Source organism: Leptolyngbya sp. FACHB-8 (assembly GCF_014695575.1).
In the GTDB taxonomy this organism is placed as follows: domain Bacteria; phylum Cyanobacteriota; class Cyanobacteriia; order Elainellales; family Elainellaceae; genus Vacuolonema.
This window is the reverse complement of record NZ_JACJOO010000064.1, coordinates 173,014-230,684: the sequence shown is the minus strand read 5'-3', so window position 1 is coordinate 230,684 and position 57,671 is coordinate 173,014. Positions and strand designations below refer to the sequence as shown.

The 57,671-nt window shown below is 51.7% G+C and carries 50 protein-coding genes (2 of these 50 only partly in view); 31 read left to right on the top strand and 19 right to left on the bottom strand.

The window, feature by feature from the left end:
* The 5 genes from H6F91_RS16970 to H6F91_RS16950 form a co-directional block, all read right to left on the bottom strand.
* A protein-coding gene (locus H6F91_RS16970; RefSeq protein ID WP_190771983.1) for a DUF3592 domain-containing protein crosses the window boundary here: on the bottom strand, window positions 1-24 show its beginning. 669 nt of this gene lie to the left of the window's left edge; the window shows 24 of its 693 coding nt (coding positions 1-24); its start codon is at window positions 22-24; its stop codon lies beyond the left edge, outside the window.
* A gap of 207 nt (window positions 25-231) precedes the next feature.
* Window positions 232-1,110, bottom strand: a complete 879-nt coding sequence (locus H6F91_RS16965; RefSeq protein ID WP_190772033.1) for a PfkB family carbohydrate kinase — start codon at window positions 1,108-1,110, stop codon at window positions 232-234.
* A 29-nt stretch (window positions 1,111-1,139) separates the two neighbouring features.
* A complete protein-coding gene (locus tag H6F91_RS16960; RefSeq protein WP_190771982.1) occupies window positions 1,140-1,580 on the bottom strand; it encodes an NUDIX domain-containing protein in 441 nt (146 codons plus the stop codon).
* Window positions 1,581-1,589: 9 nt separating this feature from the next.
* Window positions 1,590-2,378 carry a DUF1868 domain-containing protein gene (locus tag H6F91_RS16955; RefSeq protein ID WP_190771981.1) on the bottom strand — a complete coding sequence of 263 codons (789 nt, stop codon included), beginning with the start codon at window positions 2,376-2,378 and terminating at the stop codon, window positions 1,590-1,592.
* 605 nt (window positions 2,379-2,983) lie between these two features.
* The gene (locus H6F91_RS16950; protein WP_190771980.1) at window positions 2,984-3,763 is read right to left on the bottom strand and encodes a photosystem II S4 domain protein; all 780 of its coding nucleotides are present in this window, start codon (window positions 3,761-3,763) and stop codon (window positions 2,984-2,986) included.
* Window positions 3,764-4,070: 307 nt separating this feature from the next.
* Between H6F91_RS16950 and sufU the strand changes: the two genes are divergently transcribed.
* The 5 genes from sufU (at window position 4,071) to H6F91_RS16925 (ending at window position 7,934) form a co-directional block, all read left to right on the top strand.
* Window positions 4,071-4,541, top strand: coding sequence for a Fe-S cluster assembly sulfur transfer protein SufU (gene sufU / locus H6F91_RS16945; protein WP_190771979.1), 471 nt, complete (start codon window positions 4,071-4,073; stop codon window positions 4,539-4,541).
* Between the two features lie 162 nt (window positions 4,542-4,703).
* A complete protein-coding gene (locus H6F91_RS16940; RefSeq protein WP_190772032.1) occupies window positions 4,704-5,237 on the top strand; it encodes a DUF2518 family protein in 534 nt (177 codons plus the stop codon).
* Between the two features lie 36 nt (window positions 5,238-5,273).
* Window positions 5,274-6,458 carry an iron-containing alcohol dehydrogenase family protein gene (locus H6F91_RS16935; RefSeq protein WP_190771978.1) on the top strand — a complete coding sequence of 395 codons (1,185 nt, stop codon included), beginning with the start codon at window positions 5,274-5,276 and terminating at the stop codon, window positions 6,456-6,458.
* Window positions 6,459-6,461: 3 nt separating this feature from the next.
* The gene (locus H6F91_RS16930) at window positions 6,462-7,688 is read left to right on the top strand and encodes an aspartate aminotransferase (protein ID WP_190771977.1); all 1,227 of its coding nucleotides are present in this window, start codon (window positions 6,462-6,464) and stop codon (window positions 7,686-7,688) included.
* On the top strand, window positions 7,689-7,934 hold the full coding sequence (locus H6F91_RS16925; protein WP_190772031.1) for a DUF3253 domain-containing protein: 246 nt from the start codon (window positions 7,689-7,691) through the stop codon (window positions 7,932-7,934).
* A gap of 355 nt (window positions 7,935-8,289) precedes the next feature.
* On the opposite strand, the gene H6F91_RS27975 is transcribed toward H6F91_RS16925, so the two are convergent.
* Together H6F91_RS27975 and H6F91_RS16920 are read right to left on the bottom strand one after the other, a co-directional pair.
* Complete coding sequence (locus H6F91_RS27975) at window positions 8,290-8,502, bottom strand: replication restart DNA helicase PriA (RefSeq protein WP_242035834.1); 213 nt, start codon at window positions 8,500-8,502, stop codon at window positions 8,290-8,292.
* A gap of 565 nt (window positions 8,503-9,067) precedes the next feature.
* A complete protein-coding gene (locus tag H6F91_RS16920; protein WP_190771976.1) occupies window positions 9,068-10,249 on the bottom strand; it encodes a spermidine/putrescine ABC transporter substrate-binding protein in 1,182 nt (393 codons plus the stop codon).
* A gap of 103 nt (window positions 10,250-10,352) precedes the next feature.
* On the opposite strand from H6F91_RS16920, the gene H6F91_RS16915 reads away from it, so the two are divergent.
* A complete protein-coding gene (locus H6F91_RS16915) occupies window positions 10,353-10,514 on the top strand; it encodes a hypothetical protein (RefSeq protein ID WP_190771975.1) in 162 nt (53 codons plus the stop codon).
* On the opposite strand, the gene cysS is transcribed toward H6F91_RS16915, so the two are convergent.
* The gene (gene cysS / locus H6F91_RS16910; RefSeq protein ID WP_190771974.1) at window positions 10,492-11,964 is read right to left on the bottom strand and encodes a cysteine--tRNA ligase; all 1,473 of its coding nucleotides are present in this window, start codon (window positions 11,962-11,964) and stop codon (window positions 10,492-10,494) included. The genes H6F91_RS16915 and cysS overlap by 23 nt on opposite strands.
* A gap of 365 nt (window positions 11,965-12,329) precedes the next feature.
* Here cysS and H6F91_RS16905 point away from each other — a divergent pair, with 365 nt between their 5' ends.
* The 6 genes from H6F91_RS16905 to H6F91_RS16880 all read left to right on the top strand — a co-directional run bounded on the left by H6F91_RS16905 (window position 12,330) and on the right by H6F91_RS16880 (window position 17,443).
* A complete protein-coding gene (locus H6F91_RS16905) occupies window positions 12,330-13,484 on the top strand; it encodes a GTP-binding protein (protein ID WP_199307877.1) in 1,155 nt (384 codons plus the stop codon).
* A gap of 146 nt (window positions 13,485-13,630) precedes the next feature.
* A complete protein-coding gene (gene lexA / locus H6F91_RS16900; RefSeq protein ID WP_190771973.1) occupies window positions 13,631-14,248 on the top strand; it encodes a transcriptional repressor LexA in 618 nt (205 codons plus the stop codon).
* A 431-nt stretch (window positions 14,249-14,679) separates the two neighbouring features.
* Window positions 14,680-15,948 carry an AmpG family muropeptide MFS transporter gene (locus H6F91_RS16895; RefSeq protein ID WP_190771972.1) on the top strand — a complete coding sequence of 423 codons (1,269 nt, stop codon included), beginning with the start codon at window positions 14,680-14,682 and terminating at the stop codon, window positions 15,946-15,948.
* Between the two features lie 200 nt (window positions 15,949-16,148).
* The gene (locus tag H6F91_RS16890; RefSeq protein WP_190771971.1) at window positions 16,149-16,394 is read left to right on the top strand and encodes a hypothetical protein; all 246 of its coding nucleotides are present in this window, start codon (window positions 16,149-16,151) and stop codon (window positions 16,392-16,394) included.
* A gap of 21 nt (window positions 16,395-16,415) precedes the next feature.
* On the top strand, window positions 16,416-16,919 hold the full coding sequence (locus H6F91_RS16885) for a GNAT family N-acetyltransferase (protein WP_347280051.1): 504 nt from the start codon (window positions 16,416-16,418) through the stop codon (window positions 16,917-16,919).
* A gap of 230 nt (window positions 16,920-17,149) precedes the next feature.
* Window positions 17,150-17,443, top strand: coding sequence for a DUF3288 family protein (locus H6F91_RS16880; RefSeq protein WP_190772028.1), 294 nt, complete (start codon window positions 17,150-17,152; stop codon window positions 17,441-17,443).
* A 45-nt stretch (window positions 17,444-17,488) separates the two neighbouring features.
* On the opposite strand, the gene upp is transcribed toward H6F91_RS16880, so the two are convergent.
* The gene (gene upp / locus H6F91_RS16875) at window positions 17,489-18,124 is read right to left on the bottom strand and encodes a uracil phosphoribosyltransferase (protein ID WP_190771970.1); all 636 of its coding nucleotides are present in this window, start codon (window positions 18,122-18,124) and stop codon (window positions 17,489-17,491) included.
* A 429-nt stretch (window positions 18,125-18,553) separates the two neighbouring features.
* On the opposite strand from upp, the gene H6F91_RS16870 reads away from it, so the two are divergent.
* The 3 genes from H6F91_RS16870 to H6F91_RS16860 all read left to right on the top strand — a co-directional run bounded on the left by H6F91_RS16870 (window position 18,554) and on the right by H6F91_RS16860 (window position 21,929).
* Window positions 18,554-19,840: a GTP cyclohydrolase II gene (locus tag H6F91_RS16870; RefSeq protein WP_190771969.1), complete on the top strand. Its 1,287-nt coding sequence runs from the start codon at window positions 18,554-18,556 to the stop codon at window positions 19,838-19,840.
* Window positions 19,841-19,986: 146 nt separating this feature from the next.
* Window positions 19,987-20,901 carry an inositol monophosphatase family protein gene (locus H6F91_RS16865; protein WP_347280050.1) on the top strand — a complete coding sequence of 305 codons (915 nt, stop codon included), beginning with the start codon at window positions 19,987-19,989 and terminating at the stop codon, window positions 20,899-20,901.
* Window positions 20,902-21,131: 230 nt separating this feature from the next.
* Complete coding sequence (locus tag H6F91_RS16860) at window positions 21,132-21,929, top strand: pantothenate kinase (protein WP_190771967.1); 798 nt, start codon at window positions 21,132-21,134, stop codon at window positions 21,927-21,929.
* A 72-nt stretch (window positions 21,930-22,001) separates the two neighbouring features.
* Here the strand turns inward: H6F91_RS16860 and H6F91_RS16855 are convergent, their stop codons facing one another.
* The 4 genes from H6F91_RS16855 to H6F91_RS16840 form a co-directional block, all read right to left on the bottom strand.
* Entirely contained in the window at window positions 22,002-22,862 is an 861-nt protein-coding gene (locus tag H6F91_RS16855; protein WP_190771966.1) for an alpha/beta hydrolase, read from the bottom strand.
* Window positions 22,863-22,997: 135 nt separating this feature from the next.
* Window positions 22,998-23,408, bottom strand: a complete 411-nt coding sequence (locus tag H6F91_RS16850; RefSeq protein WP_190771965.1) for a YggT family protein — start codon at window positions 23,406-23,408, stop codon at window positions 22,998-23,000.
* A gap of 660 nt (window positions 23,409-24,068) precedes the next feature.
* On the bottom strand, window positions 24,069-24,668 hold the full coding sequence (locus H6F91_RS16845) for a hypothetical protein (protein WP_242035833.1): 600 nt from the start codon (window positions 24,666-24,668) through the stop codon (window positions 24,069-24,071).
* Between the two features lie 100 nt (window positions 24,669-24,768).
* Window positions 24,769-25,431 (bottom strand): GNAT family N-acetyltransferase, encoded by a 663-nt coding sequence (locus H6F91_RS16840; protein ID WP_190771964.1) that lies wholly within the window; start codon window positions 25,429-25,431, stop codon window positions 24,769-24,771.
* Between the two features lie 716 nt (window positions 25,432-26,147).
* Between H6F91_RS16840 and H6F91_RS16835 the strand changes: the two genes are divergently transcribed.
* Window positions 26,148-29,663 (top strand): response regulator, encoded by a 3,516-nt coding sequence (locus H6F91_RS16835; protein WP_190771963.1) that lies wholly within the window; start codon window positions 26,148-26,150, stop codon window positions 29,661-29,663.
* A 194-nt stretch (window positions 29,664-29,857) separates the two neighbouring features.
* On the opposite strand, the gene H6F91_RS16830 is transcribed toward H6F91_RS16835, so the two are convergent.
* Both H6F91_RS16830 and H6F91_RS16825 read right to left on the bottom strand, forming a co-directional pair.
* Complete coding sequence (locus tag H6F91_RS16830; RefSeq protein WP_190771962.1) at window positions 29,858-30,397, bottom strand: phycobiliprotein lyase; 540 nt, start codon at window positions 30,395-30,397, stop codon at window positions 29,858-29,860.
* Between the two features lie 198 nt (window positions 30,398-30,595).
* The gene (locus H6F91_RS16825; protein ID WP_190772038.1) at window positions 30,596-30,793 is read right to left on the bottom strand and encodes a hypothetical protein; all 198 of its coding nucleotides are present in this window, start codon (window positions 30,791-30,793) and stop codon (window positions 30,596-30,598) included.
* Between the two features lie 840 nt (window positions 30,794-31,633).
* On the opposite strand from H6F91_RS16825, the gene H6F91_RS16820 reads away from it, so the two are divergent.
* Both H6F91_RS16820 and glyS read left to right on the top strand, forming a co-directional pair.
* Window positions 31,634-31,861, top strand: coding sequence for a hypothetical protein (locus H6F91_RS16820; RefSeq protein ID WP_190771961.1), 228 nt, complete (start codon window positions 31,634-31,636; stop codon window positions 31,859-31,861).
* Between the two features lie 74 nt (window positions 31,862-31,935).
* A complete protein-coding gene (glyS, locus tag H6F91_RS16815; protein WP_190772026.1) occupies window positions 31,936-34,086 on the top strand; it encodes a glycine--tRNA ligase subunit beta in 2,151 nt (716 codons plus the stop codon).
* A 113-nt stretch (window positions 34,087-34,199) separates the two neighbouring features.
* Here glyS and H6F91_RS16810 read toward each other — a convergent pair whose 3' ends face one another.
* Window positions 34,200-36,818 carry a GGDEF and EAL domain-containing protein gene (locus H6F91_RS16810; protein WP_206754947.1) on the bottom strand — a complete coding sequence of 873 codons (2,619 nt, stop codon included), beginning with the start codon at window positions 36,816-36,818 and terminating at the stop codon, window positions 34,200-34,202.
* A gap of 790 nt (window positions 36,819-37,608) precedes the next feature.
* Here H6F91_RS16810 and H6F91_RS16805 point away from each other — a divergent pair.
* From H6F91_RS16805 to H6F91_RS28585, 9 genes are all read left to right on the top strand, one after another.
* The gene (locus H6F91_RS16805; protein ID WP_190771959.1) at window positions 37,609-38,781 is read left to right on the top strand and encodes a benzoate/H(+) symporter BenE family transporter; all 1,173 of its coding nucleotides are present in this window, start codon (window positions 37,609-37,611) and stop codon (window positions 38,779-38,781) included.
* 135 nt (window positions 38,782-38,916) lie between these two features.
* The gene (locus tag H6F91_RS16800; RefSeq protein WP_190772025.1) at window positions 38,917-39,789 is read left to right on the top strand and encodes an MBL fold metallo-hydrolase; all 873 of its coding nucleotides are present in this window, start codon (window positions 38,917-38,919) and stop codon (window positions 39,787-39,789) included.
* A 522-nt stretch (window positions 39,790-40,311) separates the two neighbouring features.
* Window positions 40,312-41,418, top strand: a complete 1,107-nt coding sequence (locus H6F91_RS16795) for a peptidylprolyl isomerase (protein ID WP_190771958.1) — start codon at window positions 40,312-40,314, stop codon at window positions 41,416-41,418.
* Between the two features lie 198 nt (window positions 41,419-41,616).
* Entirely contained in the window at window positions 41,617-42,648 is a 1,032-nt protein-coding gene (gene thiL, locus H6F91_RS16790; protein WP_190789407.1) for a thiamine-phosphate kinase, read from the top strand.
* 549 nt (window positions 42,649-43,197) lie between these two features.
* Entirely contained in the window at window positions 43,198-43,521 is a 324-nt protein-coding gene (gene trxA / locus H6F91_RS16785) for a thioredoxin (RefSeq protein WP_190771956.1), read from the top strand.
* Between the two features lie 69 nt (window positions 43,522-43,590).
* Window positions 43,591-44,763, top strand: coding sequence for an LL-diaminopimelate aminotransferase (locus H6F91_RS16780; RefSeq protein ID WP_190771955.1), 1,173 nt, complete (start codon window positions 43,591-43,593; stop codon window positions 44,761-44,763).
* 381 nt (window positions 44,764-45,144) lie between these two features.
* Window positions 45,145-45,315 (top strand): ssl1498 family light-harvesting-like protein, encoded by a 171-nt coding sequence (locus H6F91_RS16775; RefSeq protein ID WP_190771954.1) that lies wholly within the window; start codon window positions 45,145-45,147, stop codon window positions 45,313-45,315.
* A gap of 107 nt (window positions 45,316-45,422) precedes the next feature.
* A complete protein-coding gene (locus tag H6F91_RS16770) occupies window positions 45,423-45,827 on the top strand; it encodes a hypothetical protein (protein ID WP_190771953.1) in 405 nt (134 codons plus the stop codon).
* A complete protein-coding gene (locus tag H6F91_RS28585) occupies window positions 45,824-48,532 on the top strand; it encodes a tetratricopeptide repeat protein (RefSeq protein ID WP_190771952.1) in 2,709 nt (902 codons plus the stop codon). Before H6F91_RS16770 ends, H6F91_RS28585 begins: the two co-directional genes overlap by 4 nt.
* 125 nt (window positions 48,533-48,657) lie before the next feature.
* Here H6F91_RS28585 and H6F91_RS16760 read toward each other — a convergent pair whose 3' ends face one another.
* Entirely contained in the window at window positions 48,658-49,008 is a 351-nt protein-coding gene (locus H6F91_RS16760; RefSeq protein ID WP_190771951.1) for a hypothetical protein, read from the bottom strand.
* A 508-nt stretch (window positions 49,009-49,516) separates the two neighbouring features.
* Between H6F91_RS16760 and H6F91_RS16755 the strand changes: the two genes are divergently transcribed.
* Window positions 49,517-51,694, top strand: a complete 2,178-nt coding sequence (locus H6F91_RS16755; protein ID WP_190771950.1) for a CHASE2 domain-containing protein — start codon at window positions 49,517-49,519, stop codon at window positions 51,692-51,694.
* A gap of 559 nt (window positions 51,695-52,253) precedes the next feature.
* Entirely contained in the window at window positions 52,254-53,027 is a 774-nt protein-coding gene (locus H6F91_RS16750) for a phycobilisome rod-core linker polypeptide (RefSeq protein WP_190771949.1), read from the top strand.
* A gap of 251 nt (window positions 53,028-53,278) precedes the next feature.
* Here H6F91_RS16750 and pgeF read toward each other — a convergent pair whose 3' ends face one another.
* A complete protein-coding gene (gene pgeF / locus H6F91_RS16745) occupies window positions 53,279-54,082 on the bottom strand; it encodes a peptidoglycan editing factor PgeF (protein ID WP_190771948.1) in 804 nt (267 codons plus the stop codon).
* 221 nt (window positions 54,083-54,303) lie between these two features.
* On the opposite strand from pgeF, the gene H6F91_RS16740 reads away from it, so the two are divergent.
* Complete coding sequence (locus tag H6F91_RS16740; RefSeq protein WP_190771947.1) at window positions 54,304-55,131, top strand: biotin--[acetyl-CoA-carboxylase] ligase; 828 nt, start codon at window positions 54,304-54,306, stop codon at window positions 55,129-55,131.
* 289 nt (window positions 55,132-55,420) lie between these two features.
* Entirely contained in the window at window positions 55,421-57,025 is a 1,605-nt protein-coding gene (locus tag H6F91_RS27965) for a M23 family metallopeptidase (protein ID WP_242035831.1), read from the top strand.
* A gap of 252 nt (window positions 57,026-57,277) precedes the next feature.
* Here H6F91_RS27965 and H6F91_RS16730 read toward each other — a convergent pair whose 3' ends face one another.
* A protein-coding gene (locus H6F91_RS16730) for a riboflavin synthase (protein ID WP_190771946.1) crosses the window boundary here: on the bottom strand, window positions 57,278-57,671 show its 3' portion. 305 nt of this gene lie beyond the right edge of the window; the window shows 394 of its 699 coding nt (coding positions 306-699); its start codon lies beyond the right edge, outside the window — the gene reads right to left on this strand; it ends in the stop codon at window positions 57,278-57,280.

The following is a 57,671-nucleotide window of genomic DNA, read 5'->3' as shown; positions in this document are numbered from 1 at the left end:
GTTGACGGAATATTTCTTAGCCATGGCTTGCCTCTTCTCGGCTCCCAGTCAATAGGCATTCGGACGCATCAGCGCGACAGGTCGTAGCGTTCTGCTATAACCTACATCATGCTGATGCATGCGAATTACTAAAAGCGGGTAAAAGTTTAGATATTGCTGAATGGAGTTATGACATGGGATGTAGAGCGATTCCACATCCCATGTCATAACTCCATTCAAAAACGAGAAAATCTATCCTTCCCGCATCCAGTGGCGCGTGCCAAAAGACTTACAGGAACGTGCCGCCACCTCTGCGGACTGGGCCAACGCTTCTCGAAAATCGGTTCGCAGGATGAAATGGCAAAATGCACCGTGAAAAATATCCCCCGCTCCCAGCGTATCAACGGGCCGGATCGTGGGTACGGCTACAGTGCCCGTCTCTTCAGGTGTGACATAAGTGATGGGGTCGCCGCCGTGGGTGATAGCGATGTGCGTGATACCGCGATCGCGCAGGAACGCAATTACATCAGCTTCATCCCGGCAACCCGGTGGGGAGAAGTGTGCCGAGCAAAGGGCATAGTCGATCCATGGCATCGCCGTATCAAAGTCGTCTTTCCAACTGCCACCATCCATCACTACCGGGATGCCATACTGACGGGCGTGTTGGGCGACTTCTCGCCCAATAGGAATTTGGTGGCCATCCATCAAAACGATGTGGAAGGCTTGCTGTTCTAATTCTTTTGCTACAGATGGGGGAAGGCGATCGCCCGGCACCTTCGTCCGCGTGGCATTACGGGAAATGACTGCCCGCTCCCCAGTACTACGGGTTACCAGGACCGAAGACACGGGGGGCGAGATCAACGTATCCTCATCCAGGTCACGCCAATCTACTCCATGCTGAGCCAGGTCAGCCTGAATCGGCAGGGTCAAAGCATGGCGACCTAGAACCCCAAGAATGGTGGGGAGGTCACCTAAATAGGCAAAGGTAATGGCAGCATTCGTAGCTGGCCCGCCAGCAGCCAGGGTATCGTCAAGGGCGACAATCTTTTGATCAGGGAGAGGAACGGATTCTACTTGGTAGAGCAGATCCAGCGTTACCAGCCCCACAAACAAGCCACGGCGGGTTCGCATGGTTGACCAGGAAGGCACAGACGGTTGCCTCAAAGGGTGGGAAGATGGGCCTGCACCTGCCGCAACACTTGCCGAGCTGGATTAAAGCTAATCTGGCGGGCGGCATCGTCAAACAGGAGCCAGGCGTAATTACGAATTTCCTGTTCCTGACAGACCACAGTTGTGGAATAAACCCAGGCCAGGAAATAGGTCACGGTCTTCTCGACCCTGTAGCCATCCCGCATAAAGCGGTATTGCTCAATAAAGGTCTTATCGGGGAGTGCCTTGTACTCGGTAATCCCCGTTTCTTCTTCAAATTCCCGACAAGCGGTCATTAGAGCCGTTTCTCCCGGATCGGCATGCCCCTTCGGAAAGCCCCAATGGCCCGCGTGGTGTTGAATTAACAACACGCGATCGCCCGCTGGATTTTTCCAGATTGGCACAAGCCCAAAGGCTTCATCTTTCTTTTGAGGGGCATATTCCGGTTTCATACCTAGCAGTTATAACTCAACCACTGGCCAATCGGGCTCCCGATAGTAGTAGGTCATGTTATCAAATTTACGCAGTTCTGCTCGGTGTAACCAGACAGATTGCATATTTTCTCGACTCAACCAATCCAGATTGAGGTTGCTTAAGGTTTCGCTGATACCATCCCGGTCTAAGTCTTCCGGGATGTTGCCGAAGTAACCCAGGGTAATATGAGCGGTCAAATGGTACTGCTGCTCAATTCCCAGGCCCATCAGGTCAGAGTTTTGATAGATGGCACGCCGCAAAGCGAGCACCTGCTCATAGGCTCCTTCATCTTTGGGAGCCAGGCACACACTAACGGCACGGGTACGGATGGCGAGCCCCAGCATTTGCCAGTAGGCCGGAATGCCGGTTTGTAGACTTGGTTGAACTTCGTGGAGGATTTGGGCGATGCGATCGCGCAACAACTGATCAAAGTTTGGCCGAGCCGCAGCATCCCGATAAATCCCATCCCAAATCAGATCGGCCAGGGTAACGTGGAAGCTTTCGGGCGGAACGGGTACGAGTAAGCCCGGTGGCAATGCTTTGACCACCGACTGCTGCAGTTCCTGTAATTGGCTATAGAACTCACTATTTTCGGCATCATCGCGCCAGGGAGGAGTGATGACCGAAAACCCCGGGAACGGCATAGTCTCGACAGCACCATCCGGCCCCAACCGAAACTTCGGAGAGGTTTGAATATGTTGAAGCTGAGTGCGGTGAGCTTCCGGTAGGGTCAGCCGTGCAACCCGGTTGATGTATACCTGAAACGTGTCGTCCAATCTAATCGCCTCGCAGTGTGAGAAAGGTGCAAACAGTTATGAGTGCACAGGGATGTCCATCATGCATGTGCTACAGACCGTACCCAGGAGGTTCCAGCAGGGTCGAGAAGTACCTGAAAACTCCAAAGATACTGGACTGAGATAGGGCGGGATCTCTAGCCAATGCCCCAGACTCCCGTGAACCCAGCAAGGAACATTTAATTACTGTAACGGGAATCTGGACGAAACTGTTTGACACTCTGTTACATTTGCTTCAATCACGTCGTTCAAACCCTTAACCCTATACACTGGCGTCACTAAGTAGCGTCAAACCTGAGTTTGAGGTAAGGGTGTTTTCGAGGACCCCGCATCGCACGGCACTCGAAAACACCCATTTTGGCACGCGCGAGGCGCATGACAAAATAGCAGCAATTCTCAATATGGGTATCAAAGCCAAGAGTTCACGCCCCTAGGGCGTGAACTCTTGGCTTTGATACCCGAAAACCGCGCGCCTTTAGCGCAGTTTTCGGGCCTGATTTCAAAATGAGAATTGCTGACAAAATAGGTGCTTCAGCCTATCCCAGACTGAGGTTGCCAATGTGTAGGTTAAGAATTGGCTGAAGAAATTACATGAAACGCGTTAACTGCACCCGAAAGCGGTCTTTTTTCGTCACAGCAACCTCACCTACTTCCAGACGCCCCTTGCCACGAATGGCAACTAAATCCCCTTCCTTTAAGGAATGACTGGCCTGGGTAATTTCCTTCCAGTTGACTCGCACATCCCCAGCGTTAATCAGATCCACCATCTTGCTACGAGACATACCAAATCCGGCGGAGGCTACTGCATCCAATCGCAGCGAGGCTTCAACGGTTGTCATCTCTTTTTTCTTTGGTTCCCGAACTTTCAGGTCACTCAGAGGAATGGGGGTAGTCTTTACGGGTACCGATCGCACCTGTGTCAGGTTCATTCCCAGAAAATCGACTAACTCTGGCACCACGACCGCCTGGGCACCGCGCTCTCCCAGCACCACAATATCCCCGACTTTTTCGCGCACAATTCCCGTTCCTAAAAGTGCCCCTAGAAAATCTCGGTGGGTAGCCGGGTCAAACAAGAAGTTGCCGCTGATGGAAACCGCTGCGATCGCCACCTGTTCCGCCTCTAAGGGCAAGTCGGCGCGGGCGATCGCGACTCGCTGGCGCTCTGCCTGAGGATAGCCGCCCCAGGGAAAGAGCTGCACCTCCGTCAATCGGGCAAACATGCGCTGCACCTCGGCCAGCTCAGGCGGAGATAGAAAATCGGAGCAGACCACATCCCAGGTTTTGATTGCCTGTTCGGCCTGATCCAAAATCCGGGTCGCAGTGTCACGGTTTTCGATGCCTTTGAGAAGTTCGTCGCGAGGGAGCATGGGCGAGCCGATGAGTGAATGAGTAGATCGGGGGGAGGACAGCAGAAAAACTTAGTTTTCTTTCATTATGGGTGAAGAGGGAATTGGCTGTGGGGTCGTGGGACGTGTGGCTGACCGAACCGAGTCTGTTTAGAGTTTGAACCGTCCCGCTCTATCTCCCCTCTCTCGGGAGAAGGGTTAGGTGGGTACCAGGTTTAGAACTCTCCTCCACACAAGCGAACCAAAGAGTGAAACTCGATAGGGCTGTTAGGATGGAGGTGGAGGCTTTTATTCGGTAAGAGTCTGAATCATCGTAGCCAGAACTATCATGTCCCTCGATAATCTCCGCGACCTGTATCAGCAAGTTATTTTGGAGCGCTACAAGAAGCCCAAGTTCAAGGGCAAGACCGATCCGGTAGATCGCTACCAGAAGGGACACAATCCGTCCTGTGGTGACACGATCGAGTTGACCCTGCATTTGAATGAGGCGGGCGATCGCATTGAAGAGGTGCGCTTTGACGGTGAAGGGTGCGCTATTTCTATGGCCTCTGCGGATCTGATGGCTGAGGCATTGCGGGGCAAAACGACGACGGAAGCCCTGGCGATGGTGCAGCGGTTCCAGGCCATGATGCGCGGTGAAGAGGAGTTTCCCCAGGAACAGCGCAAGCTGAATGTAATGCAAGGGGTTGCACAGTTTCCTGTACGGATTAAGTGTGCTAACCTCTCCTGGCATACCTTGAAAGCCGCGATCGAAAATGCTGCGGAGGCCCAACCCGCCGGATTTATTAGCAACGAATAGCACTGGATTAGCTCTGAAAGCCTTGATTGTGTGTGCGCAAAGCGTATGCACAATCAAGGCTTTCAGAAAAACTATCCAGGGTGTAGTCCTGTGATAATTTGGGTATTACGCATTACATCTTCCCCGTAGTGCCTGTGAGGAAAAACGTCCATGTCGCTGTCTGTGCCTACCCCAGCCAATTTTCTACAGTTTGCCCAGTGGTCGGGAATTCTGACGCTGGTTTGTGGGGCGATCGCGTTCGTAGCATTTCTGTTTAAGTGGGGTTTCCGCTTCCGCTTTGTTGGTATTACAGGTTTCATGGGCGTGTTGACCATTGGTCTATTCGCCCTGGGTCTGGTGCCTATTACTCGGGCTGTTATTCCCGGTGCAGGGCGTTTTGCCACCGTTTACGATTCTGGCGCAACGCAGGTCGTAATTACCGTTCCCACGCCCATCAACGAAGAGACTCTGACGGCGACACTGCAACAGGCCGCTAGCGATTTCTTTTCGCCGGGTCGTCTGGGTCGCGCCACTGGAGAAAAACTGACGATTCGTGCCCGTACGGTACTGCATCCCAAAGAAGGGGTGAGCCAACCGTTTTATCTAGGAGAAGTGAAGCGATCGCTTCTGGAACGGGACGACCAAGATATGGAGATCACAATATACCGCGATCGCCTGGCTCAACTTCCCCCGCCCCCCGCCTCTAATCCTGCATAGGCGTCGCCTGTCTCATCCTTATCTTCTGTGTTTTCTATGGCACGTTCTACTTCCTTATCTGCGTCAGCTCCACCGCTGGTTTCGATGATGGCTCCGGCTCAAGTGGTACGCGGAGCCGATGCATTGTCTCAGTCGGGGGACGCTATTGCTCGTTTGGGCAAGCGCCCACTGTTAGTGGGGGGCGATCGCTCTCTCAAGGTCGTCCGCCCTCTCCTCAAGCCGATTCTCAAGCAGCATGGGTTGCAAGCTGCCGACACAACCTATGGTGCAGATTGCAGCGAAGTTAGCCTGGCCCGGATAGGGCGCGCTGTCACCGACCACGAAGCCGATTTCATCATTGGTATGGGGGGCGGTAAAGCTCTGGATGCCGCTAAGTTGTTGGCTTATCAGCACAGCTTGCCCGTTGTAACGATTCCCACATCAGGGGCCACCTGCGCCGCCTGGACGGCTCTGTCGAATGTATATTCAGAGGCCGGTGCATTTCTCTATGATGTGGCACTGCCCCGTTGTCCTGATCTACTCATTCTGGATTATGGGGTATTGGCCACAAGCGATCGCCGTACCCTGGTAGCCGGGATTGGTGATGCTCTAGCCAAGTGGTACGAGTCCTCTGTGAGTAGCGGCCACTCTGAGCAAACCCTCATCATTGCCGCAGTACAGCAGGCACGGGTGCTGCGCGATTTGCTGTTCCAGAAGTCAGCCGCGGCTTTGGCGACTCCAGGGGGAGCCGATTGGCAGGAAGTGGTAGATGCTACGGTATTGCTGGCTGGCGTTATTGGTGGCCTGGGTGGTGCTCAGTGTCGTACGGTTGCCGCCCATGCCGTCCACAATGGCCTCACACATCTGCCTCAAAGCCATGGCATGTTGCATGGAGAGAAGGTTGCTTACGGTATTCTGGTGCAACTTCGTTTAGAGGAGATGGTGCAGGGCAATCGCTTAGCCTCCACCACTCGACAACAGTTGCTCCAGTTTTATGAGGCCATTGGCTTACCCATGACTTTGGCTGACCTGGGCTTAGGCGATATTCGCCTGACGGAATTGCAACAAGCTGCTGAAGTGGCCTGTCGCCCCGGTTCCGATATTCACCGTTTGCCATTCCCGGTTAGCCCGGCTCAGCTGATGGCAGCGATGGTATCGACTACGGTGCCCACCGTCGAAATGGGAGGTCGAGAACTCACGAGCACGGCGCACGAGGCCGTCGATTTGACTGAGGAGAAATAAGGGATGACCCCAGATTGGACTAGCCGTCGCGCCGATCGCCTGAGTGCTTTGCCCCCCTACGTGTTCGCCCGCCTCGACGAACTCAAAGCCCGTGCCCGCGAGCAGGGGTTGGATCTGATTGACCTGGGGATGGGCAATCCTGATGGCCCGACTCCGCAACCCATTGTGGAAGCGGCTGTGAAAGCCCTTCAAGATTCATCCAACCATGGCTATCCACCTTTTGAGGGGACAGCCAGCTTCCGTAAGGCGATTACCGACTGGTATCACCGTCGTTATGGTGTAACCCTTGATCCGGATGGGGAAGCCCTGCCTCTGCTGGGTTCTAAGGAAGGGTTAACCCATCTAGCCATGGCCTACGTCAACCCGGGTGATGTGGTGCTGGTGCCGAACCCGGCCTACCCGGCCCACTTCCGGGGGCCAGCGATCGCCGGAGGTGACATTTATCCCATGTTGCTTAAGGCTGAGGATGACTGGCTGATCGATCTGGGTTCTATTCCTGACCATATTGCAGAACGGGCAAAGATTCTTTATTTCAACTATCCCAGTAACCCCACGGCAGCTACCGCTCCCCGGGAGTTCTTCGAGGACATTGTTGCCTTTGCCCGGAAACATGAAATTCTGCTGGTTCACGACCAGGCTTACGCAGAGTTAGCCTTTGATGGCTATCAGCCCACCAGTTTGCTGGAAATTCCTGGCGCTAAGGATATTGGTGTCGAGTTCCACACCCTCTCCAAGACCTACAACATGGCTGGTTGGCGCGTTGGCTTTGTGGTTGGCAACCGCCACATCATTCAAGGTCTACGGACGCTGAAGACAAACCTGGATTACGGTATTTTTTCAGCTCTCCAGAAGGCAGCAGAAACCGCCCTGCAACTACCCGATGTCTACCTGCATGAGGTTCAGTCGCGCTATCGCCTGCGTCGAGACTTCCTAATTGATGGTTTTGCGGAATTGGGCTGGACTGTACCTAAGACCCGAGCCACCATGTATCTCTGGGTACCCACGCCTCCTAACGTTTCATCGACCGATTTTGCACTGAATGTTCTCCAGCAGACAGGTGTGGTCGTAACACCGGGTAATGCCTTTGGTAGCGGCGGTGAAGGTTATGTACGGGTGAGTTTGATTGCGGATTGCGATCGCCTTGGGGAAGCCCTTCAGCGTCTAAAGGATGCGGGTATCCGCTATAACTCAATGACTCCTGAAACTGTCCTGAGCCCCTCTCAGCGGTGACTGGATTCGAGCGTTATCCGTCAATGTATTCTCGCTAAACTTCAGGCTCGTGGCCCTAACAACACCATTTCCCCGGCGGAAGTGGCCCAAGATTTGGTTGGGGAGAGATGGCGATCGCTTATAGAGCGCGTTCGCCAAATTGGTATTGAATTGGCTAATGCTGGCATTATTCAGGTTCTTCAAGAGGGCCAAGTGGTTGATCCTCGTACAGCTCGTGGTTCCATTCGTTATGGGTTGAAACCTTGACGAATAGTTATGAATAACTTGAGTTTGGGTTGAGAGCGGCGTTTCGCGCACGCCAAAATGATTTTTTTGAGAGGCGCACATTGCACACCTCTCGAAAAAGCTCTTAACCTAGTCTCAGGTTAGGTAAACGACTATAGCAGTGTGCAAGTACGTTAAGTGCATTGCTATCCTCAGGTGCCAACTATAGCTGTTCCTGAATAAAACAGGGCTTACACAAATCGCAATCCGCAGTGTATTTGTGTTGTGGGTGGGATGCGAAGCACCCCACCCACAACACAAATGCGTGAGTCTTGTAAAAGATAGAGCGGAAGCACAGCCTCCGCTCTATGTGGCTACGATTATTCAATTAATAAGTTCAACGCTTGGCGTAAATGCCTGGAGCATAAGCCTCTAAAACAACTCCGGTTGCAGAGCAAGTCACCATTAAATAGTCGCAATGACTGCACTGAACTCTAACGAGGGTGCTGTCGGAAAGATAATGCTTTTCTGCATGACTACCACAGTTAGGGCAGTGGATTTGTTGCACCTTTGCTTCACTTGGATTTGCCTTGATCTCATACGTAGCCATTGGAAAACCCTCAGATTTTAGATTATTAAACTAACTTCAAAGCAGCAAAAACTTCTGAAAGCAGAACCGCCTAACAGGGGAGAATTATTGATTCCTTCTCTCAAAAGATGGAATTTTTAACGTGATGACAATTTCGATAAAACCAAAATCAGGTTTATTAAATGTTATTCCCGTCATTCTCATAAATCATTATGTCATCGGAATCATGGGGTAGCAACTTGATCCCAAGGCAGAAATGCTATCGAAAGGCTCTAATCTTCTATTTTCCAGTGTTTTACTCATCTGTATTTTTTCTAAAGTATTTACAACGGCTTTCAATATCTAACTCAAGGCGGATGAAACTTAAGAAAGACTTAATTTCAAAGCCTTCAATTTGTAAATTTGAAAACATATTCAATCCTCACGTTGCAAGCTATAAGAAATTGAAGAAATATTGAGTGAAATATCCCGTATAAGAAAGCAATCGCCCAAGGCTTATTCTTCAATAAAAAATGCCCCTCAATTAGGGGCATTTCAACAAAAACAGTAAACTTTTGATGAAGTAATTCGGTTTACAATTGTCGCTTCAAACGCTTCTCAATTGTGTCCAGAGACCATCATAGATTTTTATCGTATCCCCGACTGACTTAATACCTTCGCACTTAGCTAGCATGGTTTCAGGCGGAAATAGCTTCTCGTTTTCCTTTAACTCTGATGGAAGCTGTTCAAAGGCCAGCTTGTTAGGTGTCGCAAACCGCAGCTTTGAAACCGCAAACGCCGAGTTTTCTGGTTCTAGCAGGAAGTTCATCCAGGCGTAGGCTGCATCCACATTAGGAGCAGTTTTGGGAATGGCCAGGGTATCTGTCCAGACTGAGGTGCCGCTGCTGGGGATGACGTAGGTTAGTTGGGGGTTCTCGGGTGTGAGGGCGTTGCCAAGGATAGAGTAGCTCATACACAGGTTCAGGTCCCCGGAAATGAGCCGATCCTCCCAACCAAAGGACTCAAAGGATGCCACGCTAGGTTTTAATTCTCTGAGCTTTTCGTAAGCCGCCTTCAATTCCTGCTCATTCGTGGAGTTGTAGGAATATCCCAGGGATTTGAGAGCTGCGCCCATAACTTCGCGTACGTCATCCAGGAGGGTGATTTTACGCGACAGTGAGTCCTTGTTCTCCCAAAGGAAATCCCAATCTTCTGGCCCTGGGTTGATGACCTTGTTGTTGTAGATAAATCCTGTTGTTCCCCAACTCACAGGAATGCTGTGGGCATTGTCTGCATCGTATGTGGGGTTTTGCCAGCGCTCCACCAGATTTTCCAGACCCGTTAGCCGACTTTTATCGATGGAAGTCAGGAGATTGAGCTCGATCATCTGCCGCACCATATAGTCGGAGGGGTAGATGATGCTGTACTGGTTGCCACCGCCTGCTTGTAATTTCGCGAGCATGACCTCGTTGGAGTCGTACACATCCGCAACGACTTCAATCCCGGTCGCTTCGGTAAAGCGCTGGTTGACTTCCTCGCTGAGGTAGTCAGCCCAGGTATAGATATAGAGCGGTTCGCCATTGGCGGCAGGGTTAGCGCCTGAATTAGAGCTAGCACTGGGATTAGCTGATGTGTTCGATGTAGAACGCTGGCAGTTAGCCAGAGCCACGCCCGAGAAAGCCGCCAAGGAGTATTGTAGAAAACGACGGCGAGAGGGGAGGATGAGAGGCGACTTCCCTCTAGAGACGCTTCGCGAACGCCGCGATGACGAAAACTTCTGTGGACGCATGGGTCAGCTCCTGAAATTAAGAAATCAGGCTGCACAGCTCCGACGTAACAACGGATTTCTCCAGATCAGACCGCACAAGCCGCCCTCATCATGCCATAGGTAGGTGACAGACGAACATGGAAGCACGATTTCGTCTGGCGATCGCCTCATTCTGAATTCCGTCCCAGCTAAAACGCCAAACCTCAGTGCCTTTAAGACGCTGAGGTTTGGCGCTGAATCACTGATCCTTGATAAACAAACGGCTATGCCCGATGCCATTCGGTGAGGCCGCCAGGCTTGTCCACGAGAACAATACCCTGGGCTTTCAGTTCGTCCCGGATGCGATCGCCCTCCGCAAAGTCCTTTGCCTTCCTCGCCGCCAGCCGTTCCTGGATCTTTGTTTCGATCTCAGCATCCGACAATCCGCCAGTAGGCTCCTCGGCTTCAGGAGATGCTTTCAGGCCCAGCACTTCTGCCAGTACCACCAGAGTTTGCCAACGTTGCCGTAACACCTCGGCGGTTTCCACCGATTTTCCTTCGTGGAGCAGACGGTTGCTTTCCTTCTGCAGCTCCTTCGCTAACTCAAACAGTGCGGCCAGTGCTGAGGAGGTGTTGAAATCATCATCCATGGCCTCTTGAAACTGGCGTACGGTATCGCTATCTTCATCAATCCGCATATCGGCTGGATTGCCGAAGGAGCTATCGTCTGTGTCTGTCCAGCCCAGAGCTTGGCCGTGTCGATAGCCAAATAGTAGACCGTCCTGAAGCGTGGCCCAGGCGTTTTGAGCCGAGGCGATCGCCGCGTCCGTAAAGTCGATTGGCTTGCGATAGTGAGCCTGCAACACAAAGAGCCGCAGCACCATCGGTTCAACTCCCGCATCCAGGAATGCCCGAATGGTCGTGAAGTTGTTCAGCGATTTCGACATTTTCTCGCCGCTGATGTTCACAAAGCCGTTGTGCATCCAATAGCGAGAGAGGGGCTGAGCCAGAGCCGCTTCAGATTGGGCGATCTCATTTTCATGGTGCGGGAAAATCAGGTCTTGCCCACCCATATGAATATCAATGCTGGGGCCCAGTTCTTCCTCTACCATGACAGAGCACTCAATGTGCCAGCCCGGTCGGCCTGGTCCCCAGGGAGAATCCCAGGCAGGTTCCCCGGGTTTGGCTGCTTTCCACAAAGCAAAATCTAGGGGGTGATGCTTCTTAGATTCGGCTTCATCATCCACTCGCCCGCTAGCTCCGGCTTCCATTTGATCTAGCTTGCGTCCAGAGAGCTTGCCGTAGGTCGGGAAGCGTTCCACCGCATAGTACACATCCCCCGCCGCCGGATAGGCATATCCCTTCTCAATCAGCGATTCGATGAAGGCGATCATCTGTGGAATCAGCTGGGTGGCGCGGGGGTAGCGATCGGCAGGAAGGATGTTCAACCGTGCCATGTCATCCAGGTAGGCCTGGATGTAGGTTTCGGTGATGGTGTCCCAGGGAAGGTTGTCGGTGTGCGATCGCTTAATGATCTTGTCGTCAATATCCGTGAAGTTTTGCACATAGGTGACCCGGTAGCCCCGCCACATTAAGTAGCGTCGCACGGTGTCCCAGCCAATATAAGAGCGCGCATGGCCCACATGGCTGAAGTCATAGACCGTCACACCGCAGCAGTAAATTTTCGCCGTGCCCGGTTCCAATGGCTCGAAGGGTTCTTTCTGACGGGTTAAGGAGTTGTAGAGAGTAAGCGTCATGGGCCGTGTGACTTGAGCGGTGTAACAGAAGGTCAAAGAGAGCCGAGAAGCGGGATCGCCACCAAATTCACCTTACACAAGGAATCTGTGCGATCGCCTCCCATTCCTTAAAGAATTCTCAATACTAATGCCAGCCTACCAATCTATCGCCCAATCCTCTGGACAATTTCCTGGAAGTATTGATCTTGCTGCTTCAATGCCTGGCGAGAAACGAATACTCCAGAGAAAATCGTTTGAATTGAGGATCACCACCACTCGGAACAATACGCAATAATGGACAGTGAATCTGCGGACGGTAAAGCTACGCTACGGATCTCGTCCCAGGCTATAGACTATACTTTTTGATCGAATAAAACCCAACTGCTATGTCATCAGCCGCAACCCTCCAACCCAAATCGATGGAAGACGCCAAGCAGGGGCTTCCGGTCACCATCATCACAGGCTTTCTGGGCAGTGGAAAGACGACACTGCTCAACCACATTCTGAGTAACCAGGAAGGTCTGAAGACTGCCGTTCTGGTAAACGAGTTTGGCGAGATCGGTATTGATAATGAGCTGGTGATACAGACTGACTCCTCCGACGACTCTATGGTGGAGTTGAGTAACGGCTGTATTTGCTGCACCATCAACAACGACCTGGTAGAAGCGGTCTATCGTATTTTGGAGCGGCGTGACAATATCGACTATCTAGTGGTCGAAACTACCGGGCTCGCTGATCCCCTTCCCGTTGCCCTCACGTTTCTGGGTACCGAACTGCGCGACCTTACCCGCCTCGACTCTATTGTGACAGTGGTAGATGCCGCCAACTACAGCCTCGATCTGTTCAACAGCGAAGCAGCTCACAATCAGATTGCCTACGGTGACATCATTCTTCTGAACAAGACAGACCTTGTCGATGAAGGCGATCTAGATTCGTTGGAAATCAAAATCCGTGACGTCAAACAAGATGCTCGGATTCTCCGTACTAAGAAAGCTCAGGCTCCACTGCCCCTGATCCTCAGCGTCGGTTTGTTTGAGTCGGATAAATACTTCGGTCAAGACTCCCACGATCATCATGACCACGATCATGATCACGACCACGACCATCATGACCATGCCCACGCTCATGATGACCATGATCACGCTGCCTGCGATCACGATCACGGGCACTGCACCCATGACCACGATCACGACCACCATCATCACTCCAACCACTTAGAGGTAGATGGGTTTACGTCGGTGTCGTTTCAGAGCGATCGCCCCTTCTCCATCCGCAAGTTCCAGGATTTTCTCGACAACCAGCTCCCGGCCTCTGTGTTCCGAGCTAAGGGGATTCTGTGGTTTGAGGAAAGCCCCAAGCGCCACATCTTCCATCTCAGTGGCAAGCGCTTCACCCTGGACGACAGTGAGTGGAAAGGTACCCACAAGAATCAAGTCGTGCTGATCGGCCAGAATTTGGATCATGATCAGTTGCGATCGCAGCTGGAAGCCTGCCTCACCAACGCATCTCCGTTTCGGGGAAGAGGTTTCGCGAAAGCCTAACTAACGGGAGTGGATCACTCATCTGCTGACATGAGTGGTCCCTCACCCAATTCATTGTGAAAATTAATTCAAAAATACTAGACACGGACTGGTATTATCTGGTACAAATGTTCTTGCGGAGCAGAGCATGAACAGTGAGTACCCCTATGGAAACCCTAACAAAAGTTCAGCAACAGCTTTATGAATGGCTGGTTGACTATATTCGTGAGAACCAGCATTCCCCTTCAATTCGACAAATGATGAAGGCGATGGGATTGAAGTCCCCCGCCCCGATCCAGAGCCGACTGGAACACCTACGCTCCAAAGGGTACATTGACTGGACGGAGGGCAAGGCCCGTACCATTCGGCTCCTGCATTCCACTGAGCGTGGCATTCCCATCATGGGTGAGGTGTTTGCTGGGCAAGTTCGTGAACCCGTGACCGATGCCGCCGAGTTTCTCGATATTGCCGGAATACAGCTCCGCCCCGGTGATTATGCTTTACGGGTTAACGGTGACAGCATGATCGAGGCGATGATTGCCGATGGCGATCTCGTCATTATGCGTCCCGCCCCTGAGCAGGATCGCGTTAAGAATGGCACTATCGTCGCTGCTCGTGTCGAGGGCTCTGGTAACACCCTCAAGTACTTCCATCGTCGGGGTAGCAAGGTAACGCTGAAGCCTGGTAATCCTAGCTATGAACCCATTGAAGCTCCCGCCTCTGAGGTGGATATTCAGGGAGTTTTGGTAGGGGTATGGCGCGGTCTGGTTACAGCATCCCGTTAATTCTTAAAGATAGGTGATTCAGGAGTTTTTTCCTGAAACGTCTATCTGCTTAAACGAGTTTGAGCATGCTCCGGTTGGGTAGGTGCAAAGATTGCTCCTGCCCGCTTTTTTTACCCTCATTGCGGAGCTCACTCCATTAGCTATATTAGTGCTGTGTGGCAGGTCTTACCTGTCATACGACATTCAGCGATTCTCAGTATGGGCATCAAAGCCGAGAGTTCACGCCTGTAGGGCGTGAACTCTCGGCTTTGATGCCCGAAAACCGCGCCTTTGGCGCGCGGTTTTCGGGCCTGATTTCAAAATGAGAATTGCTGTACAACATTAGTATGGCTTGCATGTAGTGGGCGGTCGTGCTGCTTGCATCTCACACGGCCTTACTTCACAGCGCTATATGAGAGGATAGGTGGAACTAGCTGCTCTATGGTTTCGGCATGAAAGCGATCGCCTCCTCCCTCAAGGTTTTCCAGAGTCCTAAAATGCTGGCGCTGCTGTCGTTAGGGTTTGCCTCCGGGTTACCCCTATTTCTCACCAGCCGCACGTTGCAAGCCTGGATGACGGTGGAAGGAGTAGATTTGGCCTCCATTGGGTTGTTTAGCTTAGTGGCATTGCCCTACTCCCTCAAGTTTCTCTGGTCGCCTCTGCTGGATCGATATGTGCCACCTTTCTTAGGGCGGCGGCGGGGATGGCTGGTGGTGACGCAGGTGTTGTTGGTTGGGGCGATCGCTGCCATGGCTCTGCAAAATCCTCGTCAGGCTTTATTCATGCTGGCGATCAATGCGCTCTTCATCGCATTTTTCAGTGCCAGCCAGGATATTGCCTTTGATGCCTATCGTACTGATGTCTTGGAGCAGCCTGAAATGGGTGCTGGGGCCGCGGTTGCAGTGCTGGGTTATCGGATTGCCTTGCTTGCTACAGGAGGCTTGGCATTAATACTAGCCAGCCGAATATCCTGGCCATTGGTATACCTCTGTATGGCTGTACTGATGGCCCTTAGCATTGTCGTGTCCTTCTGGGCACCGGAGCCCGCTAATCCAGGACGTCCGCCCGCCACTCTAAGTGAAGCTGTGATGATGCCCTTTGGCGAATTTCTCCAGCGTTCTGGGGTAGGACGTGCGATTCTCATTCTGGTTTTCATTACCCTGTACCGCTACGGAGACGCCCTGGTACAAAACATGGCAACTCCGTTTCTATTACAAACAGGCTTTTCCCAGGCAGATCTTGGACGAGTTCAGGGCGTAATGGGTCTGTTGGCTACTGTTGTCGGAACTTTAGCAGGTGGAGCTTGGCTGAGTCAGTTAGGAATCCATCGTTCCCTCTGGGTGTTTGGCGCATTACAGGCTCTGAGTAATGTTGCATACTTCATTCTGGCCAATGCTGGCCAGAGCTACCCTCTAATGGTCCTTACCATTAATGTTGAAAATTTTTGTGGAGGACTGGGGACTGCGGGGTTTGTTGCTTTTCTCATGAGCCTGTGTAGCCCGCGCTTTTCGGCCACCCAGTATGCGCTTCTATCAAGCCTTATGGCTGTCAGCCGAGATATTTTGGTGGCTCCAGCAGGGAAATTGGCTGAGCAAACTGGATGGCCAACTTTTTTCCTGATCACATTATTGGCCGCTATTCCCGGCTTACTCTTGCTGCCATTCTTTGCACCCTGGCAAGGACCTTCTAATCCTCCAGATGAGTCGGTTTCTACGTTGTAAACGAAAATTTTATTTATGCTTGAAGCGGTATGGAAAACGCTAGTTTTCCATACCGCTTCAAGCATGAAATGACTGATCGGTACTCCCTTAGGAACAAGTTGTACTGAGGATGCTCAGACCCTACCTGACCAGGGTAGGATTGATTTAAGGATCGATACAAAACTTGATACCGCTGATCTCCAAGCTGGAGATTTACGACTATGCAAATTTTCCGCCAGTATATTGCACCATTACTCGTTGTCTTAATTTTTGCATTGGCTTTAGTGGCCGTTAGTGCTCGTATCTTTTTACCTACAGATATGGCAGCGCCCGCTCCAATTGAAGACGTAGATCAAGTGGGCCGAGCTCCTATGCCAGACAGCTCTGCTCTTGCAGATGTGCCACCAACCCTAGAGCAGTTAGTGCGAGGCATTCCTGTAGAATTGGAGCCTGAGACGGCTCTGTAGTTCCAGAGCAGGGTGAGCGATGTGAACGATCAACAACTGCCACAGGGATATCGCCTGCGGTTGGGTAGCAGCATTGACCAAGCGCTGTTGCTGAAGTTAATGCAGCGCACTTACCAGGAATTGCACCCGGGTTCAAATATTAGTCACTTGGCAGAAACTGTTGAGCGATATTTTTCTCAGGAAACACCCCTGTGGTTTGTAGAAACAGCTCCTGCGGGGAACAGTCAGGGGCTCCTCACTTATACACAGGTGGTGGGTTGCCTCTGGGCGGGGTCAGCTATCGATCAGGTGAAAGGCGATCGCCACGCCCACATTTTTCTCCTTTATGTCTCTCCATCTCACCGCCAGCAGGGGATTGCGTCTGTTCTGATGCAACAGGTTGAAGCATGGGCTCGGGAGCGGGGCGATCGCCAGGTTGCCCTCCAGGTTTTTGAATTTAATCAGCCTGCGATCCGGCTCTATGAGAAATTTGGCTATCAGGTGCAGTCATTGCTCATGACGAAAGGCTTGAACACCCAGGAATAATTTACGTTCGGGTTATGACTCTTATTAAGTGTCGGAAAGTAACCTATGGTGGGAGGTGGAGGTGTTCGTCCTTCTCACTGCCCAATATGGGAAAAAACGTTGAGTATAAAGCTCACGGTTAGTTTTATATATAGCGGATTAAATTTGATTTGTGTAACGTTAATGCCTATATATAGTGGACTCGCATAAGTCCTGATAAGATTTTTAGGTTGTCTCTTCTCCTGCAAATTATGGCTAAGGATGCGGCGCAGACCGAGCAGACACACCCATTGTGGAAGAGCGATCGCCAAATCGTGAATACCCTGTTAGCGGGTGAGCCAACCGACTTCAATCTGTGCGAGCTAGCACGGCTCTGGATTCGCTACGATGGCTTTCCTGGTGCCCGTGATATTCAGGAGGATTTGACAAAAACAATGGAGCAGTGGGGGCTGACGGAAGATACTCTGTTTGAGCGGACGCGCCAGATTCACCAGCAGGGGCAGATCTACAAGAGTCGAGATGCTCAGCGTGAGGATTGGAGTTAATGATGGCAAGGGCGTAGGGTATGGCACTGGGCCCTTGCCATACTCCTACTTCGTGCCGTAGAGGCGATCGCCCGCATCTCCTAAGCCGGGCACAATATAGCCGTGCTCATTCAGCTCCTGATCGATTGCCGCTGTATAGATGGGCACATCGGGGTGTTGCTCATGGAAGTTTGCAATACCTTCAGGTGACGCCAGTAGACAGACAAACTTGATCGAGAGAGGATTGGCCTCTTTCAGTCGGTCTACAGAGGCTACAGCGGAGTTGCCAGTAGCCAGCATTGGATCGACCACCAGCATGTCACGTTGTTCCGTATCCTGTGGCAGTTTGAGGTAATATTCCACCGCTTGTAGAGTCGAGGGCTCTCGGTATAAGCCAATGTGCCCAACTTTGGCTGTAGGAATGAGTTCTAACATTCCATCTAACAGCCCCTGCCCAGCTCGCATGATGGAGACAATTACCATGTTTTTTTCAGCTGCTAAGATAGGAGCCTCCATCTTGGTAAGAGGAGTCTCAATCAATTCATACCGCAGGGGTAGGTCGCGGGTAACTTCGTAGGCAAGCAGCAGAGAAATTTCCCTTAGCAAGCGGCGAAAATCTTGAGTATGAGTATCTGAGCGCCGCATTAAGGTCAATTTGTGCTGTATCAAAGGATGCTTAATCAGAAAAACGTTGGGTTGCATAAACAGTTAAATGATGCACTCCTCAAATGGTCAGAAAAAAGAGAGATTCTCAACCCTTAGCATAAAGAAAAAAGATTCTACAGCATCCAGTTGAGAATCTATAAATTGCTTTTGCAGCCAGGCTTTAGGGCGATCGCCCACAACCAAAATCTCAACGTCTGCGTTCCTATATCTACCCAGCAAAAGATCTGAGAATCCTCTATTTCTAAAGAATTCTTCTTCAAGTCAAGACAATATTTCGATAAGTTTGAAGGCTGGTTTTACAAACAGGAACAAAGCAAACTTAAGGATTGAAATAATCTATCATTTCTGATACTGGTTTAAGAGAGTGTGTAAAAAGTTGCTTTTTGTTCGTGAGGCGCGCAAAAACCAACTGTTTTCGAGGTTTTTTAAACATCGTTTACGGTATCCGGGTGCAGGTTTACTTTTATGTCAAACGAACAGCCCAGTGCTCCATTGTCTAACGGTCAAGTTAAATCAAAGCCACGCCACATCATCCTCACATCCCACCACAATGGGGTAGGGACAAAGACGACCCCCATTCAATGGGGCGCCCCCGATTGGCGCGATCGCGGTCCTATCGTCGGCTCTCCTCGCAACCATAAATATCGCAATGTTATCGGCACTCATGGTGGCTCCTATAGTGTTTACCGGGCGCTGGCAGTAGCCAGTGGTCGCCTCGACCCCGACCATCGGGCTGATTTGACGAACACGTCTCCGGTTGTGCATTTTGGCCCTCATCCTAGTTGGAGCGATCCGGATCGCATCGTATCTCTCGATCCCTATGGAGCTTTTGTCGCGGAATATATGGCTCCGCATTTTCCTGAGGACTACGATTTGCGTCCTACCATCGCCATCACCCGGGCTCACATCCAGATTCCAGAACTGAAAGATGAAATTGCCAAAGGTCGCCTAGAGGTCGACGGGAAGTTTCTCAAGGCCGATGGCAATCTCGTGGTGACCAAGGCGGCGCTCGATCCCGTGTGGTACCTTCCGGGCATTGCCAAACGGCTTGAGGTGGATGAATCGGATCTGCGCCACATTCTGTTCCAGCAAACGGGTGGCATGTTTCCCGAGCTGGTCACTCGTCGCGACTTGCAGGTGTTCCTCCCACCGATTGGCGGTACCACTGTGTATATTGTGGGTGATGAGTCTGCCCTGACAGACCCTAGCAAACCGCTAGCCGTGCGAGTTCACGACGAATGCAATGGCTCCGATGTGTTTGGCTCGGATATTTGTACTTGCCGCCCCTATTTGGTCCATGGGATTGAGGTCTGTATCCAGGCGGCTCAGGCGGGTGGAGCTGGAGTGATTGTCTATTGCCGTAAAGAGGGGCGTGCTCTGGGTGAAGTCACCAAGTTCCTCGTTTATAACGCACGTAAACGCCAGGAGGGGGGCGATCGCGCCGATGCCTACTTCCTGCGTACTGAATGCGTTGCTGGCGTGCAGGATATGCGCTTCCAGGAGCTTATGCCTGATGTGCTGCACTGGTTAGGGATTACCAAGATCGACCAGCTTGTGTCTATGAGCAACATGAAGTACGACGCCATCACTAACTCTGGCATTAAAGTTGTCCAGCGAATTCCGATTCCCCCCGATATGATTCCCCCGGATGCTCAAGTGGAAATTGAAGCGAAAAAGGCCGCAGGTTATTTCTCAGACAGCGGGGTGCTGAGTGTGGAGGAACTGTCCCAAGTAAAAGGACGGGATTATTAAGAAGGCAGCTGAAGAGTTTGTCTAGAAGGGGGTGAGTGAACAACACTCACCCCCTTCTAATGAGTTCGGCGAAAATGGCTGAACGTATAATAGGCAGGGCGACATATCCCTTTTGTGTGTTCGCTTTGTGTGTAGGAGTAGCACCTGTGACCGCAACCCAAGATTTTGTGCTGGATACCCCAACTGAAGACATATTGGCGATCGCTCGCCGTCTGGGTTGGGGGGCGACAAAGATTCTGCGCGCCTATTACCGAGGTGAGTCATCGGTCGATGGGGGGCCTCTGGAACTGGATGTACAGGAGCTGAAGGATGGCCCCGTAACGGCAGCAGATTTGGCCGTGAATCGCTATGTGCTGAGTCATCTACACAATATTTTTGGGCATGACTCGTTTGGGTACTTAAGTGAGGAAACTTATAAGATCCATGGGACTGGGCAAGCGCTGCCTCAGGAGTGGGTCTGGATTCTTGATCCCCTGGATGGCACCCGCGACTTTATTGATAGAACCGGTGAATATGCCTTCCATTTGGCCTTAACCCACCGGGGACGGCCTATCATCTCCGTCGTTGCCTGCCCGGAAGCTGAACGGGTGTATTATGCGGCTCAGAACCATGGCGCCTTTGTAGAAACTGCCGATGGGGTAACTCGGCAGTTACACGTGAGAGCGGGCGATCGCCCCGAAACCCTCACCGTTGTTGCTAGCCGTACCCACCGCGACGCTCGTTTTAATCATCTCCTCACCCAACTCCCCTGCCAGGAACGGCTCTATGTGGGTAGCGTAGGTGGCAAAATAGCGGCCATTGTCGAAGGTAAAGCCGATGTTTACATCTCCCTCTCGGGTAAGTCAGCTCCTAAGGATTGGGATATGGCCGCTCCAGAGCTAATCTTGACCGAGGCTGGAGGCAGCTTTACTTACTTCGACGAAACACCCCTTCGCTATAACCGGGGCGATGTCAATCAGTGGGGTGGTCTCATGGCGAGCAACGGTCCCTGCCATGCTCACCTTTGTCAGCAAGCTGTGCAGATTCTACAGGCGTTTGATGCGGGAATGGGAGACGGTTAAGAAAGACGGGTGATGGGTGGCATGAAAAGTCATGCAGAAACAGGATGACGGGCTACCCATCTGCCGATTAACCTCAGGACTTCCGCATGTTTGTTATGTAGTGTGCTTCACACGCATACACAGCAAACACGCGCCAAGTATAGCGTCCATGCGTAAGTCCTGAACCTGCTGCATTCCATTTCGGCCCAAACTGCTGTACCGTTTGGACACGGTTGCTCCTGTAAACTCTCATGTTTTTACCTGATCCCTGGTTGGCTCTCGCGATTGGCAATAGTCGCCTGCACTGGGCTTTGTTCGATCGGGACGAACTCCAGCAAACCTGGAATACCGCTTATCTGTCTGAGCAAGCGATCGCCTATTTCGCTCAATCTGGCTTACCTCTATCTGGTCAGTCTGAATTCCAGGCGTTTCCAAGCTTGCCTCGGCCCTCCGCTGCTCTTCCTTTATGGCTGGCTTCGGTTGTGCCGCAGCAAACCCTCCTGTGGCAGGACTATCCCGCCATCCACCCCATAACGTTAGAGCAAATTCCACTCCAGGGCTTATACCCTACTTTGGGGATTGACCGTGCTCTGGCCCTTTGGGGAGCTGTGCAGATCCTCGGTTTCCCTGCCCTCGTCATTGATGCGGGAACGGCGCTTACGTTCACAGCGCTGGATGAGAAATTGCAACTGTTTGGAGGGGCAATTCTACCGGGTTTGTCGTTGCAAATTCGAGCCTTAGTGCAAGGCACAGCGGCACTTCCTCTGCCTTCCTTACAGGATGAGGAGCCTCCCATGCGTTGGGCGACTCGGACTCCGGATGCAATCCGGAGCGGCGTGGTGTTTGGGTTGCTGGCAACAGTACGAGACTTTATTGGAGATTGGCAACGCTGCTTTCCAGGAGCAGCGATCGCCCTCACAGGTGGGGATGGGCCACGCCTCTACCAGGCACTTCAGTCTAGCCTGCCAGAGTTAGCGCAACGGATTACGTTGGATTCCCATCTGGCCTTTCGAGGCTTGCCTGCCATTCGTTATAAAACGTCTCAGTAAACGAACCGGGAACCCAGGGGAAGCCCATTTTGAACGTGTGCATCCTGCACTCCCAAAATGGACATCCTCAGATTATTTCGTCTTGCTATTCAGAGTTTGGAGCCAAGTGCGAATTTCAGCGGCGATCGCCTCTGCCTCTGTATGCACTAAATCGTCTCCACCGGGGAGAATCCGTAGCTCGCAGAGAGGTGCAGCAGCGTAGGTATGGGTTAAGGCTACCGTTGTAGAATTCGCCTCTTCTCCTTGCAGGAGCAGTACCGGAACCTTCAACCAGCCTACTTTCTCATCCAGCTGCTCTGCCGCGATCAGGCGAGAGCGGCGGCGAAAGAGGATGTCGCAGGCGGCGGGCGATCGCCGCAACTCTCGACGCCAGGCCAGCTGGTGAGCAACCCACGGCCAGCCCAGAAGACGGGCAACTGGCGCAATGCATTGTAACCCCCAGGCTCGCCAGGGAAACCGCCCGGCCAAGCTGCGCTCTAGACCCCATCGTCGAGTTTTGGTTTGTACCCCTTCTGGAGCTATGAGTACGAGTCCACATACTCGTTCTGGAAAGCGCAAGGCGTAGCTCGCTGCAATCCATCCTCCCAGACCCTCTGCCACAAGAACCACCGGAGGGCACCGCAGAGAATCCAGCCACTCAGCCAGCACTTCCACCTCTAAGTCGATGGAATAGGGCAGCTTGGGGCGAGAAGACTCACCAAAACCCAGCAAATCCGGAGCAAAGCAGTGATACCCTTCAGTCCGATTATTCCGTCGTGGTATCCTTTCACCAGATGAGGCAGAACTGCCTAAGTACTGTAGCAACGGCATCCATTGCTCACCATCCTGCCAAGTGCCATGCAGGAACACCAGTGGCAGACCCATGCCCACTTCGCGCCAGAATAGCGACCCGTGCGCGAGTTGAAGACGAACATTCCGAGTGGGCAAAGACATCCGACTGATGCAACCTACCAAATGATTCAAACCTGCCCTTCAGCCTACCATCATCCGTAGGCCGTTGGGTTGCGTGGTTATAGCAGGTGTTCTGGAAGGCTCTGTATCCTTCCAGAACATAATATGTCGCTGACCTCAGCGTCCCTGGAGCAGGTTAATTAGCCAGATCACCAGCCATCCCAATAAGGTATACGCCACGATTGCAATCAGCACGTTGACGTCAAAGATATTTGTGGCGTCTGCTGTTGTAGGGCTAATGAACAGGGTCGAAAAGGGAGCCACAAAGGGATCCGATAACCCATAGATGACTTGAGCAAAGGCGTTGTCGGGGTTTGCTCCGGCCAGCCGTAATACAAATCGGAGGCCAAGTAATACAACGAGTGCACCCACCAAGTAGGAAATGGTGCGGATTACCCAGAATAGAGTGGCATTTCGTCGGGCTAATTCTAAACGGCGTTCCTCCTGCCGCAGCCGAAAGGCTTCCTCTTCCTGCTGTAATTCGTATCGACGCTCGATGTTACGGGGGTCGCGCGGGTGGCGGTTCATCGTATCACTCCTTATAAATAATGTCTCAGCTAGTAGCTTTGAAATGGGTTAAATTCATCCCATTGAAGTGATGGTTGAAACAATTCAAATGAATTTCTAATGAATCTATTTCGTGTGGGTACCGTACACGAAAGACGACGATTCAAACATCGCTGGAGATGCCATTGTGAAAGGGGATAATTTTGTTTTGAACCTGTGGCCGGTTGTTGTAAGAAGCGGTGTCTGTATCCTCTTACAACAACCAACCACAGGCTGATGCACTCCCTATGGTTTAGTCATAACCGACCTGTAGATGAGCTGTCATAAGGCAAGAGATAGATCTTTTTTCAATAAGAATTGTTTGGACTATTCACTCAATTGAATTCAACATAAAACTCAAAGTGCTGTATCGACCACTTCGGGCGTAACACAGTATTTTGAGTTTTATGTTGAATGACAATTACCTGCTTGCAAATCCGAATGTAACTAACCTGATTTCGGATTCAAGACTTTTTCGAGGGGCACGCATTGCGTGCCCCTCGAAAAAGCTCGTTTTGACATTCGCTCTACGCACGCCAAAATGAGCGCTTGGGCTGGCCCCAAATTGAGTTTGAGTAGGCAACCCCTCAAAAAGAGCGACGGATTGCACTACGCTCCACTCTCGCTCTTTTGGGGAACAAACTAAACTTTGACTTTCATGCTGGCCTTGCCAGGTGGCCGCCGGGCGTTACGAATAGTGTTGGGTAGAACTCCCACCAGGAGGGCAAAAGCTTCGTCTGTGACTTTGGCTACGGTCTCAGCATCGAAGTAGGTTTCAAACTGGTTCAAAATCATCCGTGCTCGTTCCAGGGCAACGGAGGTATCAGTAAATTGTTGAGTCAGCCGAATCCATTGGCGGCGGATCAGGTAGGCTTCCTGGCGCTCTTCGTGACTGTTAGGGGGCATAAGGGAGAGATCTCCGACTGGAATGACGCGATCGCAATTCGCATCAAACAGCCCGCCCACTGCAGCACCGGGGCCTGCAAATTCCGCATGAAATTGCTTGTAAATAATCAACCCGTTGCGACGGCGCTTGCTCACAACTAGCAGATTGCCCTGACGTAAATATTGAATAAGCGCTTCCGGATCAGACCCGTCCGGTGGGGCCACGTTAGTCTGCTCAGTGGGCTGGATGGGTTCCGCTGGGGGGTCACCACTGGCCTGGGGGGGCGCATTATCGCGTGATTTAGGCACAGTCACGGGTGGATAAGGAACGTCTGCACGTCTGATGATTCGAAACATGGATCGTCAAAACGGATTGATAACCAAATTTTGACGAGATCTTCCTCCTATCCTATCAGCGAACCAGATCTTCGCTCCCTCAAAAAAACATTGCGAGTTATCAGGTTGACAGCGAGCCCGTGCGGTTAGCTTCCATGGGTTGTTGGATGGGAATCCCCTTGTGTAGTAATAGTTGCCGGGGTTGCCCAAGCACCAAGGATGGGAGGTTCATCTCAACCTGACAGAACCGAAACCCTGCTTTGCTATAGAGCCTCCGTGCCGCTTGATTGTTCTCCAACACATGTAGATAAAGGTCGTGGTACCCCCACTGTCGCGCGATCGGCTCACAGGCCCGTAGCAGATCTATCGCAACTCCCCGGCGACGATGGGCGTGAGCGATCGCCACATTAGAAATATAGGGAAAGAGCTTGAACCAGTGATACCAGGGCAACGAGAACTGGGGCTTTAAACCAATTTCTAGTGTACCGAGTACTTCTTCTTGGGGAGTGGTGTTTGAGGGGGATGCTGTCGTGCTAACGGCGACTAGACATCGATAGTAAGTGCCACCATTTTGCAACCGTCCGCGTAAATCTTCCCGCAAGGTCGCTTTTAGCATCGGATAAAACCACCTCCCGATTCCCTCCTTGCTGTGAAAGCTACTCGCGAGGATCTCGGCCAGAGGGTCTACGTCAGACCGGCGGGCCGCGCGAATCTGCCAGGGTTGGGCGATCGCATCAAATCCAGAAGAAGCTGTGGAGGGATCAGGAACGTTTGAGTCTGACAAAGCGTCAACCATCCGGAGATAAAAAGGAGAAATCGCTAGCCTCAGGAGAGGCATGAGCGTTCATAACCCTGCTTTTTGATACCTTTCATCATGCCACCTCTGAGAAGCTGAGGCTAGTCGGATTCGACCCTGAGGCTGGTTGTTGTAGAAGGGACGCTCAGCGCTCCTTCTACAACAATTAACAAAATGCCTTTGCTTAAAGCATAAAGGGGCTGCTCTAGGAACAATGTTTACAAAAGATTTGGATCGATCCCGAAGGGCAGTTCGTTACATTGGATAAAGGAATGGGCACCCTAGGAAAAGGCACCGAACCCAGGTTCATCAACCGTCGGGATACCTGAAAAGTGTGGGAAAATAAGCCGACACTGTGCTTGGATCCGGATCTGTCTTCTTGTATTGAGCTATAACCAATGCAGGAAAGAATTCATCCTGAGCCAGGATTCTGGCTCTTGTTTCCAATATCTACCAGTCACCCTATGAAGAGGTTATCGTAAGGTATTGGATCGCATTGCGTTAATGCACAACTTCAGGGTGCAAGGTACACAAGGTTCTACAGGTTTTCACCTGTCCAGGATGGCCCGTTGCTTATCTAGCAAAGCCATGCTGGCCTCTGGTAAACCTTTCCCAACGAATTCAACGATGTCTCTGCGCCGTTTTTTCCTCTCTCCCGATCGCTGTTCAGTTCATTGGCTGCCCTCACAGCAGGAGCGCAGTGCATGGTAGCGTCAGACTCCGCAAAACCTAAGATCCTGGTCGTTGACGATGAGACAGATAACCTAGATCTGCTTTATCGCACGTTTTACCGGGACTATACGGTGCTGCGGGCAGAAAGTGGCTCTGAAGCCCTTGCCCTGCTTGAGCAAGAAGGGGAAGTCGCGGTTATTATCTCTGATCAGCGAATGCCGTCCATGAGCGGGACGGAGTTCCTGAGCCTGACGGCCAAGCAGTATCCCGACATTATCCGGATTATTTTGACAGGCTATACCGATGTTGGTGATTTGGTAGAAGCCATCAACGCCGGAAAGGTCTTTAAGTATGTTACGAAGCCCTGGGATGACGAGGACTTGAAGGCGTTGGTACGGCAAGCCGTTGATACCCATAACGTGCTCAAGGCTCGTACTCAAGACTTGCAGCGAACTCTGCGCCAGGAGACGCTGCTAAATGCTATTACCAACACCATCCGCAGCGCTCCCAGCTACCGCCAGATTCTCCAAACCATTGTGGAAACTGTCGGGCACATGTTCGAGGTAGATTGTTGCATCATCCGTCCTTTCCAGGATGGCCAGATGGACATCGAGCCGTTCATCTACCTGGCCCAAGCTCAGGGTGGCGAAGCGACACTGTGTAAAGAACTTGCCAATACGCTGGCCCAAACAGTTTGGGAAACTCGGGATATTTTGGTCGTGCAGGATGCCGCCACCGATGAGCGGCTCCTGGGCCTAGCAGACAGCCCCCTGCAAATGGTGCCTCCAAAGGAAACGATTCAAGCCTTTACAGCCGCTAATATCATGTCCAGCGTGATTGTGCCGCTGGTGTGTCAGCAGGATTTGGTGGCCGTGCTGGCTCTGCACCAGTTTGGCCAACCCCGTACGTGGCGAGATGATGAGGTGCAGCTGGCAGTTATGGTAGCCGATCAGGCTGCTTTGGCGCTTTCGCAGGCTTATGCCTTTGAGCAGGCCCGGGCTCTGGCGCGTCGAGAAACCCTGGTCAATACCATCACATCGGCTATTCGCTCTAGCCTGGAACCTCAGGAGATTTTTGCAGCCATTACCCAGCAATTGGGGCAGGCGCTTGCAGCGGATGGGTGTGCCCTCTCCCTCTGGACCGAGGGGGATGAGTATGTGCAGTGTGTAGGGCTGCATGACACTACTCATTCTGAGGAAGTTGCCCCCAAATGGGATGCCTTCTGGCCTGAGCTGACTTCCCCCCGTACGTCTGGGGGGCTGAATCGTGGAGCGGAAGATACCCGTCAGCATGCTCTGCCGCAGTCTATGGTTCCCATTGAAGGAAACCCAGTATTGCAGCACCTGCTGGCAACTCAGTCTCCGGTAATCATCGACGACCTGGATGAACATCCAGAGTTAAATACTCCAGATTTGCCGTTGCGATCGCCCGCTCGTGCTCTCCTGGTGGTGCCTCTCCTGGCTGATGGTCGGATTATTGGCAGCATTTCCCTGCGGCAGGCCCACGAGCCTCGCCACTGGAAACCTGAGGAGGTGGACTTGGCTCAGGCGGTGGCGGTACAGGCCGCGATCGCCGTTCAACAATCGCGCCTTTATCAGAAAACACGGCAACAAGCCGAGCAGTTATTGGAGCTGGATCGGCAAAAAACTGAGTTCTTCCAGAATATTTCTCACGAGTTTCGGACGCCGCTCACCCTGACCATTGGCCCGTTAGAGTCTGCGGTTAGTCAGGGCCAGGGGTTGAGCTATGAGCAGGCCGACATTGCTCTACGCAATTCTCGCCGCTTGTTGCGCCTGGTTAACCAACTGCTCGATTTGCAGCGACTGGATGCTGGGCGGATGCAGCCCAGCTTCCGCCCCTGCAATCTGCTGGATTTTGTGGTGCACATTGTCGATTCCTTCCGACCCTATTGCGATCGCAAACACATCCAGCTCAACACAAATCTGCGAGACTGCCCTCCGGTTTATCTGGATCTAGAGCGCTTTGATAAGGTGCTTTACAACCTGCTTTCCAACGCTATGAAGTTCACCCCTAGTGGTGGCACCATCAGCGTTAGCGTGTATCCTCGTGGAGAGCATTGCCAGATTAAGGTGCAGGACACAGGCATTGGTATTCGTGAAGACCAAATTCCTTATCTGTTCGAGCGCTTCCGGCAGGCAGATGGCTCTACAAATCGTAGCTATGAGGGTACAGGGCTAGGCTTGTCTCTAGTTAAGGAGTTGGTGGAGCTTCATGGAGGCCGCGTTTCTGTCGATTCCACCTATGGAGAAGGCTCCACGTTTACCATCTGGGTGCAGACAGGTTTTTCGCACCTGCCCCTAGATCAGGTGATTGAAGTGCCCGCCGAGATTGAGCATAGCCGCGCGATGGTCGAACTGGCCGATGTCGAGGTTGAGACTGCCGTAGACGGCCTGGGCAAGCTGGCGGAGGTGGGCGCGGTACCAATGGAGCTGGCTAATGCCCGAGCATTCTCGCCTTCAGAGGGAATTCGCATTTTGGTGGTGGACGACAACACCGACATGCGAACCTACGTGTCGAGTATTTTGCAACAGGCCGGTTACACAGTGCTAACAGCCCGGAATGGTGCTGAAGGGCTGGAAGTTGCACAAACAGAAATCCCCAACTTGATCGTGACAGATTTGATGATGCCGATGGTGTCAGGTCTGGAGATGATTCAGTGGATTCGTCACAATGAGGCGCTGAAGGGCACGCCTGTCATTCTAGTAACTGCCAAAGCGGATGAAGAGACTCGTATTGAGGGGGTCGAAAAGGGAGCTGATGGTTACCTTTCCAAACCGTTCAATGCGCGGGAACTGTTGGCAGAGGTGCGAAACCTGCTGGCTCTGAAGGAAAACGAACGACGGGTAGCGGAGCTGAATTCCTACCTCACTGAGTCGGTACTCAAGCGTTTCCTTCCGCCTTCCCTGGTCGAACGGGCAGCCGCGGGGGAATTAGCGCTGGATCTTCGGCCCGAACCCCGAATGATTACGGTGTTGTTTAGCGACATTATTGGGTTTACCCAGTTGTCCAATACCCTGCGATCGCGCCGTGTTGCTGAGCTTCTCAACGAATATTTGACGGAGATGACCCACGCTATCTTCGAGCATGGGGGCACCGTTGATAAATTTATGGGCGATGCAATTCTGGCGATCTTTGGAGCGCCTGAGGAGATTAGTCCCAATGAGCAGGTGCATCGAGCGATCGCCGCTGCCCGCCAAATGTATAAAACGTTGGATCTGCTCAACGCCAAGTGGGTGAGTCGGGGCATTATTCCCGAAGACTATCAGGTGCAGTTCCGCTGCGGCATCCACCAGGGTACTGCTGTCGTGGGTATGTTTGGTGGTGAGGAGCGCACCGACTATACGGCGATCGGCCCCAGCGTCAATATTGCGGCTCGGATTCAGGAAGCGGCTGAGGCCAATTCCATCCTTGTATCGGCGGCAGTCGCAGACTACCTTGACCAGGACACCATCACTAAGTTCAGCCCCCTTGAATTGAAGGGTGTAGATGAGACGGTGCTGACGTTCTCAATTCGAATTGAGCATTAGACGTCAAAAGAGAAGGGAGGCTTTGCCTCCCTTCTCTTTTCCTAACCAAATCTCAGTTCGGGTTAAGGGCTTTTTCGAGTGCCGCGCTTCGCGCAGCACTCGAAAAAGCCCATTATTGCGTGCGCGTCGCGCACACAATAATGGGCGGTTCGGCTTATCCCGAACTGACGTTAACCAAAATGGCGAAGAGTATATTAGTCGGGCATCCGAGTTTCCAGATATTGCCCAATCATTTGCTCTTCTCCGGCACGGGAGATGATAGTCTGACGGGTCCGGTACTGAGTGCCGATCAGCTTGATCTCTTCTTCAAAGGTGCTGCCCTGGTACTCGGTGTGAAGCGCCATTGTACGAGGATCACGCATCGTGTAATGAGCGGTGATGGGCTTGCCCGTAGCAAAGCCGCGATCGCGGTACAGGACATCACCAATTACCCCAAAGATTGTAGAACCGTTGAGGGTTTTAGGGCTGGGGCCAATGTAGTTGCTTTCCCAAGCGGTATAGGCTCCGCTGGTCATGGCTGCTTCATCCTCCAGACCATGCATACGAGCCAGTTCTCGCAGCTCGGGGCTACCTTGAGCCAAGGCCCGGACGGTGAGTTGACTGACGACTTCCTGTACCTCCCCGCTTTTGAGAGTGTAGTAGCGACGTTTGGATTCCCAATGCCCTTCAGACTGACGGAAATATTCCGCCACCAAAGACTCTAGAGACTGAACGGTTTGAACGGACGAGGTCATGAGTAGGCTCCTTGCGCGAGCGGGCAGGCGATCACCTGACGTCAAGTCTGAAATAAAACTTAACAAAAAAGGCCGGTTTTTTGATAATACCTCAGGGTTGGTTCGAGTGGGTATGAGTAATGAGGTAATTGGGGATGGGGAGCGTTAGAACGGATTGAGCTTGACCCAGCTTCAGAGGTAGGTTGGAACTACTGTGCCCTAAATGATTTCCCAGCCGTTCTTAAGCAAGTGCATGAATGTGGCGAAGCCTTCTGAAAAATCGGGGGGATCGGGCTGGCTGTACTCGGGGCACTCCTTGTAATGCCGCCAGGACTCTGAAGGGTCAAGACGCAGATGTAGCGAGCGTTCCGCTATCCCTTCGGGTCTCCAGGTCATTTGTCCAATGGTAGGATCCATGTAATTTGTTTTACTCCTTTAGAAGGGGCAGAATTGAACGACCGTGTGATGTGTTTGATTGTGGCAAACTCACAAAAATAACAGTGTAAGCATTTATACTTACTGTTTTTGAGTTGGCTGAGCGTTCAGTATCTAAGTTGCTCTATACCTAGTGATCACAATTTCTCGCGCGATCGCCATCTCGCTCCGGAAATATTAATCTCGCTTCATGATTTAACTCTGAGGGCAGGGGTAGTCGCTTATTTCTATCTCTACCCACTCGTAGTATGAAATTCCTGAAAATGGCTGTTTAAACAATCGTTTGGAGTAGTAAGAAGCTGAATTTTGCAACCAGAACTGCAGCTGAGTTCCCTTCGGTACAATGATTCTATGCCTATGAGAAAGGATTAGTAGCTTAATTTTTTCTATAAATGTAATCACGAAAACATGGTAGTTGAGCTAAGCTCTATTTCCCAATCTAGTACGCTGAGGCGGAAATCCATCACCTATGTTTTTGTGTAGGGTGCTTCGCACCCTACACAAAAACATAGGTTGCAAACTTAGGCCGCAGCCTACGAGTGAGGTATCAGAGGGGAGCGTGGGACGAAATCTTACACTCCTCTCTCGTCCGCTGAGTTGGAAAGGGGTTGATAATGAACTCACACTCCGGATTCGGCGCATGGTTCACAGTCGAGAATTCGCGCCCGTAGGCCGTGAACTCTCGACTGTGAAGCCCTAAATTGTGTGCCTTTGGCGCGTAGCTTAGGGCCTGCTTTCGAAATGAGAATTGCTGGGTTCGGGGAACCGGGGAGTAGGGAAAGGGTTTGTTATGCTGTAATCCATCCCTTCTTCTTGTGGGTTATGGATAGTACAGATTTGGCTCGTTTTATTGAGGCGACTGATGGTATTTCGAAGCCCTGGTTGCTGGTGCAACTGCGTTTGAAGAAGTTGCAAGAACGACGAGCGGAGCTGTCTGATGCTGAATATATAGCGGCGTTGGACGAACTCCAGACAGATTTGATGAATCTTGGGGAATGGTGGGTTGGCCGGGAAGCCGAAGTGTTTGGATTTGAGCCACCTAAGGAGTAGGAAGTCGGAAGCGCACCCACCTCTGCGATAGACTGGGAGAGTTGAAAATTTGGGATGGTTTGGGCGATCGCGCTATGGCGACTTTTTTGCTTGAGGTGGGAACCGAGGAATTGCCGGCCAGTTTTGTGGCCAGTGCGATGCAGCAGTGGCGATCGCGCATTTCTGCCAGTTTAAAGGAGCAATTTCTAGACCCATCGGCGATCCACATCTACGGTACGCCTCGGAGATTAGCCCTGGTGCTGGAGGGTTTACCGGAGCGGCAGCCTGATCGTGAAGAAGAGGTGAAGGGGCCCTCGGTGCAGGCGGCGTTTAAGGATGGCAAGCCGACCAAGGCAGCCGAAGGGTTTGCTCGTTCCCGGGGCGTGTCTGTCGAGGATTTTGAGACACGGGCCACGGATAAAGGGGAGTTTATTTTTGTCACCCTGAAGATACCGGGTCGGTCTGTCAAAGAGTTGCTGATGGAATTGGTGCCCCAGTGGATTTTTGGGCTGGAGGGCAAGCGATTTATGCGTTGGGGCGATGGAGATCAGCGCTTCTCCCGCCCGGTACGCTGGTTAGTCACACTGTGGGATGAAGAGGTGCTGCCGCTGACGTTGGAAAATGGGGCGGAGGTGGTGACGAGCGATCGCCTTTCCCAGGGCCACCGTGTTCTATCTCCAGAACCCGTTATCATTTCTCAGGCTTCGGACTATCTGGCAACTTTACGTAAAGCTTTTGTGGAGCCAGATCCCGCTCAGCGCCGTCAAACCATTCAGGCTCAAGCGGAGGAAGCCGCGCGTACGGTAGGTGGTGTAGCCTCGATCAATACTGGCTTGCTGGACGAGGTGACAGATCTGGTAGAGTACCCCACCGCTGTCGTTGGCAAATTTGAGCCAGAGTTTTTGGAAGTTCCCGCCGAAGTGTTGGTGATGGAAATGGAAAGCCATCAGCGCTACTTCCCAGTGTTGAAGGCTGAAGGCTCTCATGAACTGCTGCCCTGCTTTATCACCATCTCCAATGGCGATCCGGCTAAGTCTACCATTATTGCCGAGGGAAATGGTCGCGTTATCCGCGCTCGCCTTTCCGATGGCCGCTATTTCTTTGATGCCGATCGCAAGAAGGCTCTAGAGGATTACTTGCCTCAGCTGGAAACCGTCACATTCCAGGAAGATCTGGGTTCGGTACGGCAGAAGGTAGAGCGCATTGTACAGATTGCTGGGCACATCGCCCGTCAGCTGAACTTGTCGGAGGGCGATCGCGCCACCGTCGAACGAGCGGCCCTGCTCTGCAAGGCAGACTTAGTGACCCAGATGGTCGGCGAGTTCCCTGAATTGCAGGGGGTGATGGGCCAGAAATATGCGATCGCCAGCAACGAGTCTCCTGCCGTAGCGGATGCTATCTTTGAGCATTATCTGCCACGCGGAGCCAATGACCAGATGCCTAAGACGTTGGCGGGGCAGGTGACAGGGGTGAGCGATCGCCTCGACACCCTGGTCGGGATCTTCAGCCTGGGCATGATTCCTACGGGATCTTCTGACCCCTTTGCACTCCGTCGGGCCGCGAATGCAATCGTCAGCATCACCTGGGATGCGAATCTGGCTATTAATTTAGAGCAACTGCTGGATCAAGTGATTGCTGATTTCGTCGCAGCGGATCTAGTGGGCTCCACGAAAGTGACAGCCCTGCGCGATCAGTTACGGGACTTCTTCCTGCAACGGGTGCGCACGTTGCTGGAGGAGCAGGGCGTTGATTACGATCTGGTCAACGCCGTGTTAGGAGACGACCCCGCCTATACCGAGCGTGCATTGCAGGATTTGTTAGATGTACGTGATCGCGCCCTCTTCCTCCAATCGATCCGAGCCAATGGTACCCTCAATGCCATTTACGAGACGGTCAACCGTTCCACCCGGCTGGCAAAACAGGGTGATCTGGACTTTGATGCTCTTGATCCGGCTCCGCTCGTTACGGCTTCTCTATTTGAGAAACCCTCTGAACAGGGATTCTATGACTCTCTAGTGCAATTGTTGCCCCAGACCCAGGCCGCGAAAGCCGAACGTAACTATCAGAAATTGGTGGATGCATTAGTGGCGATCGCTCCCACAGTCAGCAATTTCTTTGATGGGGAAACCAGCGTACTGGTCATGGCCGATGATGACAAGGTGCGCCGCAATCGTCTGAACTTGTTGGGACTGTTGCGCAATCACGCTCGGGTGTTGGCAGATTTTGGGGCGATCGTTAAAGGGTAACAAGTCTGAGTTTGCGAAGGGCATTTCCGAGTTCCGTATGTAGGAAACTCGGAAATGCCCGTTTTTGTATATGCTTCACGCTGCAAAAATGGTTACTTCACCCTATCCCCAACTCAACTCTGTGAAAGCTCTTCCAGTTGATGTTGAAAAAGAGTGGTTACTTCGAACGCAGGCACTGCAGGAGAAAATAGGTGACCCTGGGCTTTTTCACAACCGATTGCATCGAGATATCGAATTTGTTCTTCAGTCTCGACTCCCTCAGCAATAACGTCCATTCCTAAGTTGTGGGCCAGACTCACAATTGCTTCGATAATCGCTAAGTGTTTGTTTTGAGGATTGAGGTGCTGAATAAATGAACGATCGATTTTTAATGTATTGATGGGAAAACGATGAAGATAGCTCAGAGAAGAGTACCCGGTTCCAAAATCATCAATGCTGATTTTTACACCTAATGCCTGAAGCTTGTGAAATTTGGCTCTTGTGACATCCTCATAATTTAGAAAAACACTCTCTGTAATTTCTAACTTTAGGTTGCCAGGCAGTAGCTTTGTTTTTTGCAGAACCTTTTCAATCTGCTCTATAAAATTAACTTGTAAAAACTGCTTGCTTGATAAGTTGACACTCATGGTCATACTCTGAAAATTCGGAAATTGTTGTTGCCAAATCTGCATCTGGTAGCAAGCTTGGTACAAAATCCACATCCCAATTTCAACAATTAATCCAGTCTCTTCTGCAACAGGGATAAACTTGTTGGGAGGAATTGGCCCCTGGGTCGCATGATGCCAGCGTACCAAAGCTTCTAGACCGAGAATCTGACCTGTTCTGATATTGAAAATTGGTTGGTAATAAACTTCTAGTTCCTGGCGTTCGATTGCTCGGCGTAGGTCTGTTTCTAATTGCAATCGCTCGACAACTTCTGTTTGCATCGCGCTGTCAAATAGCTCATAAGCCGCTTTACCTTTTACTTTGGCTCGATATAAGGCAATGTCTGCATTGCTTAAAAAGCTATCTGGGTGCTGCGTTTGCTCACTACTTAGAACGATACCAATACTGGTACTAATAAAGACCTCGCTATTGTCTAAATAAAAGGGATGTTGGATTTCTCGGGATATGCGTTCAGCGATGTGAATCACTGAATTAACATCTGCAATATCTTCAAGCAAAATGACAAACTCATCACCACCAAATCGAGCAATAGTATCTGTTGGACGAATACATGCTTTCAAACGAGTAGCTGTAATGGTTAATAGTTTGTCTCCAGCTAAATGCCCCAGGCTATCATTGACGAGCTTGAAGTAATCCAAGTCAAGAAATAAAACAGCAAACAAGAAGTTGGAGTTGTGTTGGCGTCGAACAATGGCTTCCAATAACTTGAGGCGGAAAGCCCGTTGATTGGGTAAACCCGTTAGTGGATCATGGTGAGCAGTGTATTCCAGCTGGGTGAAGGATTCCTGGAGCTGCTCTGCCATGCGGTTAAAGGCTCCAGCGAGTTGAGCCATTTCTTGGGTATTAGCCTCGGGTACTTGCTGCCAATCATTACGAGAAAGGGCATCGGCCGCACGAATGACCCGAGTGATGGAACATACAAGCCAACGAGATGTTAGAAGCCCCATGCCAGTGGCGATCGCCAAAGCTGCCAGACACAACCCAACGGTCATACGTGCGTTGTTGTGAATGGTGGCCATAAAATCGGATTCTGGTATCACGATCACCACCAGCCAATCCAAACCGTAATGATCCTTCCAGGGGGTTACGTTGACGAAATAGTTGTCCTTTTTGCGGCCACTTCCTTGAAGGGCTTTCCCTCTAAATTGCAATTCTTGAGAAGCTTTAATGGTACTGAAAGAACCAAATTGGGATTTTAACTGCTGGCTAGTTGCGCGAATTAGGTCATTAGAACTTGTGAGGACGTTAATTCGTTGAATTTTGTCTCCAGTAATTTCATAAGGTTCTGATAATTCAGAACTGGCAATGAGCAATCCGTTCCGTTCAATAATAAAAATCTGTCCCGATGGACTAACCTTTAAACTCTTTAGAAAATCACTGATACTCGCTAGCAGTAAGTCAATACTAAGCGCTCCTATCAGGTGATGATTTCGATCATAAAGGGGATAGTTTGCTGAAGCCGCAATGTAATTCCCAAACCCTTCGGATACAGCAATTCGGCTCCAGTTTGGTCGCTGTAGACGGACGGTGTCAATGTACCACTCGTCAGCAGTGGCATCGTATTCTGTTTTATAAACGGCTTGAATACGCCTGCCCTGGCTATCAGTGTTATAGGTGTAATTTAAGTTGTTGATTGTTTCATCAATCACAACACCGTGGTTATCTAACCAACGGCCTGCTCCTGCCCCTTTACCATCGGCTAGGGCATAGCCGATCCAACTAATATTCTCAAAGGTTTTTGCTTGTTTCCAGAAATAACGCCCCGTTTCTTCTAAATTTTGAGGGTTTAAGATACCCTGATCGATCGCATCAGCATTCAACTGATTTAACTGATGGGGAAGGGCGAGGTAATCATTTAAGTGTTGGTTGACGCGATCGCTTACCTCATGTTGAAGTTGTTCGGCAACAGTATTGACTGCCCTCTGCCCATTTTTAAAGGAAAAATATCCAACTAATCCCACAACAGTAAATATTTGTAGGACAAAGGGAACTACCAAAATTAATCTGAGAGGGACTTTCCCACGGTGCTGACGGCTTTGGTTTCCCACAAGATCCTTTTCTGTCATTTTGATAACAACAAATGCAGAACGTATTCTTTACATCTCAGCTAAGCCAGAAAATCATGGGAACCTTTCTGTATCTATTGAATCTTATTTTTCACGATAGAAGCGGTTATAACCGATTTGTTCTATGTGAGCAAAGCGCTTCAGCGGTAACTATGCTGGACACCCCATTAGGTTTCCCTGTTCGTATCATGGTGTAACTCGTTCGCCTGCTTACTTCAAAACTGACTGAGTCCGGCTGCTTTTTCGTGCTTAGAGGCTACATATATATCCCTCTCTCGTACCTCATTAGGAGATTTCCAGATAAGAACTTCCCCATTATTTGGAAAAAAGGCGCGGCTTCGCCGCGCCTTTTTTCCAAATAATGGGGATATTGTTTCTCAGAAATCTCCTTAGAAGATCGGAAAATGCTGTAACAATAACTCTGGACAGTTTTTCTAAAGCCCCTGATTTTGCCTACGCAATGCGCACGCAAAATCAGGGGTCTTAGAAAAACTGTCCAAACTTAAGCTTTAAACAACCTGATCAATAGGTTTTCAAATAGTTTTTCAGGCAACATTTCTAGGCGAGTACTGCACAGCGGAAATCAATCCATGTTTGGTGATGTGGGGCGCTTCACACTTCACATCACCCAGCACAGGCAAACTTAAGCTGCTGAGTACACGAGCCTAAAACGCTCCTTCTGGCCAATCCAACAGGGCAATTTTGTCCAATACTGTGGAGCGATCGCCCCTTTAAGCTGACACCAACCAGGCCGAGACCCTGGGGGTTGTATTGGAGTGGGGGTATGGCGATGACAAAACCTTCCGTCTTGAAAGATGTATCCCTATCGGCGATCATTGCAGGCTTTGTGACTGTGTTGGTGGGATTTACCAGCTCCGCGGTGATTGTGTTTCAGGCGGCCCAGAGTTTGGGAGCATCTTCGGCCGAAATTGCTTCCTGGATGTGGGCTTTAGGATTGGGCATGGGGCTGACGTCCATTGGATTGTCGCTGTGGTATCGTGTGCCGGTGGTCACGGCATGGTCGACGCCCGGAGCCGCAATGCTGATTAGTTCGGCGGCGGGAGTATCGATGCAGGAGGCGATCGCCGCTTTCCTCATCACAGGCTTTCTCATGGCTCTGTGCGGATTCACCGGATGGTTTGAGCGCATGATGAATCGTATCCCAATTTCCCTTGCTTCGGGGATGTTGGCGGGTGTTCTGCTTCGCTTTGGTATGAATGTGTTTGTGGCGATGCAAACACAATTCATCATGGTGTTCGCGATGTTTGTCACTTATTTACTATTACGACGTTTACAACCTCGTTATGCGGTTGTTTTAGCTTTGATTCTGGGTGTCTTGATCGCGGGAATTCAGGGGTTACTTCAGGTTAATTCCCTTACCTTTGAGTGGGCACAACCGATATTGATTGCACCTCAATTCTCAATGAGGGCTCTAGTGGGCATATCGCTGCCCCTATTTGTGGTCACGATGGCATCCCAAAATGTGCCTGGTGTTGCAACTCTACGAGCATTTCACTACACCGTTCCCATTTCGCCCCTTATCGGCTGGACTGGACTTGCCACTGTTTTGCTGGCACCGTTTGGAGCCTATGCCCTGAATTTGGCCGCTATCACAGCGGCGATCTGTATGGGCCGTGAAGCCCACGAGGATCCCGATAAGCGCTACATGGCGGCGATCGCCGCTGGCTTCTTCTACATCCTGGTTGGCTTATTTGGAGCCACGGTCGGTGCCCTGTTCGCCGCTTTTCCTCAGGAGTTGGTGTTAGCGATCGCGGGTCTTGCCCTTCTCGGCACCATTGGCAACGGCCTGGCTGCTGCCCTCAGTCGCGAAGAGGAACGGGAACCTGCCCTGATTACATTTCTGGTCACAGCATCCGGTGTCGTGTTGTTTGGGATTGGGTCTGCTTTCTGGGGATTGTTAGCAGGCGTGTTGGCGATCGCCCTGTTGCGGTTGAAGAAGTAGCTCAAAATGCTGTGCCGCCCATGAAGCGAGGAACACAGCCCTTTGAGTCTGATGTTTTATCATACCGACCCTATCTACCCATCCAGTCGCTATGATCGAACCACCCCCTCATCCTGGCTTCAGCCTCGCTTCACTATGGCTCGTCTTGCCGAACGCCGCCCCCAAAATACTGACGGGGACATTTATGTAGACAACAGTTGCATTGATTGTGATACCTGCCGTTGGATGGCTCCAACTGTCTATGGCCGCGTTGGTGATCAATCTGCTGTAACCCATCAGCCTGTTTCCGAGGCTGAACGATTAGCAGCTATGCAGGCGTTGTTAGCCTGCCCAACCGCATCCATTGGTACCGTTAAGCCGCCTCAGGATGTGAAGGCGGTGCAGGCAAGTTTTCCTATTGCGATCGCCGATTCCGTCTACCACTGTGGCTATCACTCCGAGCAGTCCTATGGGGCTGCCAGCTATTTCATTCAACGCCCCGAAGGGAATGTACTGGTAGACTCACCGCGCTTCACGGCACCGCTGGTTAAACGCTTAGAGGAGATGGGCGGAGTGCGCTACCTTTACCTGACCCATCGGGATGATGTGGCTGATCACCAGGCATTTCATGACCATTTTGGGTGCGATCGCATTCTCCACCGCGACGAAATCAATTCCGGCACAGCGTCGGTCGAAATCAAGCTAGAAGGACTTGATCCGGTACAGCTTGAGCCAGATTTGCTCATTATCCCGGTACCGGGGCACACACGAGGGCATACGGTGCTGTTATATCAGGATCAATTCCTGTTCACGGGCGATCACCTGGCCTGGTCAGAAAGTTTGCAGCATCTCTACGCGTTTCGGTCAGCCTGCTGGTATTCCTGGAGCGAGTTATTGAAATCGATGAAACGCTTATCTCACCATTCGTTTGAGTGGGTGTTGCCGGGGCATGGGCGGCGGTTTTGGAGCGATCGCACCACAATGCAACAACAAATGCGTCTGTGTATTGAGTGGATGGAAAAACAGTAGGTTCCCATAACAGCAACATACTCGCCATTTTTCTCAAGCCCTTGGGTGGTGTTCTAGGCGTGTGAATGGGGTGAAAGGGCTACTTCGTGCCCCTTTCACCCCATTCACACATTTGAAACATGACCTTGCATACACGTCGCGCATGCAAGAGCTTGAGAAAATGGCGAAGGTATTGAGCAGAACCAGGAGGTTTATTTTTGAAAAGCCATTGAAGTTGATTATTTGTGCCTAATACCGTTTTTATATGAAACCGCACGGAATGGGAGGTGTGCAGCTTTCTATGGGTTTGTATAAGGACATGAATAATCAACACTCTTTAAACATCGATGCAAGATGTGGGGAACTCAAAATGCTCCAAATCCCGAAAGCGGGATCAGGCTATGGCAAGATTGAACAGAGAACAGTTCGGTGCAAACTAAGATTTGTGGGTAGTTCCCCTTCTCCTACAAATAAGTTGGCGAGTAGGACGATATCTGAATGCCCTGCATCGAACCGTGTAAACCCAACTCTTGCCCAGGAATCATGGCCAACCTGCTTAAACAATGGCTCAAGCAAGCTATCCTGACCCTCCTCCTCGTAGTGGGGCTATGGGGCTGGGGCTTGATGCCCGCCTCCGCCCAGGTTCTCATTGGCAGCCTTCCGGCAGGCAACGCCATTACCAGTGGTAAAGCCCTGTTGCGCTACGCCCTGCCTATTGACAATAAGCCCGTGCGGCAACTGCAAAAAGTTCTGGAAGACATCTCCACGCCCCTGCGAACGCGCAAACGGCTGTCTGCCATCAACTCTAGCTTGACCCAAGCCGAGCGGATTCTGACCAATAAACAAGACGCTCTGTTCGCCAGCGTTCCGGAAGATCGACGTGCCGAAGCGGGTTTCCTCATGACCCAGCTACAAATGGGGATTAACGACATGCGGAGCGCTGTCGAGAACGATGACAAAGACGCTGTTTGGAAAAAGCGCAGCGAGTTGTTGGATATGGTTGGCATCCTGGAAGAATTGATGGTGCCAGCGTTCCCTTACGAGGTGCCCGAAGAGTATAGCAACCTCCCCCAACTCAAAGGCCGTGCAACTGTGGAAGTCTTGACCACCAAGGGCCGGGTTGTGCTGGTGGCGGATGGTTACAGTGCCCCCGTTACCGCTGGAAACTTTGTGGATCTAGTGAACCGGGGCTTCTATAACGGCTTGCCCTTTACCCGTGCTGAAGATTTCTACGTGGTACAGGTCGGTGATCCACCAGGAGATGCAGAAGGCTTTATCGATCCCAAAACGAAGGAATACCGTGCTATTCCTCTGGAAGTACGGGTCAAGGGCGATGATGTACCGACCTATGGCATCACCTTGGAAGATGCTGGCCGCTTCTTAGAAGAACCTGTGCTGCCATTCTCGGCCTATGGAACGGTGGCAATGGCCCGTCCCGGTGATGATGTCAATGGCGGGTCGTCTCAGTTCTTCTTCTTCCTGTTTGAACCTGAGCTGACCCCTGCGGGTGCTAACTTGCTGGATGGTCGCTACTCAGTCTTCGGCTATGTGATTGAAGGCGAAGAGGTTTTGGGGAAACTCAAGCCAGGCGATAAGATTGATTCCGCTAAAGTGTTGAACGGGATGGAAAACTTGGTTGAGCCAGCTTAGGAGCTTTAATCTGATCTGCGGCTTCTTTAAAAGGTCATAGATCTAGGGCACCTCCTAAAACTTGCTGGAAAGGTTCTTTTTTGCGCAAAGCGCACGAAAAAACAACTTTATAAAGCAGGCTCTAGACTTGAGAAGATCCCCGGTTTCTAAATGAAACTGGGGATTTGATTTGTGATGTGTGCTGGGTAGGGCGGGAGGATGAGTGAACTGAAGGTACGTGATGTTGGGGAACAGGGTTTGCTAACCCGATTATTCCAATACTGTGCAGTCGATAGCGTGGGCGATGATGCGGCCGTGCTATCGGTGCGGGAAGGGCGATCGCTCGTTGTCACTGAAGATATGCTTGTGGACGGCGTTCACTTTAGCCTGGGCCTCGCCTCTCCCGGTGTCCACACGACCAGCCCCTTTGATGCCGGATGGCGGGCTATGGCAGCGAATTTGTCAGACCTGGCAGCCATGGGAGCTACACCGATGGGTATCACAGTGGGCCTTGGGGTTCCGGGTGATCTTCCCGTTTCCTGGCTCGAGGATCTCTACAAAGGTATGGTTGCCTGTTTAGAACCCTGGAATACGAGTATTGTGGGGGGCGATGTGTGCCGATCGCCTGTGCTAACTGTGGCGATCGCCGCTTTCGGAGACGTTCTCCCTGGCCGTGTTATCCGCCGTGCTGCTGCTCAACCTGGAGACGTGATCCTGGTAACTGGGCTACATGGAGCCTCTCGTGCAGGACTGGAGCTATTGCTGCATCCCGAGCAAGGCGAAGGGTTGGATGAGGGCGATCGCCGCTTCCTCATCCAGGCTCATCAACGGCCCCAGGCCCGGCTTGACATCCTCTCCATCCTCGATGCTCTCATTCCGCCCCCAACTCCCTTCCGCATCGCTGGCATGGATAGCAGCGATGGCTTAGCCGATGCTGTACTCCAAATCTGCCGGGCTAGTGGCGTCGGAGCCGTGTTGGAGCGATCGCACATCCCCATCCCTCCCGCTTTGGCCCAATGGCTCTCTTCCGAAAAAGCTCTGGAATGGTCACTCTACGGCGGTGAAGACTTTGAGCTGGTGTTGTGCTTGCCGCAAGAGTTAGCGGAAGAGGTGGGGCGATCGCTCCCCAATACGCACATGATTGGAAAAATAACTTTTGGAAACGATGTTATTTTGATGGGAACTCATCAAAACTCGAAATCTGAAACATTAAACTTGGCTCGAGGATTTCAGCACTTTTCCACCTCATGAGTAACTCAACTCAACTAAATAAAATTTCAGTCATCTGTGCTGCTCGCTTCGCAAGCGGTACAGATGACTGAAATTTTATTGAATTACTCTCATTTACCTAAAATCTTCTACAAGTGCTATTTTTCGTGCACGAAGCGCACAGACAATAACCTTGAAAGTAGAGCTTAGTTTTTTATACCGTTGCAGGCTTGACTAAGCCGTTCATGTTGCTTAGGAGATTTCCAGAAAAGAACTTCCCCATTTTTGGGAAAAAGGACGCGGCTTCGCCGTGTCCTTTTTCCCAAAAATGGGGATATTGTTTCTCAGAAACCTCCTTATCTGTGATCCAAATTAAGGAGTTTAATTGAGAAGTTGCTTTTGGGGCGTGGTGTGCCCCAAAAGCAACTTCTCAATCAAACTCTCAACAACCTTATTATCTTCATTCCGTTACAGTTTTGACCTAATCTAGATCAGGGGTGCTCGCCATGCCATTTGCTGTGGCCGCTCTTCGCCTGATTCCATCTCTATTGATTTCATCAAATTTCTAAAATGGTTAGTGGGACTTCCAGCATGGGTAGTGTTCGTGTCATTAGCGACGCAGAGTTTGAAGGAGAAGTGCTTCAGGCAGATCAGTCCGTGCTGGTCTACTTCTGGGCTCCCTGGTGTGGGCCCTGTCGGTTGATGTCGCCTGTTATGGAAAAAGTGGCGGCAGAATATAGCGATCGCCTCAAAATTGTCAAAATGGAAGTAGATCCCAACCCTGAATCAGTGGCGCGCTGCAAAGTGCAGGGAGTCCCTGCGTTGGTACTGTTTCAGAAGGGAGAACAGGTTGTCGCTTCCGAAGGGGCAATTCCTAAACAGAAAATTGAGGACTTGCTTTCGCCTCATCTTTAAACGATGGTTTGCGGTTGAACCCGACAAATCATCCAGCAAACGAGAGTTGAATGATTTGTGGGGGAAACTATGCAATTTGCCGATCGCCTTCAACCGCTTCAGGTCAATGTCTTTGCCGATATGGACCGGGCCAAATCGCGGGCCAAATCAACGGGCCATCCGGTTGTTGACCTCTCTCTGGGGTCATCAGACCTGCCGACACCACCTCATGTGTTGGAGGCGATCGCCGCTTCTCTTCAAGATCCCAGCACCCACGGCTATCTTCTGTTCCACGGCACTCAGGCATTTCGCAACGCTGCGGCACGCTGGTACACCCAAAAATTTGGCGTTGCCGTAGACCCAGAAACAGAAGTGTTGCCGCTCATTGGCTCCCAAGAGGGAACGGCCCACCTGCCGCTAGCGGTGCTGAATCCAGGAGATTTTGCTCTGCTGCAAGATCCGGGCTATCCTTCCCACTCAGGGGGGGTGTACTTGGCAAGTGGGCAGGTTTATACCATGCCCTTACGGGAAGAAAACGGTTTCCTGCCCGTGCTGTCGGATATTCCTGAAGCCGTACTGTCTCAGGCCCGGATGATGGTCCTGAGCTATCCGCATAACCCGACGACAGCGATCGCCCCCCTCTCCTTCTTTCAAGAAGCCGTGGCTTTTTGCCAGCAGTATGGCCTGGTATTGGCGCATGATTTTCCTTACGCCGACCTGGTGTTTGAAGGGGAGACGCCTTCTTCCGTGCTCCAGGCTGACCCGGAAAAAAACGTCTCCATTGAATTTTTCACCATGTCCAAGTCTTACAACATGGGCGGGTTTCGGGTGGGCTATGCCATCGGCAATGCAGAGCTGATTCGAGCCTTGCGCCAGGTGAAAGCGGCTGTGGATTTCAATCAGTATCTCGGGATCTTGAATGGGGCAATCGCCGCTCTAGAAGGCCCTCAAGATACAGTTCAAGTCGCTGTCAATACCTTCCGTGAGCGGCGTGATGCGTTAGTAAAGGCGCTTCAGCAGAAGGGCTGGTCTGTACCTACACCCAGTGCCACCATGTATGTTTGGGCAAAATTACCGGAAGCCTGGAGCCAATGTTCGATCGAATTCTGTACGCGCCTGGTAGAAGCAACGGGGGTGGCTGTGGCACCGGGAGCCGGGTTTGGTAAATCTGGGGAAGGGTATGTGCGGTTTGCCCTGGTTCAACCCCCTGAGGTAATGGCTCAAGCTGTGGAAGCGATCGCTCATTTTCTCGAAACCCCTTAACCGGCTGCAGAACCTGATCGCTGCAACATTATTGTGCTTGTGAACCAGCCATTTTAGAGATCCTAGACTTGGTCAGCAAAACACGTTGCACAAATCAACGGGTAAAGTTCTGTATCGCTGCTTCTTAAAAGTTAGTTGTTCTCGGAGAAAGTTAATTCTTTCTAAAGAACTGTTCAGTCTGCTAACGGGTACGTCTATAGGCTAAGTTTGTCCTGTGATTTGGCTTTAAAGATATCAGTACCTTGCTTTGCTGGCATGGGTTTGAACCTCCTGGTTTCTGATCAATTCACTCCTACTTGGGAAAGAAGTTGCGATCGCCCCCTTAGGCAATCATTCCTAGTTTGATACAATTACGAAAAGCAAAGAAAAAGGACTTGAGATATGCGCTATACCTCCGAAGAGGGCGGTCGTCTGAATAACTTCGCGGTTGAGCCCAAAATGTATCAGGCTGAACCCCCGACTCAGAAGCAAAAAACGACCTACCTGGTTTTAGGTATCGGTGCAGCCGTTTTGGTTGGTAGCCTGCTCTGGATTGCGGTGGCCGTGTCATAACTCAATCACTTGTTCTAAAGAATTATCGGCAAAGTGCAGCTTAAAATAAGCTACACATCGCCATAAAAAAGAGAGCGTGAGGCTAACACCTCCATGCTCTCTTTTTTATGGCTAAAACTCCGCATCCAGTGGTCTATACACCAATTCTGGATGCCTTAGTTGGGGCAAAAGCATTTTCGAGTGCCACGCGTTGCGCGGCACTCGAAAATGCTTTTGCCCAGGCTCAAGTTATTCATCAGTCCAGAGGTTCCCGGAATCACTGGTACTCCAGTGGAAAAGGGAAAGCAAATCCATTGCAGCTGAATCAGGTTGTGCTTCATCAGATCAAAAAGAATTCGTGCATTGGATTTCCTGTGGTTCTCTTATTGCGGTTGTGCATTGCCGCCGTCTCTCTGGGCTTTATCCGCCCGCGAAAGCCCCAACTCATCCTGAATTGCGGTGAGACAGACGGAAAGACTAAGTATTCCGAAAAAGACATCCGTATTTTTCCTGAAATCGTTCCCCTCCTGTGATCGACACCTCCTCCCAACATCTTGTGGGGCTGAACCAACAGACCTACCTGCGGCTGAAGCTGGCTCTTAGTTTGAGTCTGCGTCGTCAAATCTTCATTGCCGTGTGTGATGATTTGCCGTTGCGCGATCGCCTTGCTAGCCGTTTGCAGCAGGATCTGCTCCAGACTGCCTCACTCCAATCTGACCGGATGTCCGTAAATGCAGGCGTACCGGAGTACCCACGCTTGGTTACCCTCACGCTGGATCTACAGTCGCCCAATCCTGTAGTACAAATTGCCCAGTGGCTTTCATTTAACCCACCTCCCCGGAGTGGAAAACGGCGGTATCCCGTCCCCGCGTTTCAGTTTTTGGGTATTGAGCAACTCACTCGTCAGCCTGCAACGGTTCAACAGCAATTCCTGACGCACTTACAGGGCATCGAGCGCACGCTACCTGTGTTGGATTCCAGTTTGTTGTTCTGGATGCCGCGTCCCTGGTTCCGTACCCTGCCTCAATCCGCTCAAGAGTTTTGGCGCTGCCGCACCGCTATTTTTGAGTTTATCGGGGAACCCCGTCCTCTAACCGTGGATGAGGGTGGGACACATCACCAGATGAAACCGCTGCTCCATATCGAATCGGATATCAGGTCAGATGCCTTACCGATCGAGCCTGATCGTGAATCTCACACGAACATCGAACCTGATCTTGTATCCGATATCAAACCCCTTATCGAGTTTGATGCTGAGCAAGACTTCCTGGAGAGAGGTTCCCCACCCGAAGAATCTTCGGATTCCCCACCACCACTATCCAATTTATGGCCCGTCCTGGAGGAGGAACGGACTCGATTTGATCATCGTGAGGAGCCCGAAGCAGCGGCACCCGCAACTCTCTCGACTGTAGTGGATACCACGCATCGTGAAATGAATGGAGCGGCAGTATTGCTAACGGCAGCAGCTCCTATAAAGATCGTGGCTCTTGCCAGCGCTAATGGCACACAGCAAACGGTTCCTACCGCTGATGAGCCCCAAAATCGGCAGCCATCATCCCAAAAAACGGTGAAACCTGGGCCAATTATTCTTCCGCCTCCACCCATCCTTCCATCTGAACCGACCAAGGAGTTAGAGCCCTATCCTCCGGTTGCTGTTGCGCTCAAGGAGAAGCCTGAGGAAAGGGCCACGAATGCTCTACCTGATGAAACGGCAAGCCGTTTGCCCTATCCTCCAGAACAGACTAATGGGCATCAGAATGGGTTGCTGGCATTTGAGGCCAAAAAAAATCAGGATGGACCTAACGGGTACAGCCGGGATGCGTTGCTGGAGTTTGAGGCCGAGGAAATTCAGGATGAACTGCTGCAATTTGGGGTGGCCACGGATTTAATACCTGACCAGAAGGAGGAAGAACCCTTTCCTGATTTCGACCTTAACCCCCAGGAAGCTGTCCTTAAAAGCCCACTGCTGAATCTGAATGTACCGGAGTTAGAGACGGAAGCCGATCGCCAAATTGCTCTATTCCAGGAATACATTGAACAACTCCTTCGGCAGAATGCGTCCCCTGCATTATTGGCTGATACTTATCGCACCTTGGGGGATATTTATCGCGATCGCATCGACCAGGAAGGCCCTACTCCAGACAATCTGCGGGGGGGCATCCAGTCATACGAGCAGGTGCTGATCTGGTTGTCTGAAACCTCTCCCCTATGGCCGGATGTACTGAATGACTTAGGGAATTTGCATTGGATGCTATCCCGTCAGTTGGGTGAACCCGAAGGCGCTGAATCTCATCTCCAGCAGGCTATTCAATCATACGAATTAGGGCTGGCGCGGCTCGATGATCAACTGCTGCCTCAAAACGTCGCGATGATCCAGAACAATTTGGGAGCTGCTTACACAGATCTAGCCCGCTATCGAGAACCCGGGGCCAACCTGCAACGTTCCGTGCAGTGTTACCAGCAGGTGTTGGAATATCGCACTCCACAGCGGGATCCGAGTCGCTATGCTGCAACCCAAAACAACCTGGGTACGGCTTACTGGAACCTGGCACAACAGGAGCGGCCGCGCCATTACCTGAAGGAGGCGATCGCATCCTACGGCGAAGCCCTGGAGTACTGCACCTCCGAGGAAGACCCAGTTAGCTTTGGGATGATTCACAACAACTTGGGTACAGCCTATTGGAATCTGGCTCAGTTTGAACAGCCCCAACACTGGCTCCAACGGGCGATCGAGTCCTATCAACTGGCGCTGAAATATCGCACCCCTGAAGTCTCGCTAACCGCTCATGCCGCCACCCAAAATAACTTAGGGACGGCCTACTGGCATCTAGCCAGCCAACTGGAAGAAGCGCCTCAACGTCTGGAGTGTTGGCAGAACGCTATCCATGCCTATGACATGGCGCTCCATGCTGTTGGTCAATTACTTCCTCGCACCAACCTCAGCTTTGACCTTTATGCCAGCCATGCCAATTTGGGTTTGGCCCATTATCAAATGGCTACAGACACTCAACTGCGAGTTGCCCCAGAGGCCTGTAGTCGTCATCTAGAACTGGCCTTGAATCATCACGTCAGTGCTCTCCAGGGTTGGCAGCAAAAACCTCAACTGCGGCAGACGGCCTTGGGACACATTATCAAAACCATGCGGGCTCTCTATCGCCGCAGTGGTTTAAGTGGGCAAAACATGGCCTTATCCATGGTTCCCGCCGATCTGCTCCCGGAGATTTTGCCCAGGCTCTAAACGTTTATTCTTCTGACACGGCGATCGTGTTTCACGGTGAAGTTACTTGTTTTGTGTGTGGGTGAGCAGGGTTCTTACAAAACAGCGTGTCTTCCATCCGATTAGGGCCTGTCATTAAGAGTTTCCTAGCCTGGAACAGCAGGTATCTCTCGGTACAAATCAGGTTCGTTGTGTACAAATGTGATTTGTAATGTCCCAAATATCTCTGTCTGTTTGGGCGTGAACCCGTTGGCAGGCATGAGTTGTGCCAGGCTCTCTTGGCTGAGAATCAGGCCCGTTTCTTGCATGGTTGTAGCAAGCTTGGCCAAGTTTGCAACAGGTACCTCAAAGTTGATGCAGATTGAGATATTCGAGTACTGATGAAAGTCTGTAATCCAGGCTCCTGCCCGATTAATTGCCTCGCTTACCTGATCTGTCAGCCCAATTCGTTCGGCTGTGGTGAACCCAGAAAGCTGTAGAAATCTTCGCTCAGACATGGTTTCCCCTCCTTAGGGAACACTATCTAGTAGGCTGCGGCCTAAGTTCGCAACCTATGTTTTTGTGTGGGGTGCGAAGCACCCCACACAAAACATAGGTGATGGATTTCTGCCTCAGCGTACTAGTCATATTTCAATCCTGTTGTGGATGGGCTGAAGAAGGGGTACAAGTACGCCTTTCACCACACTCTGTCTACGCGTCTAGAACACTATCCACTCTAGGCGGTTAATGGGAGGAGCGTCTTCATCCTGTAATGCTAGCTAGCCGGGTGATGCTAAAGATAAATTGCCCTGATAGGGATTCAATACGAGGTATGACCGGAAGCCTGCCTTATTTCACCCCAAATCCCTATCAAGGCAACAGCTCTACCTGCTAGTTTTCAAGGAATCTTGGGTATTTTGAACATAGCGTTGAATGGCGAACGAAAAGTCTGTCATCGCATACGATTGATACGGCTTTTTCCATCACACCAACCTGATTCCCTAACCTGAATACATGTGGCTGAGGATGCCGTTCAACCCTCTCTCATCTAGCTTTGCGTCTGCATCAAAACGCATTTGGCATACTCGTCGTGCGTGGGCAACGGCGATCGCTGCCTCCGGTTGCGTTTTGGGAATCCGCATGCTGGGGATACTGCAACCCTTTGAATTGGCAGCTCTAGACTGGCTCTATCGCTCACAGCCTCCAGAGGCCGCAGATCCACGCATTACCCTGGTGACAATTGACGATCAGGATATTCAACAGGTCGGCAAATGGCCCCTCTCCGACGAGACGCTGGCCATTGTGCTAGAAGAAATTCGGAGCCAGCAACCCCGGGCCATCGGGTTAGACATTTATCGTGATATTTCGGTGGGGCAGGGGCGCGAACGGCTAGAACAGGTTTTCGCTAACACACCCAATCTCATTGGCATTGAAAAAATTCCCGATAGCACGAGTCCAGGTATCTCTCCCCCAACGGCCCTGGCCGACAAAAAGCAGATCGGCTTTAACAACGTCATTGTGGATGCCGATGGCCGAGTACGCCGTTCTGTCTTGCTGTGGAATGTGGATGGCAAGAATCACCGTAGTTTTGCTCTACAACTAGCGCTCCGCTACCTGGAAGCGGATGGCATCACACTACAACCCAGCTCCCAAAACTCGACCAACTTCGTCTTGGGATCACAGGAGTTTGTGCGGCTAGGGTCTAACGGTGGCGGCTATGTGCGTGTGGATGCAGGGGGATATCAAATTCTGGCGCAACCCCGCCAGAATCCTCAGACCTTTGCCAGCGTATCGCTAACAAAGTTACTAGACGGCACTGTAGACCCGAAGTTATTCCGCGATCGCGTCGTTCTAGTTGGCTCTACGGCCTCCAGCTTGAAAGACTTTTTCTATACTTCTACCACCCGTGGGCAACAGGGCAGTGCCTATCCCATGGCTGGCGTTGAGCTTCAGGGCCATCTCATCAGCCAGATACTCAGCGCAGCCGTCGATGAGCGATCGCTCCTACGGGTCTGGCCGGAACCTTTAGAAGTTACCTGGATCATTGTCTGGGCATTGCTGGGGGTGGGTATTAGTTGGCGTATGCGCCGTTCCCGGTGGTTACTGCTGTGGTTGCTGGCGATCGCTTCAGCTCTGGTAGCCCTTTGCTACACAGCCTTTTTATTCGCGTCGTGGATTCCTCTAGTCCCGTCCCTGCTGACTTTTTGGGGCGGGAGCCTGGCTATTATTGTGCACACAGCACGCTTGCAAGAGGAGCTGAAAAAATCGAAGGAGTTTCTCAACTCGGTTATCAATACCATTCCCGACCCGGTGTTTGTGAAGGACCAAAAGCATCAATGGATCGTGCTAAACGAAGCGTTTTGCCGCTTCGTTGGTTATCCACGGCAGCAGTTGCTCGACCAGACAGATTTCACTATCTTTCCCCAGGAGCAAGCCCAACGCTTCTGGGAACAGGATGATTACACCTTCAGAACAGGGGATGAGACAGAAACGGAAGAAGCCCTGACCAATACTCAGGGCAAAATTTATCACATCGCGACGAAGCGATCGCTCCACCGGGATGCGGCTGGCAACCTCTTTCTGGTGGGTGTGATCCACGACATTACCCAGCGTAAGCATGTCGAGGTCGAATTGCGGCGCAAAGCGGAGGAGCTGATCCGCACAAACGATGAACTGCGACAGCAGGAGAATCGTCTGCTGCACCTGGCCTACCACGACAGCCTGACGGAGCTGCCCAACCGCGACTATTTTGAAACCCATCTGCACGAAATTACCTCGCGTCCCCATCCTCCAGAACGCCTGACAGCTCTGCTATTCCTCGACCTGGATGGCTTTAAGGGAATTAACGACACCTATGGCCATACGATGGGGAATCTCCTGTTAAAAGCGGTAGCTCGGCGTCTAACTGGCTCCCTACGCAGTAGCGATATGGTGGCCCGCTTTGGGGGTGACGAGTTTGTGGTATTGTTACCCGCCATTCCTTCCACTCAGGACATCCTTATTGTTGCTGAGAAATTAATCGACGCCCTGACTCAACCCTTTGCCCTGGAAGAACAAACTCTCCGAGTCACCACCAGCCTCGGTATTAGCATCTTCCCTCAGGACGGCACGACCCCCCGAGAACTGCTAGAAAAAGCTGACTTTGCCATGTATCAGGCCAAACACCAGGGAAAAAATCGGTACTGGTTGGCAGAGAAGGTCTAGGCTTTCCTGGTTAGATCATATCGGCCTATACAGTTCTGGTTAGGACAATTAATTTTGAAAATCTGTGCAGAGCACGGCTTTTCAAAAATCAACTTCCTGTTTCTGAGTGCGTAGCGTTATATCGCCTCGTTAAGAAATACGTCACGTTGTTGCTCTCGCTTTTCCATCGGGCAATCTGAACTTAGAACAAGGTTTGCCTCCCCATCCTTCTACTTCGTACGGATGTTACACCAGGGTTCGCCTCCATCCCACTGGCTGTGATTGTTCTCGCTAGCGCTTGAATTTAAGGCACTGCATCCCATCAACTAAAGCTTTAAAGGGTTTTTGACTCGTTATTTCTTGTGCATGTGCACGAAAAATAATCTGTACTCGACCTCGTAATGACGTGCATCTTGCATCCCGTAGGCGTTCACTGACAGCCTTCGTGAACCCTCGTGCCTGTGCCCCAGAGCTGATTAGGTTCGCTTTTGCACATCTGATTTGTGCCAGCAACCTTTAAGCAACGAGGGGATAAGACCGACACTATTTGATTTGCGACCTATTGGAAGGAAGATCCCTCATGAATGACTTCACACCCATCACCGTAAGCCGCCAATCCACAGTTGAAGAACGGCAACTGGCTCTGACTCGAATTTATTATCAGGTTCTTGAGCGGATGCCTTACGAGTATGAGCGGAAGCAACTGGCCAAACAGGAGAAAGATTTCCTGAAAGATAAGATTGGTGTTCGCCGCTTCTTGAAGGAACTGGGATGCTCTTCCCTTTATCTCGATTCGTTCTATTATCCGTCGTCCAATGTGAAGTTCCTGGAAAATTGCTTCAAGCATTTTTTTGGACGAACGATCGCCAACCATAACGAAATGCGGGAGTACTGCCACGTCTTAATGACCCATGGGGTGAAGGGTCTGATCACAGCCATTCTGGATTCTGAAGAATACCGGAAGGCTTTTGGTTGCTTCACCGTACCCTATGCCCGCAAGGTGAACTACTACGAATCGCCCAAGGCATATCTCGAATCCCGCCTGATCAATGATGAGCACATCGGGCAGCGAGGCTGGATTATGCCCACGCTCTACTGGCATGAGCTGGGCTACGTTTGCGAAAACGGTACCTGCCACCCCGAAGCCTACGAAATTCTGGAGCCTCTGAAGCCTGCTGTTGCTCAGCATCCAGAGGTAGAAGAAGTGGTAGAACTGATGACGGCTAACGCAGCGGATATGTCTGTTGAAGAATTGCTGGCGTTGCTGCGTACTGCAACCCCTGCCGAAGCCCGCGAGGTGGTTGCCTCCCTGTCACCGCAACAGCGGCAGGTATTACGGAAAGCGATTCACTAAAGCTTAAGCACGGTGGGGTATGCCGCACGACGACATACCCCACCGTTTTTGCTTCACCAGGAGCACGGTTATACCGTGCTCTTTTTTTGGCACAATATAGCTTCAAGACATGCTCGGGGTCCGTTCTAAGGGTTGTTTTTTCGTTCGTAAAGCGCACGAAAAAACAACCCTTCCTAATGTTCTATCCCTTGCTTCAGCAGGCATTAGAACATTAGCCGCGTCTTCATCGTTGAAGGGATCTTAGAGGAGTTTTAACGGCTCACAATGCCCGACCACTGCACTTTCTTTTCAGGGTTACGGCGATACGAAAAGAAGTGCTCGGGAGTCTGATAGGTGCAATAGGGGGCGATCGCCACCTGCTCTGCTCCAATTCCCAACCGCTCTAACTGCAAAACATTGACCTGTCGTACATCCAGCCGTATCCGCCCCGGTTGGGAGTCGGGTAGCAGGGGGGAGTTGGGTAATGAATGGAGTGCTGTCAAAACTTCTTCGACCGCTTGGGGTGACCGTCCCGTTACCGAGCTAGTAGCAGCTACAGGTACCACGGACGCTCCTACCTCGGCAGCGACCGCTGTAGTGACCTGGTACACGGAACCATTGATGGCAGGCCCCAGGGCAACGCGCAAGTTTTCGAGTTGGCTGCCCTGTTGTTGGAGACGGGCGATCGCCCGTGGCACAATGGCCGCTGCCGTACCGCGCCACCCGGCATGGACGGCAGCCACCTGACCCGTTTCTATATCGGCAATGAGCGCAGGCACACAATCTGCACTGCAAACCCAAACGCCCTGTTGTGTTGCTTCGGTTACAAGCCCATCGCCAGGGGCCAGCTCTGTTTCCGGTTCTTCCAGGTGTGGAATTTCTGAGGGGGCCAGTACCGTATTGCCATGCACCTGTCGTAGGCGGAATGGTTGCGCATTTAGGTCTAATGAGTCAATGAGTTCTGCGGGCAATCGGGGTGTACAGTGCCGGGTAAAGAAGCCGTGGGCGAAGGGTTCCAACAGGCTACAGGTGAGATAAGGTAACCCCTGCCATTGTTGCCATGTCCAAGTATGCATAGGATTTTATAGCGGTGTGCTTTGTGTTGTTAGGCAGTTTGTGGTTTGCCGGAACTCCACCACCGACTGAATCAAAGTGGAAAGCACTATAGAGTCAGCCAGGGTTCTGTGAAATTTTTAAGCGTTTGGTGTTCGACACTGAAAGAACAAAGATTTTTGTGAGGTCTTGAACTCCACAAAAAATTGACAAACCGCTAGATCGGATAAGGGTGGGATAGGTCGTGCTCGATCGATCAAAACTTAACACTATTCTTCAGCAAACCGTGGGTCAGCTGGGCAGTATTTCTCCACAGCCCATCCCCTCGTTCCAGATTCACATCTATGAAACGGTGACCTCCACCAATGTAATTCTCTGGGATTTGCTGGAGCAGGGGGCACCTGAGGGAACGGTGGCTATCGCCCACCAACAAGACTCTGGGCGGGGCCAGCGGGGTCGCTTCTGGCACTCCCATCCCGGAGGTTTGTACCTCTCCCTGGGCCTATTCCCCGATCGGGATCCATCAGATGCAACGGGGCTTACCCTTTGCTGTGCCTGGGGTATTGCCGCTGCCCTTCAAGGTTGGCAAATTCCAGTGGGCCTTAAATGGATCAATGATGTTGTGCTGGATGGTTTGAAGTTAGGGGGCATTCTAACTGAAACCCGGATTCAGCAGGGCCGCATGCATCGCGCTGTTATTGGTGTTGGTTTGAATTGGGCGAACCCCGTACCGGAAACAGGTATTGCGCTAGAACCCTGGTTGGTCGAGCAGGGCAAGCAAGGGATTGATTCTCTAGAAATGTTGGCGGCGATCGCCCTTCAAGGGGCGATGGGTGGGTACTGCTTCTGGAAAAGCGTTGGCACATCTGGGTTCATTTCCCACTACGAGCGTCTATTGGTCAACCGGGGGCAGTCCATTATGTATGAGGGCCAAGCCGCAACAGTTCTGGGGATCGCAGCCGGCGGCCAACTCCGCATTCGGCTAGAGCACTCCGGTGCGGAGACCCATCTGGAGCCCGGTCAGATTCAACTGGGTTATCCAACTCCACGCTTCGGATCGTGTATTGAATAACCCGTAATTGTTTTTGAGGGGCATGCAAAGCCTACCCCTCGAAAAAGCCCTTAAGCAGAACTTTCTAAAGGCTCCTGAAACCCTTGATTTCGCGTGCGCTAAGCACACGCGAAATCAAGGGTTTCAGGAAAACTGTCCGAACCAATGTAAAGGAAGATGTCGGGATGAATCTAGCAGGATGTGGATCGTTTTCTACCCCATTGGGGGAACCTTATCAGGGGAAATTTCGTCGACTTCCGTGAAAATCAGCAGGCTTCATTTAAAAATCATCCACATAGATGAAGCCGGGATGAACCCTGATGGGGGTCAATTCATATATCGACATAAATCCAGTACAATCAGTCTGACTCGTTCAGGGGAAAAACTGGAAAACCTGCCGGACATCTACGCCAATCGACTGAATGTTAGTAATGAAGGGATTGCGATGACTCGTCAAAACAACTCAGGACTTCCCGCCTCTCGATCTATGACACAGCGTTCCCTCCTCCTCAGTCTTGGGCTAGCCAGCAGCATTAGCCTTTTAGGTGGTAGCTTGGCTTACGCCGAAGGGGGTGTCGACGGGGAAGCGATCGCCGTCCCCAGTGCTGAAGAATTACTCTCTGCTCCGGCTCCTGCCGCCCCTGCTCGAGCATCCGCCCCCGCTCCCGAACCGGCGGCTGCTCCTGTTGAGCGTCCGGCTCGTCGCGTCGAGCGTCCCGCTGCTCGTCCTGCAGCAGAAGCACCTGCTCGCCCCGCTCCTGAAGCAGAGGTACCCGCTCGCCCCGCTCCGACTGCGGAAGCACCTGTTCGCCCCGCTCCGGCGGCATCCAGTGCGCCTCAACCCGATGCTCCTGTCGTGGAAGCGAACCCGGCTGCTCCTGTTCGTCCTAACGTAGACTACAGCGAACTTTATATTGACCCTACTAACTATGGAGTGGGAGCAACTGAGCGCGATCGCCCCACGGTTGTCCTGACCGAACGCTCTAGCGGATGCGAAACCGCATTGCAGCCCGGCCAAGGTGTTTCAGGTGTCTGTCGCGCCATTCAAACCCGAATGGCTCAGCAATCTCAAGGCGCCGGTGCTGGCGCTAGTGCTGGTAGTGCTGGCCCCCGTACGGTGGGAGGGACGCGTGCTGTTGCTGCCGCGGGTCATTCCGGCGGGGGCGGTCGTGGCTTTGCCCTTACTCCGGCTTCTGTTCAGAACTTTTACAATCGCACCATCCGACCCCTTGCTTTTCTGGGGAACGGTAATACCAGCCTGCTTTACCCTCTTTCCATCCCGGCCACAATTACTTCGGCCTTCGGCTGGCGTATTCACCCCATTTCAGGTACGCAACGGTTCCACGCGGGGACAGACATCGGTGCGCCCCAAGGAACCCCAGTGCTGGCGGCCTTCTCTGGACGGGTCAATAGTGCTGACTGGATGGGTGGCTACGGGCTGGCGGTTGTCCTGACCCATAGTGAAGGCCGTACCCAGACTCTGTATGGTCACCTGTCAGAAATTTTTGTGCAGCCTGGGCAGGTAGTACAGCAAGGCGATGTGATTGGTCGGGTTGGTAGCACTGGAAACTCCACTGGCCCGCACCTACACTTTGAGTATCGGGAATATACCTCTCAGGGTTGGGTGGCTATGGATGCAGGTCAGCTCCTTCAGGGAGCTATGGCTCAGGTCATTAACGGCTTCCAGATCGCCAAGCTTCCTGCTCCACAAATGGTTAACTTCGATTTGACGGCCGATGTAAAGGACTTGGCTGACTTCGGAAAGCTGGCCTCCGATGTTCTTCCTGAAGTTGCCGTTGCATCCGAGAAAACCTTGACCTCTGTGGCTGCGGTACCCACTAAGGAAACGGCTTCTGCAGCAAAATCTGAAGACGATCTACCCGAAGTTGTTGTACCTGCTGTTGTCAAACGCTAACTCTGGCGCAATAGCTTAACAAGGGGAGTGGGGGCTTGCCTCTGCTCCTTTTGTGTGCTTGGGTCGTCGGCGATCGCTATAAACGCTCATTTAACTCAATTTCCAGGGCTTACGCACGCCCACTGTACCAAGCGTATTTGAGTGATGTGCTTTTCACACCACTCAAATACGCAAATCCTGATTTCCATTAATCAATTTTAGAAAGGTGCGTATGCATCACACCCTCCCAAAATTGAGTTTCTGGATAGGCTCCTAATAGTAACCGTGTTCTGCCAGAAAGTCTGACATCAAGTCGTCGGAGAGCGCCGTTGTTTGAATTTCGTCGGGAGCCTCCATCCCTTTTGCGGGCAGCGGTCCTATACGAACGAACTTCTCAACATACTTGCCCAGTACGTCTCCTTCTAGATTGACCGGGTCTCCCGGTTGCAGCAGTCCCAGGTTCGTCTCAGCATAGGTTACGGGAATCACCGCGACCTGGAACCAGGAACCGGCGGCATTGCAGGTTGCCACTGTGAGACTAATGCCATTGATGGCAATACTGCCCTTGGGCACGATATAGCGGGCAATACGCTCGTCAGAAACCCGAAAACTCATCTCCCAGGATGTCGCGGTTTTCGTTGCAGATTCCAGATATCCCAGGCCATCC

Coding starts and splice junctions, on each gene's coding strand:
- H6F91_RS16895 (WP_190771972.1), top strand. CDS start 14,680: ATGAAAGCGATCGCCTCCTCCCTCAAGGTTTTCCAGAGTCCTAAAATG.
- H6F91_RS16860 (WP_190771967.1), top strand. CDS start 21,132: ATGTTTTTACCTGATCCCTGGTTGGCTCTCGCGATTGGCAATAGTCGC.
- H6F91_RS16775 (WP_190771954.1), top strand. CDS start 45,145: ATGCGCTATACCTCCGAAGAGGGCGGTCGTCTGAATAACTTCGCGGTT.
- H6F91_RS16880 (WP_190772028.1), top strand. CDS start 17,150: ATGGCTAAGGATGCGGCGCAGACCGAGCAGACACACCCATTGTGGAAG.
- H6F91_RS16825 (WP_190772038.1), bottom strand. CDS start 30,793: ATGGATCCTACCATTGGACAAATGACCTGGAGACCCGAAGGGATAGCG.
- upp (WP_190771970.1), bottom strand. CDS start 18,124: ATGCAACCCAACGTTTTTCTGATTAAGCATCCTTTGATACAGCACAAA.
- cysS (WP_190771974.1), bottom strand. CDS start 11,964: ATGACGCTTACTCTCTACAACTCCTTAACCCGTCAGAAAGAACCCTTC.
- H6F91_RS16960 (WP_190771982.1), bottom strand. CDS start 1,580: ATGAAACCGGAATATGCCCCTCAAAAGAAAGATGAAGCCTTTGGGCTT.
- H6F91_RS16820 (WP_190771961.1), top strand. CDS start 31,634: ATGGATAGTACAGATTTGGCTCGTTTTATTGAGGCGACTGATGGTATT.
- H6F91_RS16750 (WP_190771949.1), top strand. CDS start 52,254: ATGAATGACTTCACACCCATCACCGTAAGCCGCCAATCCACAGTTGAA.
- H6F91_RS16935 (WP_190771978.1), top strand. CDS start 5,274: ATGGCACGTTCTACTTCCTTATCTGCGTCAGCTCCACCGCTGGTTTCG.
- pgeF (WP_190771948.1), bottom strand. CDS start 54,082: ATGCATACTTGGACATGGCAACAATGGCAGGGGTTACCTTATCTCACC.
- H6F91_RS16930 (WP_190771977.1), top strand. CDS start 6,462: ATGACCCCAGATTGGACTAGCCGTCGCGCCGATCGCCTGAGTGCTTTG.
- H6F91_RS16760 (WP_190771951.1), bottom strand. CDS start 49,008: ATGTCTGAGCGAAGATTTCTACAGCTTTCTGGGTTCACCACAGCCGAA.
- H6F91_RS16795 (WP_190771958.1), top strand. CDS start 40,312: ATGGCCAACCTGCTTAAACAATGGCTCAAGCAAGCTATCCTGACCCTC.
- H6F91_RS16920 (WP_190771976.1), bottom strand. CDS start 10,249: ATGCGTCCACAGAAGTTTTCGTCATCGCGGCGTTCGCGAAGCGTCTCT.
- glyS (WP_190772026.1), top strand. CDS start 31,936: ATGGCGACTTTTTTGCTTGAGGTGGGAACCGAGGAATTGCCGGCCAGT.
- H6F91_RS16850 (WP_190771965.1), bottom strand. CDS start 23,408: ATGAACCGCCACCCGCGCGACCCCCGTAACATCGAGCGTCGATACGAA.
- H6F91_RS16755 (WP_190771950.1), top strand. CDS start 49,517: ATGCCGTTCAACCCTCTCTCATCTAGCTTTGCGTCTGCATCAAAACGC.
- H6F91_RS16805 (WP_190771959.1), top strand. CDS start 37,609: ATGACAAAACCTTCCGTCTTGAAAGATGTATCCCTATCGGCGATCATT.
- lexA (WP_190771973.1), top strand. CDS start 13,631: ATGGAAACCCTAACAAAAGTTCAGCAACAGCTTTATGAATGGCTGGTT.
- H6F91_RS16965 (WP_190772033.1), bottom strand. CDS start 1,110: ATGCGAACCCGCCGTGGCTTGTTTGTGGGGCTGGTAACGCTGGATCTG.
- H6F91_RS16890 (WP_190771971.1), top strand. CDS start 16,149: ATGCAAATTTTCCGCCAGTATATTGCACCATTACTCGTTGTCTTAATT.
- H6F91_RS16800 (WP_190772025.1), top strand. CDS start 38,917: ATGGCTCGTCTTGCCGAACGCCGCCCCCAAAATACTGACGGGGACATT.
- H6F91_RS27975 (WP_242035834.1), bottom strand. CDS start 8,502: ATGGCTACGTATGAGATCAAGGCAAATCCAAGTGAAGCAAAGGTGCAA.
- sufU (WP_190771979.1), top strand. CDS start 4,071: ATGTCCCTCGATAATCTCCGCGACCTGTATCAGCAAGTTATTTTGGAG.
- trxA (WP_190771956.1), top strand. CDS start 43,198: ATGGGTAGTGTTCGTGTCATTAGCGACGCAGAGTTTGAAGGAGAAGTG.
- H6F91_RS16810 (WP_206754947.1), bottom strand. CDS start 36,818: ATGACAGAAAAGGATCTTGTGGGAAACCAAAGCCGTCAGCACCGTGGG.
- H6F91_RS16770 (WP_190771953.1), top strand. CDS start 45,423: ATGGCTAAAACTCCGCATCCAGTGGTCTATACACCAATTCTGGATGCC.
- thiL (WP_190789407.1), top strand. CDS start 41,617: ATGAGTGAACTGAAGGTACGTGATGTTGGGGAACAGGGTTTGCTAACC.
- H6F91_RS16870 (WP_190771969.1), top strand. CDS start 18,554: ATGTCAAACGAACAGCCCAGTGCTCCATTGTCTAACGGTCAAGTTAAA.
- H6F91_RS16780 (WP_190771955.1), top strand. CDS start 43,591: ATGCAATTTGCCGATCGCCTTCAACCGCTTCAGGTCAATGTCTTTGCC.
- H6F91_RS27965 (WP_242035831.1), top strand. CDS start 55,421: ATGAACCCTGATGGGGGTCAATTCATATATCGACATAAATCCAGTACA.
- H6F91_RS16835 (WP_190771963.1), top strand. CDS start 26,148: ATGGTAGCGTCAGACTCCGCAAAACCTAAGATCCTGGTCGTTGACGAT.
- H6F91_RS16905 (WP_199307877.1), top strand. CDS start 12,330: ATGTCATCAGCCGCAACCCTCCAACCCAAATCGATGGAAGACGCCAAG.
- H6F91_RS16950 (WP_190771980.1), bottom strand. CDS start 3,763: ATGCTCCCTCGCGACGAACTTCTCAAAGGCATCGAAAACCGTGACACT.
- H6F91_RS16830 (WP_190771962.1), bottom strand. CDS start 30,397: ATGACCTCGTCCGTTCAAACCGTTCAGTCTCTAGAGTCTTTGGTGGCG.
- H6F91_RS16855 (WP_190771966.1), bottom strand. CDS start 22,862: ATGTCTTTGCCCACTCGGAATGTTCGTCTTCAACTCGCGCACGGGTCG.
- H6F91_RS16845 (WP_242035833.1), bottom strand. CDS start 24,668: ATGTTTCGAATCATCAGACGTGCAGACGTTCCTTATCCACCCGTGACT.